The organism is Novosphingobium hassiacum (genome assembly GCF_014196055.1).
GTDB classification, from domain to species: Bacteria; Pseudomonadota; Alphaproteobacteria; order Sphingomonadales; family Sphingomonadaceae; genus Novosphingobium; species Novosphingobium hassiacum.
The window spans coordinates 1-48,304 of sequence record NZ_JACICY010000016.1 but is presented as its reverse complement, the minus strand read 5'-3'; the positions used below and the strand labels follow the sequence as shown (position 1 = coordinate 48,304).

36 protein-coding genes and 2 pseudogenes are annotated in these 48,304 nt (G+C 60.8%); 19 read left to right on the top strand and 19 right to left on the bottom strand.

Translation table 11 applies throughout. The annotated features are described in order from the left end of the window. Positions 1-260: hypothetical protein (locus GGQ88_RS21430; RefSeq protein ID WP_246386353.1), on the top strand; the 260-nt coding region annotated here is incomplete at its 5' end. A 207-nt stretch (positions 261-467) separates the two neighbouring features. On the opposite strand, the gene GGQ88_RS19030 is transcribed toward GGQ88_RS21430, so the two are convergent. The 14 genes from GGQ88_RS19030 to GGQ88_RS18965 all read right to left on the bottom strand — a co-directional run bounded on the left by GGQ88_RS19030 (position 468) and on the right by GGQ88_RS18965 (position 17,969). Next, positions 468-902 (bottom strand): BLUF domain-containing protein, encoded by a 435-nt coding sequence (locus GGQ88_RS19030; protein ID WP_183615050.1) that lies wholly within the window; start codon positions 900-902, stop codon positions 468-470. Between the two features lie 267 nt (positions 903-1,169). Beyond that, positions 1,170-1,877: a response regulator transcription factor gene (locus GGQ88_RS19025; protein ID WP_183615049.1), complete on the bottom strand. Its 708-nt coding sequence runs from the start codon at positions 1,875-1,877 to the stop codon at positions 1,170-1,172. After that, on the bottom strand, positions 1,870-3,726 hold the full coding sequence (locus GGQ88_RS19020; protein WP_183615048.1) for a PAS domain S-box protein: 1,857 nt from the start codon (positions 3,724-3,726) through the stop codon (positions 1,870-1,872). The genes GGQ88_RS19025 and GGQ88_RS19020 overlap by 8 nt, the downstream gene beginning before the upstream one ends. Before the next feature lie 445 nt (positions 3,727-4,171). After that, positions 4,172-6,307: an acyltransferase family protein gene (locus GGQ88_RS19015; protein ID WP_343057290.1), complete on the bottom strand. Its 2,136-nt coding sequence runs from the start codon at positions 6,305-6,307 to the stop codon at positions 4,172-4,174. Next, complete coding sequence (locus GGQ88_RS19010; protein ID WP_343057289.1) at positions 6,304-6,888, bottom strand: sugar transferase; 585 nt, start codon at positions 6,886-6,888, stop codon at positions 6,304-6,306. Before GGQ88_RS19010 ends, GGQ88_RS19015 begins: the two co-directional genes overlap by 4 nt. Positions 6,889-6,908: 20 nt before the next feature. Next, positions 6,909-7,835: an NAD-dependent epimerase/dehydratase family protein gene (locus GGQ88_RS19005; RefSeq protein WP_183615046.1), complete on the bottom strand. Its 927-nt coding sequence runs from the start codon at positions 7,833-7,835 to the stop codon at positions 6,909-6,911. Then, positions 7,836-8,828 (bottom strand): ATP-grasp domain-containing protein, encoded by a 993-nt coding sequence (locus tag GGQ88_RS19000; RefSeq protein ID WP_183615045.1) that lies wholly within the window; start codon positions 8,826-8,828, stop codon positions 7,836-7,838. It abuts the gene before it with no gap. After that, positions 8,825-9,547, bottom strand: a complete 723-nt coding sequence (locus tag GGQ88_RS18995) for a metallophosphoesterase family protein (RefSeq protein WP_183615044.1) — start codon at positions 9,545-9,547, stop codon at positions 8,825-8,827. Before GGQ88_RS18995 ends, GGQ88_RS19000 begins: the two co-directional genes overlap by 4 nt. 75 nt (positions 9,548-9,622) lie before the next feature. Beyond that, on the bottom strand, positions 9,623-11,938 hold the full coding sequence (locus GGQ88_RS21710) for a Wzz/FepE/Etk N-terminal domain-containing protein (RefSeq protein ID WP_183615043.1): 2,316 nt from the start codon (positions 11,936-11,938) through the stop codon (positions 9,623-9,625). An 88-nt stretch (positions 11,939-12,026) separates the two neighbouring features. Next, positions 12,027-13,178, bottom strand: coding sequence for a glycosyltransferase (locus GGQ88_RS18985; protein ID WP_183615042.1), 1,152 nt, complete (start codon positions 13,176-13,178; stop codon positions 12,027-12,029). A gap of 39 nt (positions 13,179-13,217) precedes the next feature. Then, on the bottom strand, positions 13,218-14,084 hold the full coding sequence (locus GGQ88_RS18980; RefSeq protein WP_183615041.1) for a sulfotransferase domain-containing protein: 867 nt from the start codon (positions 14,082-14,084) through the stop codon (positions 13,218-13,220). Beyond that, positions 14,078-15,292, bottom strand: coding sequence for a glycosyltransferase family 4 protein (locus GGQ88_RS18975; RefSeq protein ID WP_343057288.1), 1,215 nt, complete (start codon positions 15,290-15,292; stop codon positions 14,078-14,080). The genes GGQ88_RS18980 and GGQ88_RS18975 overlap by 7 nt, the downstream gene beginning before the upstream one ends. After that, the gene (locus GGQ88_RS18970; RefSeq protein ID WP_183615040.1) at positions 15,289-16,668 is read right to left on the bottom strand and encodes a lipopolysaccharide biosynthesis protein; all 1,380 of its coding nucleotides are present in this window, start codon (positions 16,666-16,668) and stop codon (positions 15,289-15,291) included. Before GGQ88_RS18970 ends, GGQ88_RS18975 begins: the two co-directional genes overlap by 4 nt. Next, a complete protein-coding gene (locus tag GGQ88_RS18965) occupies positions 16,665-17,969 on the bottom strand; it encodes a hypothetical protein (protein ID WP_183615039.1) in 1,305 nt (434 codons plus the stop codon). The genes GGQ88_RS18970 and GGQ88_RS18965 overlap by 4 nt, the downstream gene beginning before the upstream one ends. Before the next feature lie 302 nt (positions 17,970-18,271). Between GGQ88_RS18965 and GGQ88_RS18960 the strand changes: the two genes are divergently transcribed. After that, positions 18,272-19,630, top strand: coding sequence for a pectate lyase family protein (locus GGQ88_RS18960; protein ID WP_246386346.1), 1,359 nt, complete (start codon positions 18,272-18,274; stop codon positions 19,628-19,630). Beyond that, positions 19,627-20,835 (top strand): glycosyltransferase family 4 protein, encoded by a 1,209-nt coding sequence (locus tag GGQ88_RS18955; RefSeq protein ID WP_343057287.1) that lies wholly within the window; start codon positions 19,627-19,629, stop codon positions 20,833-20,835. The genes GGQ88_RS18960 and GGQ88_RS18955 overlap by 4 nt, the downstream gene beginning before the upstream one ends. A gap of 3 nt (positions 20,836-20,838) precedes the next feature. Here the strand turns inward: GGQ88_RS18955 and GGQ88_RS18950 are convergent, their stop codons facing one another. The 5 genes from GGQ88_RS18950 to GGQ88_RS18930 are packed head-to-tail and all read right to left on the bottom strand — an operon-like array spanning position 20,839 to position 26,717. Then, positions 20,839-22,026, bottom strand: coding sequence for an outer membrane beta-barrel protein (locus tag GGQ88_RS18950; RefSeq protein WP_183615038.1), 1,188 nt, complete (start codon positions 22,024-22,026; stop codon positions 20,839-20,841). 44 nt (positions 22,027-22,070) lie between these two features. Then, entirely contained in the window at positions 22,071-22,652 is a 582-nt protein-coding gene (locus GGQ88_RS18945) for a polysaccharide biosynthesis/export family protein (RefSeq protein WP_183615037.1), read from the bottom strand. 46 nt (positions 22,653-22,698) lie between these two features. After that, the gene (locus GGQ88_RS18940) at positions 22,699-23,556 is read right to left on the bottom strand and encodes a sulfotransferase (RefSeq protein ID WP_246386344.1); all 858 of its coding nucleotides are present in this window, start codon (positions 23,554-23,556) and stop codon (positions 22,699-22,701) included. Beyond that, positions 23,553-24,764, bottom strand: coding sequence for a DegT/DnrJ/EryC1/StrS family aminotransferase (locus tag GGQ88_RS18935; protein WP_183615036.1), 1,212 nt, complete (start codon positions 24,762-24,764; stop codon positions 23,553-23,555). The genes GGQ88_RS18940 and GGQ88_RS18935 overlap by 4 nt, the downstream gene beginning before the upstream one ends. A 3-nt stretch (positions 24,765-24,767) precedes the next feature. Continuing rightward, on the bottom strand, positions 24,768-26,717 hold the full coding sequence (locus GGQ88_RS18930; protein ID WP_183615035.1) for a polysaccharide biosynthesis protein: 1,950 nt from the start codon (positions 26,715-26,717) through the stop codon (positions 24,768-24,770). A 517-nt stretch (positions 26,718-27,234) separates the two neighbouring features. Here GGQ88_RS18930 and GGQ88_RS18925 point away from each other — a divergent pair. The 16 genes and pseudogenes from GGQ88_RS18925 to GGQ88_RS18850 form a co-directional block, all read left to right on the top strand. Further along, positions 27,235-28,410 carry a glycosyltransferase family 4 protein gene (locus GGQ88_RS18925; protein WP_246386343.1) on the top strand — a complete coding sequence of 392 codons (1,176 nt, stop codon included), beginning with the start codon at positions 27,235-27,237 and terminating at the stop codon, positions 28,408-28,410. Continuing rightward, entirely contained in the window at positions 28,407-29,363 is a 957-nt protein-coding gene (locus GGQ88_RS18920) for a methionyl-tRNA formyltransferase (RefSeq protein ID WP_183615034.1), read from the top strand. The genes GGQ88_RS18925 and GGQ88_RS18920 overlap by 4 nt, the downstream gene beginning before the upstream one ends. Continuing rightward, on the top strand, positions 29,360-30,043 hold the full coding sequence (locus GGQ88_RS18915; RefSeq protein WP_183615033.1) for a PIG-L deacetylase family protein: 684 nt from the start codon (positions 29,360-29,362) through the stop codon (positions 30,041-30,043). The genes GGQ88_RS18920 and GGQ88_RS18915 overlap by 4 nt, the downstream gene beginning before the upstream one ends. Positions 30,044-30,610: 567 nt before the next feature. After that, positions 30,611-31,318, top strand: a complete 708-nt coding sequence (locus GGQ88_RS18910; protein ID WP_183615032.1) for a LuxR C-terminal-related transcriptional regulator — start codon at positions 30,611-30,613, stop codon at positions 31,316-31,318. A gap of 55 nt (positions 31,319-31,373) precedes the next feature. Beyond that, complete coding sequence (locus tag GGQ88_RS18905; RefSeq protein ID WP_183615031.1) at positions 31,374-32,678, top strand: UDP-glucose dehydrogenase family protein; 1,305 nt, start codon at positions 31,374-31,376, stop codon at positions 32,676-32,678. Positions 32,679-32,858: 180 nt separating this feature from the next. After that, positions 32,859-34,421: a pectate lyase gene (locus tag GGQ88_RS18900; RefSeq protein WP_183615030.1), complete on the top strand. Its 1,563-nt coding sequence runs from the start codon at positions 32,859-32,861 to the stop codon at positions 34,419-34,421. A gap of 250 nt (positions 34,422-34,671) precedes the next feature. After that, a complete protein-coding gene (locus tag GGQ88_RS18895) occupies positions 34,672-36,273 on the top strand; it encodes a pectate lyase (RefSeq protein WP_183615029.1) in 1,602 nt (533 codons plus the stop codon). 345 nt (positions 36,274-36,618) lie between these two features. Beyond that, a complete protein-coding gene (locus GGQ88_RS18890) occupies positions 36,619-37,632 on the top strand; it encodes a GDP-mannose 4,6-dehydratase (RefSeq protein WP_183615028.1) in 1,014 nt (337 codons plus the stop codon). Between the two features lie 493 nt (positions 37,633-38,125). Then, positions 38,126-39,531, top strand: a pseudogene (locus GGQ88_RS18885) (IS3 family transposase). 336 nt (positions 39,532-39,867) lie between these two features. Next, the gene (locus GGQ88_RS18880; protein ID WP_183615027.1) at positions 39,868-41,160 is read left to right on the top strand and encodes a tyrosine-type recombinase/integrase; all 1,293 of its coding nucleotides are present in this window, start codon (positions 39,868-39,870) and stop codon (positions 41,158-41,160) included. Further along, positions 41,157-41,495, top strand: a complete 339-nt coding sequence (locus GGQ88_RS18875; RefSeq protein WP_183615026.1) for a type II toxin-antitoxin system RelE/ParE family toxin — start codon at positions 41,157-41,159, stop codon at positions 41,493-41,495. The genes GGQ88_RS18880 and GGQ88_RS18875 overlap by 4 nt, the downstream gene beginning before the upstream one ends. Before the next feature lie 5 nt (positions 41,496-41,500). Continuing rightward, complete coding sequence (locus GGQ88_RS18870; RefSeq protein WP_183615025.1) at positions 41,501-41,824, top strand: transcriptional regulator; 324 nt, start codon at positions 41,501-41,503, stop codon at positions 41,822-41,824. Positions 41,825-42,177: 353 nt separating this feature from the next. Next, positions 42,178-43,383 carry a DUF932 domain-containing protein gene (locus GGQ88_RS18865; protein ID WP_183615024.1) on the top strand — a complete coding sequence of 402 codons (1,206 nt, stop codon included), beginning with the start codon at positions 42,178-42,180 and terminating at the stop codon, positions 43,381-43,383. Positions 43,384-43,513: 130 nt separating this feature from the next. Next, positions 43,514-45,619 carry a ParB/RepB/Spo0J family partition protein gene (locus GGQ88_RS18860; RefSeq protein ID WP_183615023.1) on the top strand — a complete coding sequence of 702 codons (2,106 nt, stop codon included), beginning with the start codon at positions 43,514-43,516 and terminating at the stop codon, positions 45,617-45,619. A gap of 65 nt (positions 45,620-45,684) precedes the next feature. Further along, positions 45,685-45,900, top strand: coding sequence for a DUF6117 family protein (locus GGQ88_RS18855; RefSeq protein ID WP_183615022.1), 216 nt, complete (start codon positions 45,685-45,687; stop codon positions 45,898-45,900). Between the two features lie 47 nt (positions 45,901-45,947). After that, positions 45,948-48,188, top strand: a pseudogene (locus tag GGQ88_RS18850) (strawberry notch-like NTP hydrolase domain-containing protein); the annotation flags it as partial. Positions 48,189-48,304: the final 116 nt, after the last annotated feature.

Sequence of the window (48,304 nt, the reverse complement as noted above, 5' to 3'; positions counted from 1 at the left end):
GTGGATGCGGGAGAAAATCCGGGCTTTCCGGGTTGTTCGTTGGCTTTCAGGACGGGATCGAAGCAGTCGTGATAGAGATCGCGCACTTCGCAGACTTGGTTATGCCTGCGCGCACGCGCCTGCCAGCGGCGCGCCACGCTCCTGCAGAAACTGCGAGCCGATGGATGCGTCAGGACGACCATATGATCGACGGCGGGTGGGGATACCATTCAAAGCTCCTGCTAGGCCCCGGTGTTGCGGGTGGGGAGCGTGATCCGTGATCACCTGACAATGCGGATGCGATAAGGCCTGACGTAACCGATAGCCCGTAAACTTGCGCGGTGAACTCGGGACTAATACGAAAGCGCAGCGAAGGAGAATGTAGCTAAACGCAGTCCTAGCCTGCCTTCACCAAGCAGGGACGCCGTACCGCAGAGGCACGTTTCCACGACCCGACCACGACGGCATTAGCAAATATGATTTGCTTTTTATTTTAGGGCCTGCCGCCGGAAATTGGCGCGGGCCATCAGCTTGAACAAGCGGTCAATGTCATTTTTCGAAGAGGAACTCTTGCGACGGTGCACAGCTTCCATAATCGGCGATAGTTGGATCTTTGCGAAATTTTCGCCGGAAAATTGCGCCATCTGCCATCCGGGGAACAGTCGTTGCTCTCGCGTTGCACTACCAGCAATGGTGATGTCGCGATGGCGGGCGTCGGAGCAGATGCTGCCCATGACTTCATCGATGCTGCTACTGGGTCCTTCGATAAATTGAGCATAATATTTCGAAGTGCTAATCAACAATCCGGTAATGTCTAAACCTGAATTTCGAGATATAGATACAAGCGCAATTTTCTCAAATACATTTGGCAGACTTGTGTGAAAAGTGGTGGGAACGCTGACGTAGGATGCAGTGTAAAGCACGATCGATTTGCTCCCTGATTTGTGCAGGCAGATATGAGGTGACATTGGTTGAGTGTATGATGAAGACTAAATAGAAGTGCCGGTACAAATTTGCATGCACTGTTTTCTCAGGATGTGCAGGCGCTCTAACGGCAACGGGGGTTCGGGGGCAACCGCGAGCACCTGCTGTCGCAGGATGCAGCGCAGGAAAGCATCTGTGCATTAGCAATTTACCGGAGCAAGCCTGAAAAACAGGATGCACAACCGCTTCAGATCATTCCACGTGCATCAAATAGTGCCATTGTGGTGGCGCCTGGCCGGTTCAACCGGTTTGTGTTGTGCTCCTCCCCCTGGAACCTGGTGCATCTTGCGCCAGGTGACAGCGGAGCCCAAGCCTGCAGCAAAAGCAGTGCGCAAGGCATCGGCAAAGTTGGTCACGCCGAGCTTGGTCATGACATTGGCTCGGTAGACCTCGACCGTCCGGGAACTTATCCCAAGATCATAAGCAATAGTCTTATTTGGAAATCCACAGGCGAGTCCGTCGAGGACGACGCGCTCGCGTTCAGTCAGTTTGCCGATCTGAGCTTGGGCCCATCTGCTTCGTTTATCTGCCATCGAACGGTCGGCAAGTTGCTGAAATGCGATCGCAACAGATTTGAGCAATTGCTCGCGATCAAAGGGCTTCGACAGGAAATCAGCAGCTCCTGCGTGCATTGCTTCCACCGCCGTCGACACATCGCCATGACCGGTCAGGACAATTACGGGGAAGTCGAACCCCAATTCCGGCATCTTGCGCTGTGTCTCGAGCCCATCCAGGCCAGGCATCCGGATGTCGAGGAGCACGCACGCCGGAACTGAATTGTCCGCGCCCTTGAGAAACTGCTCGCCGCCTGTCCAGCGGAGCGCGCGATAGCCCGACGTGCTCAGGAGGAAATCGAGCGAACGACGGACCGTATCATCGTCGTCGACGATATGGACGAGACCTTTGTCACTCATCTATTCTCTCCGCTACCGGCACCGTAAAGTGAAATGCCGCGCCTCCATGGTCCGCATTCCCGCACCATAGTCGCCCGCCGTGGGCCTCGATAATTGTCCGGCATATCGCCAGTCCGAGCCCCATCCCGGTCGTCTTGGTGCTGATGAACGGCTCGAACACTTCCTCTTCGCCCCCTTCAGGCAGGCCTGGTCCATTGTCTTCGACTGTAATCCTGACGATGGGGCCGACCTGCATCGCGCGAATTTGAATCTCGCCCAGCTCATTGGTGGCTTCTGCTGCATTATTGATGAGGTTGAACAGAACCTGCTGGATCTGGACGCGATCAACCATGACGGGGCTCAGGTCTGGTGGCAGGCTCACGACGCACTCCAGTTTCCTGTGCATCGAACCAAAGGACGCCAGCGCGCAAGCTTCAGAAACCAGATCAGCAACCTGTATGATCGAGCGCTCAAGTTCACCTTTGCTTACGAAATCGCGGATACGGTGAATGATCTCACCCGCTCGCAGGGCTTCGTGCGCTGCGTGAGAAAGGGCTTCGCTGATTTGCGTTGGTGGTACGTTGCTGCCCGACTCCACCAATGCAGCGCAGGATTGGACATAGTTGGCGATGGCGGTGAGCGGCTGATTGAGTTCGTGCGCCAGTGCAGTCGCCATCGTTCCCACGGCTGACACCCGAGAAATGTGAATCAGTTCGGACTGGACTTCACGTAGCTTTGCGGCACCGACTTCACGACTGGTGATGTCCCTGATGAAACCGGTGAAGACTCGCCGTCCACCGCCTGACGCTTCGCCGACGTACAACTCGTGTGGAAAAGTCGAACCGTCTTTCCGGCGTCCCAACAACCGGCGCATCTTGCCAATGATCCGGCGTTCGCCAGTTGACCGATAGCGGCTCAGGTATTGGTCGTGCCACCCGGCGATGGGTTCGGGCATCAGCATGCTTATGTTGCGGCCGAGCACTTCAGACACGTCATAACCGAACAGGACCGCTGCTGTTGCGCTGAATGATTCGATGATGCCCTGTTCGTTTATCGTGATCATCGCATCGGGCACGGTTTCCAGAATGGAATGCAGCTGGGCCTCGCGCGCCATAATCAAACTGATCCGCTCGGCATCTGCCGTCGTGTCGCGAACCACATTGCCAAAGCCAACTATCTCGCGGTTGTGGTCGACGACGAGGCTGATCGTGCAGTCCGCAAGGAAACGGCTGCCATCCTTGCGTAGTCGCCAGGATCTGGCGCGGACGATCTGTTCTTTCATTGCCCGCGAAAGCTGTTCGCGGGGAAGCCCGGCTTGCCGGTCTTCGTGGGTGAATAGCAGCTCATGCGATTTGCCGACCGTCTCGTCAGCAGTCCAACCATACAGCCGTTCAGCGCCGATGTTCCAGACCGTGACGTGACCTTCGCGATCAAGCAAGCAGATCGCGTGCCGCCAGGTGCTGTCGACCAATAAGTTTAGTTCGTTGTGGAGCGACCGCAGCCACGGCCCCGACAACAGCGGTTCACGCAGAACGTGCGTGAAGAGCAACGCTCCGCCGATTTCACCGCGGTCGTTGTGCCATGGCGACATCTCCCAGTTGACCCAGTCGGTACTTCCGTCGGCCCGATCGAACTGCTCGAGGTCGCTTGAGAGGACCTCACCGGAGAGCACTCGACGGTGAATGTCACGCAGATGATCATTTAGCTCGGGGAAAACATCGTAGTGCCATTTCCCGGCAAGGTTCTGCGTATCCAATCGGTAGTCGCTAAGCCAGCGGCGGTTCCACGCCAGGTAGCGCATGTCTCGATCGAACAATGCCGCAGCTGCCGGCACGTGTTCCAGCAGAAGTGAGGACAGGTCGCCGTTCACAGTAGTGTGGGTCACTCAGCACCCCCAAGCAATGTGCTCATATTGACCCTACACTCAATATAATCCAACTATTTTATCACCTTATGTCTGATTATACACCCAGTTTGCGGACGAGAAATTCTACACCGCTTGTGTTGGACGAAATCATGGTAATTAGCTAAATCCATTAAATCCATTTTGAATGCTTGCTTCATAATTTTTCGATAATTCAACGATTTGCCTCATCAGCCAGGGTTGAACAAATTTCGAACCACGAGCGAATGAAAGCAAAAATCCGCTACATTTCTGGACCGTAAATTTGATTATCCGAAATGAGTACAACTTAATCGTCGGGTAAAACGAGTTATCCTGAGCTTGCTTTGCAGCTCGTCGACTATGCGGTTAGTGTTACGTGACGATCTCTGCACGATTAAGATGCTCGCTAACACATCCCCGACGATGACTGTCAGTCGACGGGACGACCGTAAACGTCACGATGTATGAGATTTTTTCCGCCGCCACGACTGGTGATCCGCTTATGGCCAAGTGCTTCGACTGCAAAGTCGCGCAGCATCATGCTGCCACTGAGCGAAAGGTGATCGTCATCGGCGTACAGAGAGCGACCTTTGTTGGTCGTGGCGCATTCGCCCGTGCGACAGAGCACCAGGTGGGGGTAGACGACCTCAACCGGAAATCGCGATTGCAGACTATGGAACTCAGCGAATACGACCGATTGCCGCTTGAGATATTGGGCTCGCGACAAGTCCAGCGCTGGTGGATGATGATAAAACAGCGCGCGGGCAAGCGTCTCGGGAACGTTGCTTCGAAACTCGGGGATCGGTCCAACAAGGATCACTTGCTTTTTCATCGCGACCAGTCGGGCGACTGTCGTTTCAAGTCCTGAACGAAACAGTTCGGCTTCGCTGGCCGAAAGCGGGGTATCATGGCCATCGAGGCCGAGCTGGCAAGGTTTGCCGCCCTCGGTACGCGTAGAATTGGCACACAAGCCCCAGCGTGAGACGAGAACAACCGTTCGCACTGACGGCGTCTTCTCGAGTGCGTCGAAAACCGCTTCGTTGAAAGCACTGCAATCATGGTTGGGCGCCTGGTCGAGCCGGTCGATGCCCGTCAGAGTAGGGCATGCAGCATAGGACGCGATGCGGCCTGATCGACCAAGTGCCTTGCCCGCTTCATCGAAGGCGGGCGTCAGCGCGCGTGCGTGGGAATCACCCCACAACAGAAAATCGGGCTGACCGCCATCTTGGGCGCCGATGAGACACAGTGAGCCGGCGAAAACCGGGTTGATGCCGGTACACCGGCCGGGCAGCCGTGCCATGCTCAGCGTCGCGAAATCCAGGGCCAGCACGGAAGGCTTAACCCTTTGCGGCAGGCCGCTAGACAGATAGAGCACCGCTCCGGAAGCGCAAGCCACCGCGATCGTTACCGCTGCAATGCCAAATGTTGCGGTCCCTCGAGCAAGGCGCTTACGGCGGAATGGTTCTTCGATGAAGGCCCAGGACAGCGTGGCCAGCGTGATTGACAGGACCACGATCAGTGCCTGCTCGGCCAGTTGCCATTGCCCGTCGGTGCGGTAGCGCCAGAAGACGATGATGGGCCAGTGCCACAGGTACAGCGAATAGGAGATGCGCCCCGCGAATGCCATCGTGGGCTGCGCGAGGAGGCGGCTCATCAGCGACCCGCTTTGTCCGGCATGGATTAGCAGCATGGCCCCGCAGACAGGGATCGCGGCACTAGCACCGGGAAACGGCGTGTCGCTGGAAAACGCCAGGACAGCCCAACCTATCAAAGCCGCACCCGTTGCAGAAGCGATCTGCGACAGGGCGCGCGACGCAATTGCAGGCAGCCAGCCCGTCGCCAGCAGCGCGCCGCCCAGAAATTCCCATGCGCGCGAAAATGGCAGGTAGAAGGCCTGAGCTGGCTTGGTTTCTACCTGCCACATTGCGAACAGAAACGACACCGCAGCACCGGTCACGATCATCACCCGCTGACGACCGCCCCACCGCGCGGCCATGAGCATCAGCAACGGGAAAGCGATATAGAACTGCTCTTCTACCGCCAGTGACCAAGTGTGCAGCAAGGGCGCTTCGTGCGCATCACTACCGAAATAGCCGCTCTTCCCGGCAAAGTAGAAGTTGCTGAAGAACAGCGCCGTTGCGATCGTGCTGGCACCCAAGGCGCGATAATCGAGCGGGAGCAGTATTGCGCTGCCGACCACAATCGTGATGGCCATCATCGCAAAAAGTGCCGGAAAGATGCGGCGCATACGGCGCTGATAGAAGTGCCACAAGCTGAACCGGCCGGCGTCAATCTCGCGCAGGATAATCGATGTTATCAGGTAGCCCGAGATCACGAAGAAGATGTCGACGCCGACGAAGCCGCCAGGAAACAGTCCGATGCCGACGTGATAGAGCACCACGGCAAACACCGCGACCGCGCGCAGTCCGTCGATGTCGGGGCGATAGGCAACCGACGCGCCTGCGCTGTGGCCGCTCCAGTTCAGGCTTCGCAGCGAGGTGAGGCCAGTCGCCAGGATATTCTGCCAGACCGGATAGCTCCGACCGATTGTATCGTCGCGATTCACGATGGCACCCGTTCCTCGGCTGTTTCAGGGGAGTGGGACTGCGGCACCGCTGCGCCGCCACGCCGGGTTTCTCCGCGCGTCATCACCCACAGCGTGCGGATAAGTATCGCAACGTCGGTGCCGATGCTGCGATGGCCGATGTACCATAAATCCAGCTCCACCTTCTCGTCCAGCGAGAGCAAGGTGTTACCATTGACCTGCGACCATCCGGTCAGCCCGGGGGCTACGCAACCGCGACGCAAGCCGTTCGCACCCAGCGACTCGATTGTCATCGGTAGCAGCGGGCGAGGGCCGATGAAGGCGAGGTCACCGGTGACCACGTTCCACAGGCTGGGTAATTCATCGAGCCTCGTTTTCCGTAAGGCAGTGCCGACGGTTGTGACCCGCTGTTCATCGGGTAGTAGCCTGCCAGCGTCATCGCACGTCTCGCGCATCGTGCGGAACTTGACGAGCCGGAACGGCGCACCATGCAGACCGCTGCGCACCTGACGGAACAGGACGGGTCGACCTTGGACCACCGCCAGGGTCGCCGCCAGAACTGCAATCAGCGGGCTGGCCAGGACAAGCAGTACCGCAGCCACTATGCGAGGACGGTGGGCCATCATCTGCTGCCCACACTGGCAAATGGCGATCGGGTCGCTTTTTGTGCAGCGACGATCTCGCCCAGCGTCCGCGTAAAGTCTGTCGGGCGATAGCCAAGCTTTCGCAACCGCTCGCACTCGACCGCGGGAAAGCCCGTCCCGATGCTCGACAATTCCCCCTCGATGAATATCTGGGAGCGCTGCGCGCCAGTCAGGCCGCGCAGTTCCTCGGCGGCAGCAAGCAAGGTCGTGCAGCGACCAGACGATAGATTGTAAGTGCCACGCAAGTGGTCGCGAACCGCCAGAAGCAATCCCTGCGCCACATCGTTGCCTGACACGAAATCGGCTGAAAACCCTCCGCCAGCTTCGAGCATGATCGCCTCACCGCGCATCAACCGGCGGGCGAAGGTATCGATCACGCTGGCACCCGTGCCGATCACCGAAGAGATACGCATCGCGGCAAAATCGATGCCGTAAGCAGCGCAATCAGCCGCCGCGACCAATTCCTGCGCAACCTTCGAGCCAAGGTACAACGCGCGCCCCGGATTGTGGGCTAACTCAACAGCACTGTCGCTATCCCGCGCGGCAAAGGCATTGGCGGCAGAGGCAAGGAGCATATGACCGACGCCTGTATCGCGCATCGCGCCGACCAGCATGCGCGTCGCCTGAACGTTAATGGTCCATAGTTCAGCCGCCTCAGCGGCATCAGGATCCGGTTCGCACTTGACGGCGGCCAGATGGATCAGGACGTCGCACCCGACAAGCGCTTTCCGCCACGTCGATTGAGGTGCGCGCAGGTCGAGCGAGAGCCATCGGACCCGTGTGTCCGGAATGTCCGGCGCAGTACGCCCAATTGCGACCACGCGATGACCGCCCCCAACTGCGGCTTTTACGACCAGTCGGCCAAGCGCGCCCGATGCGCCGGTTATGGCAAGAGAATATCCCATTCAACTCGCTCCGGCACTGATCAGGTGATCGGCGGCGATAAATTGTTCGTCGAGGAAGCGTAGGATGACCCCAGGCCGTGCCTTACATGGCGGCACAGCCTTGCCGTGCAGCAGATGGCGCAGGCACAAGTCCACCTCGTTGAAGCCGGCGAGCGCCCGCATCGGCGTCGTCCCCGAAAAACGGGCATTGATCTCAAACAGGCGGCACCGGCCGTCTGCGCCCTTGCGGAACTGAAAGTTGGCGGGACCGTAAGGCCGCAACGCTTCGGCCACCGATCGCACGTAGGCGTCGCAATCGGGATATTCGCCGACGAAAGCGCGATAGGTGTTGCCGTCGCGCAGGTCACGGCGAAGCACGATCGAGGCTTTGACTTCGTCCTCGAAAAACAGGACCCCGGCGGTGTACTCCTGATCGTCTGGTCCGGCCAATTGCTGGACCACCAGCCCGCTGCGTCCCGTCAGTGCCAACGCAAGATCAGCCCGGTCGCTAACCAGCGATACGCCGACGGCTCGCGCACCCCGGCGTGGCTTGACTATCAACGGGAATCCCACCCGATCAATCAGGAACTCAAGCCCCTCGGCATCTTCGGGCAGGGCCGACAGCGGGTGATCGAGGCCATGCCTGGCAAGAAAGCGGGCCGTAGCATACTTGTCATCAGCAATCTCGATCGTCTCAGGGTCACTCACCAGAATGCGCGTGGCAAAGCGGCGCTCCCATTCCTCCCGGCGCGATGCAAATATCGCCAGTTCTACGTCAGTGCCGACCAGCACGGCATGTGGCCGCAGCACTTCCAGCAAGTCCTCGATCGCATCTGCGTAGGCAGGGTCGCTTGCCATCGGGATCAGGCACGCCTGGTCCGCCCAGTACAGGCCGACCGACAGCGGATTGGGATCGGCAGCAATGATCTCCCAGCCCGACCCGCCAGAGCGTAACGACTTGATGATCCCTTGGCCAAGGACCGCGCCCGCGCCGGTCACCAGTATCCTGCTCATACGAAGTACCCGCAGAGAATGTCGCGTGTTGCCTGCGAAAGTGCGCTGGTGGCCTGGATCGACGTGCGTTGCGCCGTTGCGTCGAACGCCACCGGATGGCTTTGGATGGTCAGCGTGGCATCGTTGACATGAACCATGGCCCACTGTGGGCACGGATGCTCGCGCGATCGCGGCTGCCCGATCGACCCGACGACATGGATCGCGACACCGTTGCTGCGATAGCTTACCGGGCGGTGCAGATGGCCGAAGATGCCCCAGCGGAATCCCAGCACGGCAAGTCTGGCAGCCGCCCGCTCCAGATCTTGTTCGTCGCGCATATACGTCCAGTCGCCAAAGCCAAACGGATTTGCATGGGCAAAAAAGGCCTCGTCGTAAGTCCAGCTTTCGGACCAGGGGATGTCGACAGGCCAGCGGTTGCCGATCCGGCCCATTGTCCAGTAGACCGACTCCTGCAGCCATTCGGGCATTGCGCTGGCGTATTGCGAACGGCCTAGGCTCAGGTCTTGGTAAAGCAGGTCATGGTTGCCGCCGATGAGCACGGCGCGATCTTTCGAGATCGCTTCCCGCGCCAGATCGAGGCACAGCTGCGGCTCTATCCCGTACGTCAGCAAGTCGCCCAGCAGGATCAATTGATCGAAGCCCGCGGCACGCGCATCGATTAGCGCCTTTCGGAATGGAAGCGCGGCTGCATGGATATCGCTGATGACAGCTATGCGCATGATGCAGATGCCTTCCAGAACTCAAGATAGTTCGCGAGAGCCGCCCGCGCCGTGACCAACCGCTTGCCAGGCAGCTCAGGCATAGGAATGATTGCGTCCAAAGGCCTTGCGGATGCGCGCGATCGATCCCCAGCGCGCGGGTTCGGGCGGCTGGTAGTAGTCAGCCGCGTGTATGTAGAACTCGATTGAGTCACCGTAACGGCGCCGGGCGTGTTCGGCGTAGTCGACCTGGTTGAAGAGCACGCCGGCAATGTTCTCCTGTCCCAACAGTTCGAGCGTCGCCCGCATCTGGTCGATCGTGGTTACGCCCCAGCGTGCAACAATGACCGTTTCATCTGCGAATTCGCACATTGTCCTGGCATCGCGGACGGCCAGTGTGGCCGGGGCATTGATAAGGACCAGATCGTACCGGGCCTTGCAGTCTTCGATCAGCCGATGGATACGGCCCGACGCGAGAAGGGCGGCGGGCTGCGAAATTGGCGAGGTCGTGCTGAGTAGGGTTAGCCGCTGGAAGTCGATCTCGGATTCGCCATAATTGGCGGGCATGTCGGCCGAGCGGCTGGCTGGTCCCGACAAGCTCTTCAAATCGACCTTCCCCCTCAGCACATCGAGCAATTCGGGCGAATTCAGCTCGCGATGAATCTGCTGGAGAATGCTGGCCTTGCGCAGATCGAGGTCGACGATGACGACCCGCTTGCCCATGACCATCGCAGCGGCAGCCAGCGTCAAAGTCACGACCGATTTGCCGTCGCCGGGCAGCGGTGAGGTGATCAGTACCGACTGCGACTTATCCTTTGGCGCAAGCGCCGAGACTTCTGCAAGGCTGGACCGCGCCACTTCTGCGAACAGCGATTGCGGATCGGCAATAACCGGGCTGTCCTCGAACTTGTCGGTTCCCCCATCGCTGAGGATCGGCAGCATGCCGAAGGTGGGAAGTGAAAACAGCCGACGCACCTGCGACACCGTGCGCAGCTTGTCGTCCATGAGCTCGCGTGCGAACACCAGTAGCAACCCCAGCAGCGACGATGCCATGAACGCCAGCACGGTCATCTTGAGTGGCGTGGGCGAAACGCGGTCGTCGTTCGCAATAGCGGGCGATATCAGTGTCGACGTAACGCCTCCGACCAGCATTTCCGAACGGACCTGAGAGATACGCTCGGCGATTTCGGTGTATGCCTTGGCGCTGACATTGGCCGCCCGATCGAGCTCCTCGAGCTGAACGGTGTTTGCCGTGTTGTTGCGTGCCAGGCTGGTCAGTCGGCCGACGATGCCTTCTAGCTGCCCGGCGCGAGCGGCATCGCGATTGGCCTCGCCGCGCGACATCTGTGTCAACCGCGCCGCCTCGGTATTCGCAACTTGCGCTGCGATCGACACTGCTCGCTCGCGCTCGCCCGAGATCCGGCGGCGCACCTCCCCAAGCTGGGCAGTTAGCCGCGCGACCTCGGGATAATTTTCGCCATAAGTTGGCGAAAGCCGCGCGTATTCCGCCGCGAGATCGGCTTCCTGCCGTTCAAGCGCCTGAAGCACTGGTGACGTCGCGTTGGCGGTGGTGTTGATCTGCGCTGCACGCGCAACGGCCGCACTCTGCGCCGCCGAGCCTGCACGCATGGCCTGCGCTGAAGCCGCCTCGGCAGCAATTCGGTTGATCTGCTGCAAGTCTTCAGCGGTGCCCGAGCCTACAAACATACCTTTGCTCAGGCGGTAGTCGGCCAAGGCTTCGGCGGCCTCGGCGGCTTGCTTGGCACGCTTTTTCCTCTCGGAATTGAGCGATGCCAGCAAGTCGCCGCGCCGACCGTTATTTTTCTCGTTTTTGAGTGCTGCGTTGGCCAGCGGATAGCTGTTGGCGATCAGTGCGGCGACTTTAGGGGTCCGGGCCACCGCAGTCACCTCGATCAGGTCGGAACCTTCCTCGGCCTGAATGCTCATCATGTCCTGGATTGCCGAAGTCGCAAGCGCGATGCGCTTGTCGCGTGACCCGTCGGGGTCCGAGCCCGCGCCCTTGAGGACGCGGTTGAGATCCTTGTCGGACAAGTCCTCCGCTACCTTTTCCGCCACGGCCCGCGACCGGTATAGCTTTACCTCGTTGGCGATGCGCTGGACGTTCTTGGCTTGCACATCCGCCTGATTGGTGCCGACATCGTCGATCAACTCGACCTGCACGTTGGCCGTGGCGCTGTACTTGTCCTGAGCGGTAAGTTGCCAGGCCAGAGTCGCCAAGGTGCTGAACCCCACGACGATCAGTAACATGGCCCGGTGGCGGACGATGACGCGCAATAGATCCTTGAGGCCGAACTGCTCGTTCGACGTGTTGAATGCGTCGACTGGGCTGGCTGAGGCGCGCACGAGGCGGCCACGCCCCGCTCTGCCACGTTGAATGACAAGATCGCTCACGACTGGTTCCTGATGACCGTTTGCAAGAATGCCGGTCGGTACAACTCATTCGGAATACTGCAGCCAAACTGCCTATGCCACTCGCCAATCAGGCGTTGGCCGTCGTAGTCACGATACCACTTTCGGTATCACCTAAATTGCTTTGATTTCCTGTGCTTCGTACCAAGTTCTGGTAAAGTGCGAGATGTCGGCTTGCGACGCTTGAAATTGAGTACTCGCGTGCTGAGTCCAAGGCCCCCGCCGACAGCGTGGCGTAAAGCTGATGATCGCTGGCAATGTGCGTGATCGCTTCGGCAAGCCGCACTGCGCTGGGCGCGGCCAGGAGGCCGTTGCTACCTGATGCTACGAGCTCGCAGTTCCCCGCAACGTCGGTCGCCACGATCGGCAGAGCCATAGCCATCGCCTCCAGTAGCGCGATTGGCATGCCTTCGTAGCGCGATGTGTTGAGGTACAGATCGGCGTCGCGCATCAGCGTAGCCACATCGTTGCGCTCGCCGACGAACCGGACATTGTTTTGCAACCTGGCCGCTGCGACCTGCGTTCTGAGGTGTTCGAGTTGTGCGCCGGTTCCGGCAATCGTAAATATCGGAAGGGGGGAGACCATTCCACCGTCCCGCAGCGCCCGCGCAGTTTCGACCAGCAGCGGATAATTCTTCTGTTCCGAAATCGCGCCAACGCTCAACACCTGCAACGGCGATCCCGAGCGGGTGCGCGGGGCGGCAAGCGCAAACCCTTTGCCGGGCGCGTTGGCGATCGACGTCACCGGGCGGCGGCAATTCCGGTCAAGGATTTCCCGGGTCCCGTGACTGATCGCCACGTAGCCATCGACGATCCGGTCGAACAGCCTGAACATCACGGGGGAAAAGCAGAGCACGCTATTATGATGCGTAAGCACTGCGCCAGTGGCTATCCCTTTGGCCATCATCATTAGCAACGCCCGAGCAGTATGCGCGTGTATCACGTCCGGCATGAAATCCCTGAGCACACGGCGCAGCCGGAAGCTTCCAGCAAGCAGTGGACGCCCGGCCGGAAGGTTGAGTGATTCAAACCGCCCGCCCGATGCTTCGATCTGCGCTTTCAGCCGCGCCTCGGCAGCAGGGGTGTTGCCAAGCGCAGCTGCATCGCACAGCGCAACGACAAGGCTTTCGTGGCCCGCGCGGCTGTATTCCTCGCTGAGGTTAGCCACCAGCGTTTCCGCGCCGCCGGACGTCAGGCTGGTGACGATCGAACAGATCCGCACGCTGTCTTGCTCCGTCTCGATGCGCAGCAGACTGCGCGGTCAAACCTGAAAACCGCTCCGCGAGATAAGCGCGGCGGCGCGCTCGGACAGGCCGTTGCGGAGTATGCTCGCGATCTGGTCGAGATCGCTGTCGCTGAGGTATTCGGCATATCCGCCGACCTTGCCCTTGCGAACGCGACCGCTGTCTGCATCGCCCGGATCATAGGCATGCCCCGGAATCTGCACGGTCTTCTCGTCCTGTTTCATGCGATCAAAGGCGGCCCGCTCTACCGCCTGATCAAGCAGCGCCTCGTTCTGCGGGATCTCAAGAAACGCGAGTATCCGGCGTACCGCTCCGCGGATGTCACGGCTCAACTCTTCGTAACTGACGATCAGCGCCGTGCCCGGTATCAACCCGTCTGCCCATCCGTTGTGATATCTGATGATCGCGGGGATTCCGAAGCGCCCGTCCGAGATGAAGTCGCGCATTGAACCGTTGAACCGCAGCTTGTGGCGGGTTTCGTGAAAATAGGCCGAAACGCACACATCGCGGGGGTCGCGCACCAACATCACGACCGGCTTGTCGCCAAAGAAGCGCGGATCATAATCGCGATGGCTGACCGCGATCAGCGGCAACCGACCAGCAGCTCCGCGCCGTTCGAATGCCGGAAGTCCGCGCTTTGCATCAAAGTCGAAATTGGGGAGAATTTTGAACGTCGTCGAAAGATCGACGTCGACCGGCACATCGTACAGTTTGGCGAGATAGTACGACAGCAGGTAGCGCAGCCAGGTGCGTCCGCTTTTCGGGTACGACACCAGAAATGCGTCGATCGCGCCGACACTGGACCCAAGCCGCAGGTCGGTGATCTTGCGTCTGCCCCACCTGATCGTGGCTCTCGCCTTGTCCAGCGGCATGTCCATCAGCATGGGGATTGGCTCCTATCCGCGTTCGTGTGCAGCACCTGATTGATCATCGCTTCCCAGCGCGCGCCGATGCGCTCGGGTGCGAAACGTTCGGCGGCATTGGTAGCGCTTGCTCCCAGCCTGTCCCGCAGCGCAGGATCGCCCATCACCTGCGACAGTGCAGCCGCGAGCGCGGACACGTCACCGTCGGGAACCAGCAGGCCGTCAACACCATGAGTAATCATGTCCGAAGGTCCGAACGGGCAGTCGAAGGACACGCACGGCAAGCCTGCCGCCATCGCCTCGCCCAGGACCAGGCCCCAGCCTTCGAACCGCGAACTGAGCACGAAGGCGTCGGCGGTTTCGATCCAGCTGCCGGGGCTTTTGGACACGCCGGGCAAATCGATCCGGTCCGCCATGCCGAGAGCCCGGGCCTGTTGCTCAAGTGCGGCGCGATCCGCCCCTTCGCCCCAGATGCTCAACCGCCAGTCGGGATGATCGGGCGCGGTTGCGGCAAAGGCTTCGATCAGAAGGTCGAAGCCCTTCTGTCCGGTAAGGCGACCGACCGCCGTCAGCCTTGGCTGCGCGCTCGCTTTCGAAGGCTTGTAGTGCTGCCAGTCGGCCATGTTGGGTATTACCCAGCCACGGCGCCGCATGGCCTTGGGAAAGTACGCCATCGCGCCTCTGGTCATCGTCACTAAACCAAAGGCGCGGGCATATGTGATCCGTCGCAGCGCTCGCCAGACGGGTCCGGGGCGCTGACGCTGCGGGTTGTTTCTTTCGGATACGATCACCGGCAGCCCGAGCCCTTGCGCGGCGGCGACGGCGATCACATTGGTGCGCGTCAAAAAGCTGATGACAAGATCAGGCTCAAGCTGGATCAGCATGCGGCGCAGCGCGCGGACGCGCCCGAGAATGGCAAACAGCTCGCGCAGTTTGCCGCGCTGGCTGACCGGAACGCCAAGGTAGTGAATGCGCACCGCCTCGTCGCACGGGTAATATGGCGTGCTGCCCTGCGCCTCGCACGACACGATGTGCACGCGATATCCTTTGGCAGCCAAGCGATTGGCGTTGAACGTAACGACATGCTCGGAGCCGCCCGCCGTCAACCCGGGCAAGAAGAACAGGAGCGAGGGGCGAGCGTCTGATGCGATCGATCGCTTGGCAACCAAGCTCGCGCCTGCATCGTTGCGGTCCACCCCTGCGATAACTCGGGCGAGGGAAGCGGTCACGACGCCGCTGCCGCTGCCGGCGCCTCGAGCGTCGTCGGAACGTTGCTGCCTCGCCACCAGCAGAGGTCCATTGCGATCGCGGTGAAGGCGGAAAATGCGATGTGGGCGAAGTTCGCGCCGATCGCGCCAAATCTTGGCAGCGCATACAGCGCCACCATAAAGAACAGCGCGGTCGATATCACCGCAGTTCCCAGCACGAACCGGGGGCGGTTCATGGCCAGCAGCGCCGATCGCGAGGGTGCTGCGTGCATGATCAGAATGACTGCCACCAGTTGGGCCAGCAACAGCGGATAGGCATCGGCGAACTCGCTCCCGAATGCCACGTTCACCAGGAATCCGCCGAGGACCCATGTCGTGAAGAGAATGGCTAGGCCAGCCGCTGCGAGGGCGAGCTGTAGCCGTGCCGTGATTCTGCGGAAGGCCCGGTGCTGGGCGTTGGCCCACATCCGCGCCATGTCGGGGTAGACGACAGCCTGGATCATCGCGCCAACCTGCTGCGCGACTTTCGCGATGCGTTTGGCGATGTGATAGAAACCGGCAGCGTTCGATCCCGCAAATGCACTGACCAGCAGGGTGTCTGCCTCCTGCGTAAAGGTACGGAGCGTGCTCGACAGATTGGTCGAGAACGCAAAGCCCAGAAATCCTGGAAATTCGGACGGCAGGTTTCGCCAGCTTGCCCGCAACGGGCTGGGGATGCTCAACCTGTGCAGCGTCCGGAACCCGAGATAATTGAACAACATCGAATCGATGATCTGTGCGGCGGTCCAGATCGTCACGAAAGCGAGCAGATCTAGATCCAGAGAAAGCGCGACAAGCGCCGCCACGACCCGCAGCACGCTGGCGAAAAGCTGAACGTATGCCAGCGTCCTGAATTGCGCGTTGATGCGCAATGCTGCGGTCGGCATCCCGCGCACGTTGACCGCAATCGCCACCGCATAAATCGCGACAAGCGGCAGCGCCGATGCTCCGAGATGGATGACCGTTGCCAAGGTATAGCCCGCGGCGATGGTCAGCACTGCCGCCAGCAGGGCGGTGGAGATGTCCAGCAGCAAACCGTAGAGCATCAGCTGGCTCATCCGTGCGGGATCGCGCTCCACATCGCGTTGCGCTGCAAACCGGATCAGCGGTTGCCACGATTCAAAACGCAGGACACGCTCGCTTACCCTTCCGATCGTCAGGATCAGCGCGAGCGTACCGTACGCCGCAGGCCCCAGAGTGCGCGCCGCGATGACGGTGCTCACGGCCATGATTACGGCATTTGCGCCGTTGCCGGATATCAAGTGCCCAATGCTGATCAAGCGGGGCCGCAGGACCGTACTTGTCGCCCACTTGTGTCTTATGCCTCCAAGCGATCTCGCCGATGTGACCGGATTCATGCGAGTTGCTCCTTGGTGGCGGATCGGGCTCGGCTGCGCGCACGAGCGGACCTAACAACGCGCGCGGTCCCCTCGATCCAGTCTTGCGGACGGGCCTGCCGCGCGGCGGCGGCAAGCGCGAGCAGCACCGGACCGATCCACAACCGGGTGTACATGTGCGGGACCGCCGAGGTGAAAATGCAAAACACGACGAGCACCGCGACGGCAGTTGCGCCGTCGGACCTGCTCACCCGGTTTGCCTGGACCGCTTTCACCCACAGCATCGTCATCAGCATCAGCAATCCGCACAGCGCGAAAGCGCTGCCCTCGGTGAGGATGAGCAGGAAGAACTGGTGAACTGGCGCGCCAAGGGTGCTGACCTCGCGGTAGCGATCGACCCCGAAGCCGAGCAGAATGGTTTCGGACGACAGCTTCCAAGCCTCGACGATGAGCTGCGAGCGCCCAGCGAAAGTACCAGCGTGACTGAGGTCCCCGCTGGTCAACGCACCGGCGACGCGCTGCTCGAATATACCGGGCAGAGGCAAACCACTGACCAGATACGCCACGACCAGTCCGGCAAGTGGCAGGCCTACGGTAAACAGCCTGCGCGGGCTGGTTATCCCAATAGTAATGGCAACGGCCGCCGCGGTGGCACCGAAACCGGTGAAGCTCGCGCAGGCCACGAGACCCCACAGCATGAAGACTATGCAAAGCAGTGCTGGCCACTTGGCGATGTTTCCGCGCTGCATCGCATTGATCAGCATCGGAAACGCGAACGCGATGACCGCGCCATTCCAGTTGCCTTCTCCGGTCAGTGCGCCGAGCCGACCATTACCCATGACGAAGCCCGGCCCGAACAGCGCCGTAAGTGTTCCTTGCGGCAGCGTATAACTGGCCGCGATGCTGAAAGCCTGCGAGGCAGTGACGCCATAGACGAACAGCAGCGTGCATCGCTGCATCCGCTCGCGCGTGAAGCTGAACAGCACCATCGGCAGCAGCAACCAGGCGAACAGGTATTGGGCAGCCACGTTGATCCAGCGCAGAGGATCACCGTTCACAACGGAGCTGACAAGAAGTCCGCCGAGCATCAGCGACAAACCGGCGCACCACGCAAAGCTCAATTTGCCGAAAGGGACGTGATTGAGCTGTTGCCGGGTGACTAGCAGGACAAGACACGCAACCAGCGCAGCGTCCGAAACGGTCACGTTGATCGGGCCTAGCCGCAGGACATGCATCGACATGGTGAATGTTGCAAAGCCGATCAGCAGGGCTAGTGCCCGCTCCGATCGGTCTGCCCCGGCCGCTGACAGGTGCAATGGCATGATCCTGCTACCGCCCCCCCTCAGGCATGTCTGAAATGTCCGGTCTCACCCCGGAAAAGTGCAGGGATCGGTGCAACTGTGCAAACACGCGTGTGGCGAGGAGGCGTGTTAAAAAGCATAGGCTGATGGCGAAATCGGCTAGCGCGCACGGTCCAAAAGATGACCGCTCGCTCTTTGCGTCATCTACTCAATAACACTGCCGAAGCATCTGTTTCGCCTTAAAACATCTGCAGATGCGTCGGCGACATATAGCTCGCGCACAGCGCGGCAAGCGCGCGACAAGCCTGCGGAGAGTATACTTCATGCAACGCCAGTACTCCTCGGTTTGCGCACTGGCGCTGCTGGCGATGATCGCGACAACCGCCTGTTCGTCGTCCACTGAAGGCAAGAACTCGGGCAGCGGGTCGTCGTCCGGACCGAGCGAACGCAAGGTTCTTGCGTTTCCAGGTGCGGTCGGCTTCGGTGCCTATTCACGCGGTGGCACGGGCGGCCGGATCATGCCTGTCGAAACACTGGCAGATGGCGGACCCGGGTCACTGCGGTCTTGCATCGAGGCAAGCGGCCCGCGCGTCTGTGTGTTCCGCGTGTCGGGCACGATCCGCTTCACTAAGCGACCGCCGTGGATCACCAACCCCTACCTCACAATCGCAGGACAGACCGCGCCGGGCAGCGGGATAACCCTGGCACATTCGGGAGGCGAGGTTGGCCGCACCCCGTTGGTGATCAAAGGCACGCATGACGTCGTCATCCGCAATATCCGGGTCCGCAATGACCGCCTCGGCGATGAGCGCGGCTCGGAAGATTCGATCACGATCGAGAACAGTACCTACGTCATCATCGATCATGTCAGCGCAAGCTGGGCGCGTGACGAACTGATCAACGGTTTCGCGGACAACGACTTCATCACCATCAGCAACTCCATCTTTGCCTATGGCCTGCCGCGACACGATAAGTGCGCGCTGCTCGGCAGCGATCCTCCCGATGCGCAGCATTTCAGCTTCATCGGCAACATCTGCGCCCACAGTGGCGATCGCAACCCGGACATCAACTTTCCGCCCCGCTCTTGCATCGAAGTAGTCAACAACGTGTTCTACAATGCCACCTCCGAATTCGCCGAAGTCTGGGAGAGCTATGGAGGAACGCCGGTGTCGATCGTTGGCAATTATTTCAAGGCCGGCCCGAACACCACGCCCGAAAGCGTCGGCATCGTCCGGCAGACCTTCGGCGGCAGGGGCGCGAGTTCGATCTTTGCGCAGGACAATGTATTCGAGGGCGAATTCGTCCACGTCACACCATCTGCCGAAACGGTCCTGCGTTCCGATCCGCCATGTCGGCTGACCGTACGGGCCCTTGGTGCGGCGGCGGCATACGACGTCGCGCTCGCGCGTGCAGGGGCCTGGCCGCGCGACGCGATAGATGCAAGAGTGATTGCCGACGTTGGTTCGGGCACCGGTCATATCGTTCATAAACCTGGCGTGATACCGCCGGTCGTTGCAGCGCAGCCTTATCCCGACAGCGACCGTGACGGCATGGACGATCGCTGGGAAACCGCCAATGGCGCGGATTCTGGTGTGCCCGACCCCTGGGGCGACCGGCGCAAGGACGGCAAGGACAACCTGACGCGATTCCTCGAACATCTCGACACGGAAAACGGGGTGTGACCGCGCAACTTGCCCAGCCAACCCTTGGCGAAAAGCTGGTTGCAGCGCCGCATGAGACCGCGCGCGATACGCGTCCGGTAATCTGCTTTCCGCTTGCCGGCGACAGTCTGGGCGGAAGCCATCACTCCTTGCTGGGGCTGCTTCGGCAACTCGATGCGCGAACCTATCGGATACTCGTCATCGTCGAACGCCCGGGGGGCAAACTCGCGCACAATTTCGCCGATTTCGCACCACTCCCCGATCCAGCAGCGCCGCACAACCCGCTGATTCCGGGAAATCCGGTCGGGCTGGGGAAATTCCTGCGTGGGCTGAAGGGTTTGCTTACGCGTGCACGCTTCCTGCGCGAGCAAGGCGTGCGGATCGTCCATACCAACGATGGGCGCAGTCATGCCGCTTGGGCGCTCGCCGCAAAGCTGGCCGGCGCGCGCCTGCTCTGGCATCATCGCGCCGATCCTGCGGCGCGGGGTCTGCGCTTGCTTGCGCCTTGGGTAGCCGATCAGATCGTCACCGTATCGCGCTTCTCTCTTCCGCGCAGCAAACGCTCGCATGCGCTGCGCAAGGCGCAGGTCGTGTTCAGTCCATTCGATATCGACATTGCCGTTGATCGGGATGCCATGCGCGATCGCCTGCGCGTGGAACTGGACCTGCCAGAGCATGTCGTCATCGTCGGCTACTTTGGCAGCTTCATTGACCGTAAGCGCCCGCTGTTGTTTGTCGAGGCGATCGCGCGGCTGCATCTGCGCTCGACCCGGCCGGTCTGCGGCGTGATGTTCGGCGAGGCGGAGCTGCCCGAAGTCGAAGTCGCGCTACGCAGGCGCATCGCCGACCTGCAACTGGATACGGTCGTGCGGCTGATGGGCTATCGCTCGCCCGGAGCCGACTGGATCGCGGGGTGCGATATCCTCGCGGTGCCGGCAGTAAGCGAGCCGCTCGGGCGGACGCTGGTCGAGGCGATGCTGGTCGGCACGCCGGTCGTAGCGACGCGATCCGGTGGCAATCCCGAGGCGATTGTGGATGGAACCGGCATTCTCGTCTCGCCCGACGATGCTGCTGCGATGGCCTCAGCCTGCAGCTTCGTTATCGATAATCCTTCGCCGGTTGCGACAATGACCGCTGCAGCCCGGGCCAGCGCGCGCGAACGCTTCGCCCGGTCGAGGCATGTCTGGTCTATGGAGCGGATCTATCGCGAACTGCTGGCGGATTGACGCTTACTGCGGAGTCAGCCGCAGCGTGATGCCCGCGCGGAATCTCTCGAACCGGCTGAACGGATCATCGCTGCGGCGTTGGGTATAGGCCGCCGTGCCGATCACCGCGATTGATCGGTTCACGAGATATTCGATTGCAGCCCTGCCGCCCGAAGTGCGGAACTGCCGCGTATCACCTTGGTAGCGGGTCTCGCGCCAGAACGCGCCGAGCGAACCAAACAGGTTGTGCCGGGCGACCTGCTGCACGGTCAGGCCCACGAATGTGTCTGTACGCGCCGTCGCGCCAAGCCGGAACGTCGCGACATCGCCGCGAAAGGCATCTAGCACGATCGCTGTCCGCCGGCGGGGACGGTAAGTCAGCGATGCATCGACCGACACGCCGGTATGATCAGGAATGGTGTCGGATCGCGCATCGAATCGGAATAACCCGACTCCGACACGCCCCTGCAGGAATGGGTTCGATGTCAGATCGATGCCACCGCGAAAACCGTAAGTGACCGAATCGCGGTTGGCGAGCGTTCCGGGTGCGGGGAGGCGGAAATCGCGGAATGAGGCAAATCCCGTTGCCGTAAGGTACGTCGCGCCGGCAATGCGCATGCCCGTCTTGGCGGTTACCCCGTAGACGTTGAAATCGCGAAGGTTGTCGACAGCGGCCGTATTGTCGAACTTTTCGGCCCGACCAGCCAGTTCGACAAGCAGCCTGCCGCGCTCTCGGCGGTAGGTCAGCCCGCCGGACAGCAGGTTGGTGATGCGCGGCCCCAAGGTCTGGTCGAGCCGGCTTTCCACCGCCCCGCGGTCTTCGGCCAGCCTGCTGAAGCCAGCTTCGACCCCCACTTGCGTGCCAGCCTGCATCAGCCACATCGCTGCGCTACGGATCGTTGCGGCGACGTAGTTCTCACGGGTCAGCGAGCCAAAACGGACGACATTGGCGGAGGCGAGCGTATTGAAGCGCAAGTTCTGTCGCGCGTAGGAGGCTTCGATCTGCGGGCTGAACCCGTAGGTAACATCGGAACTTGCACTATTTGGCTCGGCATAGACATTGCTGTCGTAGTCGAGATGGAAATCCGCCGAGGGCACCACCTTGATTGGACCTAGTGTCACGCCGTCGCTGCGGTTGCGCGGATCGTTCGCTTCTTCCACGGCAGGTGCTACCGTCGATTGCGCCAGCGCGGCATTCGCGCAACCGCTCATGCCAATCACGCAGGCGATAGCGAAGCCCCTGCGGCGCGTCGCGCTCAGAACCACCGCTCGACCACCTTGATGCGATCGCCTGGCATTACCGGGGTGTCATCCGACGCAGTGCCGGTAACCGGCGCGCCATTGATGCTTCGCGTGATCGCGACACGGCCCGTATTCGCTCGGTACGTGTAGCCTCCCGCCGCCGACACGGCCGCGAACACAGTCATGCCATGGCGGAACACGTACTCGCCGGGCCGATTGACCTCACCCATGACGAAAAGCGGTCGCAAGTCGAGCGGCTGGATGCTGACTTTGGGGTTTTTAAGTACCTTGTCGGCTTGGAGGATGTGCTCGATTTCAAGCTCGGCTTCGCGCAGCGTACGGTTTCGCAGGTTTACGTTCTTGATCAGCGGCATGGCAACCGACCCAGTTCCATCGACGATGTAGTCCGAGCTGAGGTCCTTCATGTCCTGAACCACGATCCGCAGCTTGTCGCCGGCATCGACCCGGTACTCGGGAATTTCCGCCTGTGCCTGAAGCGGATCGAGTTTGCCCAGCCCACTGGCGCAGCCGTGCAGCGCGAAAGTGGCGCAGGTCGCCACAAGAGCCGTGCAGGCATTGAGGAGTATCCTGTTCATCAGTCCCGTTCCCCTGTTCGCTTGGGTTGGAGGCAAAGCCTCGCGGTCATGCCGCGTTGCTGCTCAGGTTGCGGTGCCGCCACTGACCGAGATCGCGGCCCAGAAGCTCCTCAAGCTTGTCGATATCGTCGGCGTAGTACCGTTCGATCTCTGCCCTGAGCGCGAGCGACATCGGTGGGTAACTCACCTGGCGCGTCATCAGGCCCCGTGTCGCTTCGAACCATCGCTGCCCGCGCAATGGCGCAAAAGCGCCTTTTAACGGGGCAAGCGCCTTACGCACCGAGAGCGGAAGGAACTGCTCGGTGCTGTCGTTCTCGCGGCGGGCCTGCGCCCTGATTTCCTGCGGTTGGACGCCAATGTGGCGGCAGACCAGATCCAATGTTTCCTGCGGTCGCTGGCGTACGTCCTCGAACAGGAACGTCAGCATGTTTGCCGCAGGGAACAGCTTCATCCAGCGAGACAGATGTTCGGCGTAGCGTCCGCCGGCGAGCAGTCTTGGCTGCGAGCTGTTTCGCGCCTTCAGGTAATGCTCTGGCCCTTCGCGCACGGTGCCGCGTCGATAGAGCATCTTGTAGTCGGAGTACGCCCGGTCGACCGGATTGCGAAGCTGCACCAGAAGTTTGACATCCGGATACGCTCGCGCGATCCGCTCGGCTGCGAGCGGATGGGCCAGATAGTCGGCCGATTTTTCGCCAAGCACGACCCCGGCGGGGGCGAGGCGGAACAGCCCTTCGTAATAGGTCGGGCCCCGGTGGTATTCGCTGCTGAAGTAGTGCGGTTCGACGTCAGGCATGAATATGCCGGGGTGTGTCTGCAACTGCTTCTGGATCCAGGTCGTCGCCGCCTTGATGGCACCGATGACGATGAATTGCGGCTGGACGTTAGGCATGTTGTGGAAAGTCATGACAGTACCTCGCGAAACGCTGCGGCGATGTTATCCATATCGCGATCGTCCAGCAGGTGATCGATCGGCAACATGATTGTCGTGCTGCCAAGCTCCCGCGCGCGCTCGAGATCGCCATCGCGCTTGGGCTCGCAATTGGAAAACGCGGCTTCGCGGCTCATGTCGGGACATGCGCCACTGCCGCACTGGATGCCCAACCGCATCAATCCGGCAAGCAGGTCGCCGCGTCTCATCCCGGCTGGCAATTTCGCCGTATCGACCCGCACGTAGAATTTGTACCACGATGGTGCCAGGCAGCCTTTCACGGCGTCCACCACGATCCCCGGCAAGCCGGCAAGCAGACCTTGCAGACGTGTAGCGTTCGCCTGACGCTGCTTTATCCAGTCGGGCAGCTTTCGCAATTGTACCCGACCGATCGCCGCCTGCATCTCGGTCAGCCGGAAATTGCTGCCGAAACTGTCGTGGGTATAGCGGAACTCGCCGGGGGCGACGATCGTCGGCGATCGTAGCTTTGCCGGGTTCTTGCCGTGGTCCTTGTAGGCCATTGCCCGTTCCCACGCAGCCTCTTTGCGGAATAGCACCATGCCGCCTTCGCCACCGGTCGACATGATTTTGTCGGTGCAGAACGAAAACGACGCACAATCGCCGAACGAGCCGACCTTTTTGCCGCGATACGTCGCGCCATGGGCCTGCGCACAGTCCTCGATCAGCGCGATGCCGTTCGTGCTGCAAAGGGTCAGCAGCGCGTCCATTTCGCATGGTCGACCGGCAAGATGCACGCAGAGAACTGCGCGTGTTCGCGATGAGATCATCCGCGCGACCGAGACCGGATCGATGTTCTGGCTGTGCAACTGGACGTCGGCGAAGACGGGTTGCGCACCTGCGGCCACCACGCAACTCGCGGTCGCGAAGAAACTGCGCGCGGGCACGATGACCTCGTCGCCCGGTCCCACGCCCAGTGCGCGAAGACCCATTTCCAGCGACACTGTGCCGTTCGCTACGGCAATCGCAAACGGCATGCCGACGAACTCGGCAAATTCCCGTTCGAATGCGCGGTTTTCTTCGCCGTGGACCAAAGCGTTGACCCGACCACTTTCAAGCACCCTCGTCACCGCGGCGACCTCGTCCTCGCCATATTCGGGCCAGCGCGATGCGACAGGTGCGATGGGGACAATGCCTGCATGGAGTGCAGTTTCTCGATCTGCCATTGCTCAGGCCTCCGCCACAAGTTTGGGACCAGACACGCGCCAGGTGTTGGGCGATTTCTCATAGAGGCTGGTCATGTCGACGCCGCTGCTCGGCAGCTTGACCAAGGTGTGCGTGATCTGGAGCACGTCGGCCTGATTACTGTCGCGCACGGCAGTGGCCAGCTGGTCGATCGCCCGCGTGATCAGCGGCAACGGGATCGGCCGCGACCTCGCTTCATGCAGCCCGACGATGCCTGATTGCACTTCCTCCTCGCAGCTGTCGAACAGTTCCTCGTACAGCTTCTCGCCCGGGCGCAGGCCGACGACCTGGATCGGCACGTCGACATCGGGTTCCAGCCCGAACAGGCGGATCATGCGGCGGGCCAAGTCGATGATCTTGACCGGCGCACCCATGTCGAGAACGAAAATGCTGCCGCGCGTCGCGTTTTCCTCAAGCGCGTGCGAACTGCTCTGCAGGATCAGGTGAACCGCTTCGCCGACGCTCATGAAAAAGCGTTCGATGTCGGGATGCGTGATCGTCAGCGGGCGACCCTCGAGCAGTTGGCGCTTGAACAGCGGAACCACCGATCCGCTCGATCCCAGCACATTGCCAAACCGGACCGTCATAAAGCGCGGAGAATCGGGATCATCGGTCCCGCAGAAGTCGAGTGACTGGCAGTAAAGCTCGCCCACCCGCTTGGTTGCGCCCATCAGGCCGATCGGGTTGACCGCTTTGTCGGTGGACACCTGGACCATAGCGCGCACCCCGAATTCGCAGACCGCGTCTGCGATGTTCTTGGTGCCGAGGATATTGGTGTGTGCACCGCCGCACGGGTTGGCCTCGACCATCGGCACATGCTTGAGCGCGGCGGCATGGTAGACGATGACCGGATTATGCCGCGCAAAGACGTGGCGGACTTCGCTCGCATCGCGGATGTTGCACAGTTCCGGAACGATAACGAGCTCGGGATGCGCCTCGCGCAGCAGCATTTCCACGGAATACAGGTTGAATTCGCAGTGATCGACCAGCACCAGCCGGGAGGGGCGGAAGGCGGCCAATTGCCGGACCAGTTCACCACCGATCGTTCCACCGGCGCCTGTCACCAGCACGCTTTGCCCGCAGACCTGGCGGCTCACCGCATCGCCGGTCAGATTGATCTCGCTGCGTCCGAGCAGGTCGGTGATCGGCAGGCTGTCGAAGTCGACTGCGGACTGTCGCGCGAGCAGTTTCGTCCACGGATCGTCGATCCGCACCAGTTCGAGGCCAAGTTCGCGGACCTGCCGCATTACCTGCAGCAGGTCTTTCTCGCTGAGGTTCACGCCATCATCGCAGACCACGACGCTATCGGGTGACTGGCCCTTGCCGGACAGTAGCTCGAGCGAGCGGGCCAGCTGCGTATGGCTGCCCAGAACCGGCACGCCGCAAAGTCCGGTTATTGTCTCTTCGGGGCGCGTCAGCAGCACGCCCATCACGGTCGTCGGCGTGTTCCGGTGCATGCTCTTGTTGGCATGCGTCAGCTGAATCACCGATACCGCCCATTCGGGCTCGCCGATCAGGATCAGCCGCCGACTGGTGCACTCTTCTGACGAAGCGGGATCGCCGATCCAGCGCAGGCGGAACTCCCGTGCGGAGCGGCGAAGCATGCGCATGCCCAACATGAATGTTGTCGCGATGCAAAAGTGCGTGAAAGCCAGCGGAACGAGAGCCATTCCAAGGCGGCGAAGTTCCGGGATGCCGAGTGTGATGACCCAAGCGACGCAGAGCGCACTCGAAACCGTCAGAAGCAGCGTGCTGCAATCGGCCAGCGATACGAACCGCCAGTTTTGACGGTAAAGCCCTGTCGCGATGAAGCATGCGGTCGTGATCAGCGAAAACAGGAAGACGTAACTCGGCGCTGCCAGAGTTCCGCCGACGCCTACGGCCGCACTGTTGACAAGCAACCCCAGTGGTAGCGCGATCGAAAGGTAGTCCAATGATATCACGCTGGTCGTTCGCAGCGACCTGCGCCATCCTGGCAGTTGAACGTGTTGTTTCAACCCAGCCAGATACCCGATCAGGACCCTGCTGTGGCGTGGCTCTATCGATGTTTCGTCTGAAGCCGGTGACTGTTCCGACAGTACCGGCATAGACTCCAGGTTGGTGTTGGTCATGCTCACGCCCTCGAACAGGAATGGCTCCACCCGCTTGCTAGGCGACGGTGCTTCTCGCAGTGCTGCTGCTTGCTGCAGGGTAGTTACGCCGGGCTGCCGAGCTCTGCATTTGCGCAATGATGCTATAGACTGAATTGCCTTGGCGGCTTGGCATTCCCGCTTTCGGCAAGCCCTTTACTCGCAGGGATTAGACCTGTGGCGCTGTCGTTCCGGCTTGTCCCCGGAAGGGCCCTTCGGCTGCACAAAGGCATAGTAGTCCGATGCGCGGTTGCCCTGATCGCGCTGTCCTGTCTCATTCGAGCCTGAATTTCGCCGGCATCGGCCTGCCAGGGAGCACGTCTTGAAAATACTGGTTCTCTCGAGCCTGGCGTACTCGCTGGTGAACTTCCGTGGAGAATTGTTGGCCGAAATGCGGAAGCAGGGGCACGAGGTCGTCGCAGTCGCGCCAGATCGGGATGCCGAGGTCGCAGACCAGCTTGGCAAAAGCCAGATCCCGCTGAGGCATGTACCCATGAGCAGGACCGGCACAAACCCTGTTCGCGATGCGTGGACAATGCTGTGTTATCTGCGACTGATGCGCGCTGAACGGCCCGACATCGTGCTGGCCTACACCCAGAAGCCGATCATTTACGGAGGCATCGCCGCACGCATATACGCCAGGGCGGGCTTTTTTGCGCTGATGTCGGGGCTGGGCTACCTGTTCAGTGACGAAGCTCGCGGGCAGGCGCTGGTCAAACGGTTGTTCGTCCGCCTGTACCGCGCAGGCCTTCGCCGGTCACGCAAGGTGTTTGTCTTTAACAAGGACGATCGCGCAGACATGATCGCGGCCGGGATCATTGGCGAGGACCATGTCGTGCTTCAGGTCCCCGGATCCGGCGTCGACACTCGGTACTTTACCGCAGAGGCGAGCGCCTCAACAGTAGTCACCTTTCTGATGATCAGTCGGCTGATGCGCGACAAGGGCGTCCATGATTTCGTCAAGGCCGCCGAACTGGTTGCGGCGCGTCATCCGCAAGTGCGCTTTCAGATCCTCGGCCGGATCGAACCGGATAACCGGACCGGCATCGATGCCGACGAGGTAGCTATGCTTGCTGCAAGATATCCGGTCGAGTTTCTGCCCGAAACCCGCGATGTCCGGCCTCATCTGGCAGCCTGCAGTGTATTCGTGTTGCCCTCCTATTACCGCGAGGGGCTGCCGAGGACCATTCTCGAGGCTTTGGCGGCGGGGCGACCGGTCATTACTACCGATATGCCCGGCTGCCGCGATCCGATCGAGCCTGGTGTCAACGGCCTGCTCATACCGCCCCGCTCACCTGTCGCACTCGCTGATGCGATGTGCCGCCTGATCGAGAACAAGGGCGACCTCGCGCAGATGTCTCGCCGTGCACGCGAAACGGCTGTCGATCGTTATGATGTGAGGCTGGTGAACCGCATCCTGCTTGCCAGCATGGGTTTGCTTCGCTCGGGCGCGCAGGCTGACCAACCGGGGCTGCGCCATCTCACGGACGCAGCATGACTGAATGCGCTTCGAAAACATCCGCATCACCGCCTCGCGCCATACTGGTCGGCGCAGTAGAGAGTACGCGTGTCGCGCTTGAAGCGCTGCTCCGTTCGGGGTGGACGGTCGCGCTCGTCGTCACCTTGCCACCCGAAGCGTCTGCGCGCCACTCAGACTATGTCGATGTTTCGCAGATCGCGGCAGCAGCGGGCGTTCCAATCCATCAGACCCGTCAGGTCAACAGCAGCGTGTCGCTTGATGCCATTCGAACTGCCCGTCCAGACATCATCTTCGTGATCGGCTGGTCCCAGATCTGCGGTACGGACTTCTGCGCAATCGCGCCCGGACGCGTTGTCGGGTATCATCCGGCCGCTATTCCCCGCTTACGGGGCAGGGCGGTCATCCCTTGGACGATATTGCTGGACGAAAAGATCACGGCCGGCACATTGTTTTGGATCGATGAAGGGGTCGACAGCGGCGCATTGCTTGCACAGCATTTCTTTCACGTCGCGCCGGATGAAACGGCCTCGACGCTTTATGCAAGGCACATGGCGGTGCTGAGAGCGATGATGGATGAGGCACTAACCGCCATCGCCGCGGGCGCGCATTCGTTTCGGGAGCAGGACGAACGTTGCGCCACCTATGCTGCAAGGCGAACGATGGCCGATGGCGCAATCGACTGGAAGCTGTCGGCAGCCGCGATCGATAGGCTCGTCAGAGCCACCACACGGCCGTACCCAGGTGCGTTCACGTCGCTCGCAGGACGGCGCCTGACGGTGTGGGGCAGTTCGCTCTTGGCCGTGCCGAGATGCTACCATGCCTTGCCCGGGCAGGTCGTCGTCTTTGACGGCGAGGCATGCACCGTACAGACTGGCGAAGGACTTCTGCGCATCGACGAGTACGAGCTTGAGGGCGACGGTGGAATTCCGCTTCACGCGATCCTTGGCACAGGCGCGAGCGCGTCGGCATGAGCGACCTTCGCCATCTCGGCAGGACTCTGGTCATCGCGCCTCATCCCGATGATGAAATTCTCGGCTGCGGCGGCACGATGGCGAGGCTAGTCGATGCCGGAGTAGATGTGATTGCCGCGATCATGACCACCGGACTGGAGCCAGCGTTTGCGAAATCCGTCGTGGAACGGGTTGCGCAAGAAGCCAGGGCCGCGCACTCGATTATCGGGACCACAGAGCTGCGCCACCTCGATCTGCCCGCAGCCGCCCTCGACACATTGCCTGCGTCCGATCTCAACGCGCGATTTGCCGAATTGATCGACGATGTGAAGCCTTCAACCGTGTTCGTGCCGTTCGTGGGTGACATTCATCTTGATCATCAGCTTGTCTTCACGAGCGCAATGGTCGCGGCAAGGCCCCGCCGCCTTGATGCGCCGAGTCGGATCTATGCCTACGAAACGCTGTCTGAAACCAATTGGTATGCACCGGGCATAACGCCGGCTTTCGTACCCAACGTGTTCATCGACATCTCGGCTACGCTTCATCGAAAACTTGATGCCTTCCGGGCATTCGAGAGCCAGATCAAGCCATTCCCGGATGAACGCTCGCTGCTTGCGATCGAGTCCCTTGCCCGAATCAGGGGGGCAGCCGTCTTTCGCGAGGCAGCAGAGGGCTTTATGCTGATCCGCCAGATCGACTGACACAAACGACGTTTCTCAAAGTTGCCGTATTTGTCCCGCCCCGGCACAAGGTTTCGGCAATTGCAGCAACATTTTGACCTCAGTCAAAAGTAGTAGCGCAAAACCAGTGCAAGGTTTGATCACGCAGACTCGACATTTAGGACCAGCGAGCCGCCAGGTCGTATCAACCTCGCTTTTAATAATCAAAAAGACACTTTAAAATCATAAGCTTGATGGGTTTCTGACGATCGACTTCCACTTGCGAGCCCTTCTTCCAGCTCAAGCGAAAGAGCGTGGTGGGCAAGTAGCGGGGATTCCGATTGGCCAAACGCTAGCGATTTCGAAGATTCCATTACACATAAGTATATTTACCAATTTAGTTTGGGACAAAATTCGATATATATATGTAAATGCAGCATAAATCTGTTCTGGATTTTGCTTCAGGGCAAGGCTGCGAATGGACAGGCTAAATTAAATTAAAGGACTCGGCAATCTTGAGCACTGAATAAGCTTACGTTACTCAGTAATGGCGTAAAAAAAATATGAAAATCAGGTCGTTATGCGCCTTCGTTAACTCAGGGGATCGTCATGAGCGTACACGACACGTTTTCCATAGTCCTGGTTGGACAAAATACGCTTGGCCGCGAAGGTCTGCGTCGCATACTTGAAGAAGGCGAGTTCGAAGTTCTCGGGTCGATCGCCCGTCTGGCCGATCTGAACGGTTCAGCTGGCCTGATTTCGCCGCAGCTCGTTGTGTTCGATCACAACGTACCTGAAGATGTCGAGGAAGAGATTGCTGCCATCGCTGCCGTCTTTCCCAACTCCAAGATCGTCGTTCTGGTCGATACATTTATCTACGAACTGATGGTCACGGTCTTCAATGCCGGCGCCCATGGCTACATCGTCAAGCGGCTCGGTTGTGACTCCTTGGTTACTTCGCTGCGGCTGGTGGCGATGGGCGAGAACGTCATGCCCAGCCAGCTTGCCAATCAACTGTCGGAAAGCCTGCTGAGCAACCAGATGTACCTGGCGAAGAGCGCGGACCTTTCTGAACTCCTGTCGGAGCGGGAGCTGGAGACTATGCGTTACCTTCTCGGGGGCAACCCGAACAAGGTAATCGCAAACCACCTCGACGTGAGCGAGGCCACGATCAAGGTCCACGTCAAGTCTATCCTGCGCAAGCTGGGGGTACGGAACCGGACGCAGGCTGCGATCTGGGCGGTCAATAATGGTGTCGATTTCGGTCGGCCCAGCTTCAGCCCAGAAGCGTCCTCCGGCGCGAGATTGAGTGCCTGATGGCGGGCGTCGTTGCCGGCTAGTCGCAAGCGCTCAGTCATTCGGGATTTACAGTATGAAAATTGCTATGATCGGAGCCGGCTACGTCGGGCTGGTTTCTGGCGCATGCTTTGCAGACTTTGGTCATGACGTAGTTTGCGTCGACAAGGATGTCGAAAAAATCGACAAGCTGCGCAGCGCGATCATGCCGATATATGAGCCGGGCCTTGCCGAGTTGGTGCGGACCAATGTTGCGGCGGGGCGCCTGTCGTTTTCGTCCGACTTGGCTGACGCGGTTCAAGGTGCCGAGGCGATCTTCGTAGCGGTGGGCACTCCCTCGCGGCGAGGGGACGGCCACGCCGATCTTTCGTACGTATTTGCTGCAAGCTCGGAAATTGCGTCGTGCCTCACGGATCGGTCGGTCATCGTTACCAAATCGACAGTGCCGGTGGGAACAGGCGATGAAGTCGAGCGCATCATACGCTTGTCCGGCACGGCCGCGCAGTTCGCCGTCGTATCGAACCCCGAGTTCCTGCGCGAAGGCGCAGCGATCGGAGACTTCAAGCGACCGGATCGCATCGTCATCGGAGCGCAGGACGATTGGGCGCGGGACGTGATGAGCGAGGTCTATCGACCGCTGTTTCTCAATCGCGCGCCAATCCTTTTCACCAGCCGCCGCAGCGCTGAACTGATCAAATACGCCGCCAATGCCTTTCTTGCGACCAAGATCACGTTCATCAACGAGATCGCGGATCTTTGCGAAAAGGTCGGCGGCGATGTTCAGGACGTTGCCCGGGGTATGGGGCTCGACAATCGCATTGGCGCAAAGTTTCTCCACGCCGGCCCTGGCTATGGCGGCAGTTGCTTTCCCAAGGATACGCTGGCTCTGCTCAAGACCGCCGAGGATTATGACAGTCCGATGCGGATCGTCGAATCGGTCGCGAGGGTCAACGATACGCGCAAGCGCGCGATGGGCCGCAAAGTGGTTGAGGCCCTTGGCGGCGATGCGCACGACAAACGGGTTGCCCTGCTTGGCCTCACCTTCAAGCCGAACACCGACGACATGCGCGATTCGCCGGCGATCGCGATCAGCCAGGCGCTCCAGGACGCCGGCGCGTCGGTGGTGGCTTTCGATCCCGAAGGAATGGATATGGCGGCTGCGCTGATGCCGGGGGTCGAGATGGTTTCAGGGCCCTACGAGGCCGTTTCCGGTGCGGATGCCATGGTCCTGGTGACTGAGTGGGATGAATTCCGGGCCATCGATCTCGCCCGGATCGGTGGGCTTTTGCGCACGCCGGTGATCGTCGATCTGCGTAACGTCTATCGTCCGGACGAAGTGCGCGCTGCCGGATTCAGCTACGTCAGCGTCGGGCGAGCTTGAGCGTTGCGGCCTCACTGGCTCTGATCATCGATTGCAGCTCCGCCCTTGCCGGGCACGTTTCGACGCTTGCCGCTGTGCAGGCAACATTCGATTGCATATCGAGCGTCCATATTTGCTCCAAGGTCGCTCAAGGTGCTTCACTCCCGTCATTCGGCGAGCGCAGTTCCGCTCGCTTGCGCAATGCGCTTTCCCTTCCCGGCATTGCTGGTCAGCGCGGTTTTGCTCGCGAGCTGTGGTGGCGGAGAGTCTGAAGCGAGTTCCACCACGCTGCCTGCTAGCACCCCATCACCGACGCCGACACCAACGCCAACCCCCACCGCCTCTCCCACGTCGCCGGTACCGGCGAACTACAATCCGGCCAGGTTGCCAGATGGACGCCAGCGTGCGTTTCCGACGGCAGAGGGCTTCGGTGCTGCGGCGACAGGCGGCAGGGGCGGTCGGGCGATTGCGGTGACCACGTTGGCCGACTCGGGCACGGGTTCGCTCCGCGCCTGCATGATGGCAACCGGCGCACGCACGTGCGTGTTCCGCGTCGCTGGCACGATCGAGCTGCTCAGCCAGATCAAGCCGACCGCAGGCAATCTTACCGTGGCCGGGCAGACCGCACCCGGCGGCGGCATTGCCATCCGCAACGCGCCGTCGAACCTCACCGGGTCACCGCTGTTTCTCAAGGTGCCCGACGTGATCATCCGTCATGTCCGCATCCGGCCTGGGCCCACTTCGGGCACCAAGCAGGACACGACCGATGCAATCACCATCGATTCAGGTGCGCAGAACACGATCCTCGATCATGTCAGCCTGTCTTGGGCAACCGACGAGCCGTTCAATTCGACCAAGGCGTCGAGCAAGATTACCGTCCAGTGGTCGATGGTCTACGAAGGCCTGAGCAAATCGACGCATCCTTCGGGCGAGCACTCCAAGGGCATGTTCGTCGAGGGCAGCGACATCACCGTGCATCACACGCTGATCGCGCATGGCACCGATCGCATGCCCAATCTGGGCGTGGGAGCCCGCGCCGATCTGGTCAATGTCGTCACCTACAACATGGGCCAGAAGGCACACCAGTACTTCTCGATGCTGCAGAAGCAGGGGGCAACGACGAGTGGCCTCACGCGGGAGGTGAACGCGGTCGGCAACTGGGTGTCGATGGGGCCAAGCTCTGCGCGCGGAACCCCGATCTATGGGGCCGACTATGACGAAACCAATTCGACCTACCCCGGGCATGCCGCGCTCTACCTGTCAGGCAACATCGATGGACGCAGGCGGACCCTTCTCGTCGACGAACGCCTTTTTCTTGAACCTCAGGACTGGAAGTACGTGACTGCAGGACCGATCCAGACCCTTTCGGTCGAATTGTTCAGCAGCGCCCAGCAGGCTGTTCGGGACGTTCTTTCCTTCGCCGGAGCATTTCCACGTGACAGCTCGGACCAGCGCGTCGTCACCGATTTCGGTGCGTGTCGCGGTGCGATCATCGATGATCCGTCGCAGATCGGCGGCTGGCCGTCGCTGGCGTTCGGCACCCCTTACACCGACGCAGATAGCGACGGTATGGAGGATGCCTGGGAATCCACCAATCAAGCGAACGACCCCAACGCCGACCGCGATGGTGATGGTTTTACGAACCTCGAGGAGTTTTTGAACGAACTCGCCGGTGATCAGGATGCGGCAGGTAACCTAATCGAGAGGGTGGGCGCGGGGGCGGTTTCAGCACCCCCGGTGAACTGCGGATTTGTGGTTGCATGATCACCCCGGTTCCGCGCCAAATTTGCCGCTGCCGGTTTCGCAGTCGCATCAAAAAATGTGGATGACAGTCTCCGTTTTGTTGAGGCAAGCGCCGTTAAATTGCCGGAGTAAGAGCAGAAATAATTCCATGTGATTTTAAAGTAACAACAATTTTCCTGTTCGGGGAGAACTCGAATTAACCATTCCTGATAAAACCAACCTCATATCTCATTAACAAAAATAGCCCCACCATAGGGGGAACGGGTAGCACATGAACATTCAAACGAAGATTTTCGTCGGCACCGGCTTGGGTGTCGTTTTGGTAACGCAGGTCCTTGCACTGGGTGATACGGGTAAAAAAGGTTCAGGATCGGGGACGGTGATCTTGCCGACACCGTCACCAAGTCCCACCCCAACACCGACGCCGACACCAACGCCACCCCCCTCCACATCTCCCACGTCGCCGACACCGGCGAGCTACAACCCGGCCAGGTTGCCCGATGGACGCCAACGCGCGTTCCCGACGGCGGAGGGCTTCGGCGCTGCGGCGACCGGGGGCAGGGGCGGCCGGGCGATTGCGGTGACCACGTTGGCCGACTCGGGCACGGGTTCGCTCCGCGCCTGTATGATGGCGACTGGCGCGCGTACTTGCGTGTTCCGCGTCGCCGGTACGATCGAACTGCTCAGCCAGATCAAGCCGTCCGCCGGCAATCTCACCGTGGCCGGCCAGACCGCGCCCGGCGGTGGTATCGCCATCCGCAACGCGCCGTCGAACCTCACCGGATCGCCGCTGTTCCTCAAGGTGCCGGACGTTATCATCCGCCACGTCCGCATCAGGCCAGGGCCGACTTCGGGCACCAAGCAGGACACGACCGATGCAATCACCATCGATTCAGGTGCGCAGAACACGATCCTCGATCATGTCAGCTTGTCATGGGCAACCGACGAACCGTTCAATTCGACCAAGGCGTCGAGCAAGATCACCGTCCAGTGGTCGATGGTCTACGAAGGCCTGAGCAAATCGACGCATCCTTCGGGCGAGCACTCCAAGGGCATGTTCGTCGAGGGCAGCGACATCACCGTGCATCACACCCTGATCGCGCACGGCACGGACCGCATGCCCAACCTGGGCGTGGGCGCCCGCGCCGATCTGGTCAATGTCGTCACCTACAACATGGGCCAGAAGGCACACCAGTACTTCTCGATGCTGCAGAAGCAGTTGAGTTCGGGAAGCGGCAACTACCGGCAAGCCAATATTGTTGGCAACTGGGTATCGATGGGGCCAAACTCGCTCCGCGGGAGCGCGATTTTCGGTGGCAACTACGACGTCGCCTATTCGACCAACCCGGGCTACGCGAAGTTCTTCATGGCAGGTAACATCGACGGCCGCAGGCGCAGCACATCATTCGACGAGCGCTTGTTTTTCGATCCAGCCGACTGGAGCTATCTGTCGAGCAGCGTCATCGGAGCCCTTTCGGTCCAGCGCTATACGTCAGCCGAACAGGGGGTTCGGGACGTGCTGGCAAGCGGTGGCGCATTGCCGCGCGATTCCTCTGATCAGCGCGTTGTCGCAGATTTTCTCGCCTGTCGCGGCAAGATCATCGACAGCCCCAGCCAAGTCGGCGGCTGGCCGACGCTCGCCAGTGGCACGGCTTATGTCGATGCCGATGGGGATGGCATGGCCGATAACTGGGAATCCATACGCAAGTGGACTGACCCGAATACCGACGGTGATGGCGATGGCTACACCAATCTTGAGGAGTTCCTCAACGAACTGGCGGGCGATCAGGACGCATCGGGCAATCTGATCAACCGGGTGGGGGCAGGCCAGGGCGCCATACCGCCGGTTAACTGCGGTATCGCCGTAGCCTGACAATTCCGATCTGGCGATGGTGCCGGGAAGTGCGGGCAGCGCTTCCCGGCACTTTTCACAGGATCAGCCAATAGCATGATAGCCGGTTTCGCCACAGGCTGTCGTTTGGGATGATCTCTTGCAGATAATCGCAGGGGAATTTGTGCCAAGGGCGTTCAAAAAGGGTTGCAATTTTGGGTCTCTGGCCTGTCGATTGAAAGTCTGCAAGACACTGGTCGCTACCATGGTCACATCTCGTGCCCTCTGCGTAGGTGGGGGAGACGGATCGAATTGAGCATCGCCCGACCCAGATCACCCGGGCTCTGCCGGCGGCGGAGTGAACAATAATCGAAGGTAAATCTGCCCATGCGCGTCCTCGTTACCGGAGCCGCCGGCTTCATCGGCTACTCCCTGATCACCCGCCTGCTCGCGCGGGGCGACGAGGTCATCGGCGTCGACATCGTCAACCCGTATTACGACCCCGCACTCAAGGAAGCTCGCCTCTCGCGCTTGGTCGAACAGGGCAAGGGCCAGTTCACCTTCCTGCGCACCGATTTCGCCGATTACCCTGCTCTCACTGCCGCGCTCGAAGGCAAGCAGTTCGAACGTATCGTGCATCTGGGCGCGCAGGCAGGCGTGCGCTACTCGATCGAAAATCCGCACGCCTACGTCCAGTCGAACCTCGTCGGCCACCTCAACCTGCTCGAAGTCGCGCGCCATCGCGGGGCAGAGCACATGGTCTACGCCTCATCCTCATCGGTCTATGGCGGCAACACCAAGATGCCGTTCTCGGTCGACGATCGCGTCGATCACCCGATGTCGCTCTATGCCGCCACCAAGAAGGCGGACGAGCTGATGAGCGAGACGTATGCCCACCTCTATCGCCTGCCGCTGACCGGCTTGCGCTTCTTCACCGTCTACGGTCCGTGGGGCCGCCCGGACATGATGATGTGGCTGTTCACCAAGGCGATCCTCGCGGGCGAGCCGATCCAGGTGTTCAACCACGGCGACATGTACCGCGATTTCACCTATATCGACGATATCGTCTCAGGCGTCATGGCCTGCCTCGACAACCCGCCGCCCGATGATGGCGCGGTGAAAGCCGGCGGCAGCGAAAAGCCCCACCGCCTCTACAACATCGGCAACCACAAATCCGAACACCTGATGAAGGTCATCGGCATTCTGGAGTCCGAACTCGGCCGCAAGGCAGAGATGAACCTGATGCCGATGCAACCGGGTGACGTCCGCCAGTCCTTCGCCGATATCGACGCGATCTCAAGCGATCTGGGCTACAAACCGACGACGAGCATCGACGTCGGCATCCCCAACTTCGTCAGATGGTACACGAAGCATTACGGTGGCCGCCGATGGCAGAATTAGATGCATCGAACTTGAAGGGCATTCAGCAAAGCGAACACTTACCCGGAACTGTGCGGGCTTAGGTTGAACCAATAAATCACCGTGTTGAAAAGTCCTCCTCAGGGGGTAACCATTGGGGGTTAACTGCACGCATCGAGTCAGTGATAAGCACGTAGATCATCCGCTTAGATGTGTCCTAATGTTCCCTCCTGTGCTACCGATTTCGGTGTAGATATGCTCGCAAGAATTTATTGGGCAGCGGAAGGGGCATGACCTCCACCTGCTTGCAAAAAAGTGCGTAAAATCAAACCATCAAAACGCGGTTTTGGATCCCACCCGCGGTGCCAAACTGACTTTTCCCTTTTAAAGGCGGCTTGGCGAATAGGGCTGCAGATGCCGGAAAGTCCGCAGAGTTTAACTAAGGCGACGTGTCCGCCGTCAGCACCAATGGCACAGATTTGAGGTTGTGATTTAAGGAGGATTTGGGCTTCGTCGCAGTGACGAAGGAACGAAGATGAAGCCCAAATCCTCCTATTCAAAATCGCCGTCGAAGGCCCCTGCGGAGCAGGTGGTGAAGGATATCCGGTGGCAGACCCGGCGGCACTTCTCTGCCGAGGACAAGATCCGCATCGTGCTCGAAGGCCTTCGCGGGGATGACAGCATTGCCGAGCTGTGCCGCAAGGAAGGCATCGCCCAGAGCCTGTACTACACCTGGTCGAAGGAGTTCATGGAATGGAGCCGCAGCCGATGATCCGGGGGATCATTGGACCGGCGACATGGCATGCGCCGCCTGGCGGGCGACACTGCCCGTGCCGCGACCACCGGCGAGGTGCAGGATCTGCGCCGCGAAGCCCGTGCCCTGAAAGAATGCGTGGCCGACCTGACGATCGAAAACCGCTGGCTGAAAAAAAGCATGATCGCGGATGGGGGTGACGACGAATGAGGTATCCCGCCTCCGAAAAGCTCGAGATCATCCGGATCGTCGAGCAGTCGCACCTGCCCGCCAAGCACACGTTGGACAAGCTCGGCATCGCCCGCCGGACGTTCTACCGCTGGTATGATCGCTACCTTGAAGGCGGGCCGGAGGCGCTGGCGGATCGTCCATCGGCGCCGAGCCGAGTGTGGAACCGCATCGGCAACGATATCCAGGACCAGATCGTGGAACTGGCGCTGGAGGAGACCGATCTGAGCCCTCGCGAACTGGCGGTGCGCTTCACCGACGAGAAGCGCTACTTCGTGTCAGAATCCACGGTTTACCGCCTGCTGAAGGCTCATGATCTGATCACCAGCCCGGCCTATGTCGTGATCAAGGCCGCCGATCAGTTCCACACCAAGACCACCCGGCCGAATGAGATGTGGCAGACCGATTTTACTTACTTCAAGATTATCGGATGGGGCTGGATGTACCTGTCGACCGTGCTCGACGACTTCTCACGCTACATCATCGCCTGGAAGCTGTGCACCAACATGCGAGCCGAGGACGTGACTGACACGCTGGACCTCGCCCTCAAGGCCTCGGGCTGCGACAGTGCCACGGTACTGCACAAGCCCAGACTGCTCAGCGATAACAGTCCCAGCTATATCGCCGGCGAACTGGCGGAATACATCGAGGCCCGGAAGATGAGCCATGTCCGCGGTGCCCCGATGCACCCCCAAACCCAAGGCAAGATCGAACGCTGGCACCAGACCCTGAAGAACCGCATCCTGCTGGAGAACTACTTCCTGCCCGGCGACCTCGAAGCTCAGATCGAGGCGTTCGTCGAGCACTACAACCATCACCGTTACCACGAGAGCCTGAACAACGTGACGCCAGCAGACGTCTACTTCGGCAGGGCACCAGCCATCATCAAACAGCGCGAAAGGATCAAGCGACAGACCATCGAGTATCGGCGCTTGCAGCACCGCAAGCTCGCCGCCTAACATCAACCCCCAGACGAGGCCCGCACTCCGCTAATTTACGCCGCGATCTGTGCCGAACGTTCTGACGACGGACACACATGGCTCTCGACACGCTCCCCTTAAGGGAGTAAAATCGTCGCTAAGTGCTTGAGAAGTATGGTGCCGGCTAGAGGATTCGAACCCCTGGCCCCCTGATTACAAACTGCCGTTTGCAGCCTTTCCAATGCTGCGCCAGTGTAGCCAAAACTACGACCAAGGTCTTGAAACGGTTGGAATAAATCCTCCGTGGATTACCTTTCGCTACGCCACGGTTTTCCCGCAAATGATTACGTGGCGATTACGTGGAACCTTGGAAACATGGCAAACCAGTCGATCACAATTCGTACCATTGAGGCAGCAAAACCACGCTCTGACCGCGATGTCTATACCTGGGATAGCAGCCTTAAAGGGTTCGGGCTCAGGGTCACCCCTAAGGGCATCAAATCCTATGTTTTGCAATACCGGACCAACGGCGGCCCCGCGCGGCGTACGACCATCGGCATTCACGGTAGCCCATGGACGACGCAGACGGCGCGCAAGGAAGCCGAGCGCCTGCTCATGCTCGTGCGGCAGGGAGTGGATCCGGTTGAGCAAGCCCGCGCCGCGCGACGCCGGGAGAAAGTGCTCAACTTCTCTGCCTATTGCGACCAATTCGTTGACCTCTACCTGCAATCCAATTGGCCTGACACATGGCCCGAGCAGCAGCGTATTCTTGAAAATGTTCTAAAACCGCGATGGGGTAGGAAGCCGCTGACGGCGCTCAAACGCGCTGACATGGTCAAGCTGATGGACGATTATGCCGATCGTCCCGGCAGCCGCAAGGTTATCCACTCGCTGCTGCGCAAGTTGTTCAATTGGGCTGTCGACCGGGAAGATATCGAGATATCTCCGCTTGCAGGGATGAAGGCCCCCAAAGCCTGTCCGTCGCGCCGACGTGTGCTGGGGCAGGAGGAATTGATCTGTCTTTGGCAAGCCACCGGGCAGGCGTGCTGGCCATGGGGACCATTTGTCCGGCTTCTCCTCCTGACGATGCAGCGGCGAGGGGAGGTGGCTGAAATGGACTGGTCGGAGATCGACCTCGAAGGCAGAACCTGGACGCTGCCCGCCGCGCGCGCGAAAAATGACGAAGCGCATATCGTCCCCCTTACCGATATGGCGGTGGCAGAACTCGAGGCACTTTACCCCAAGGCGCGCGGTTTTGTGTTCAGCACGACCGGCGCCACGGCTGTTTCGGGCTATTCGAGAGCGAAGCGCATTCTCGACGAAAGGATGTTGAAGGTGATGAAGCGCCGCCACAAGGACAAAGGCGGCGATCCCGAAAGCATCAAGATCGACGACTGGCGCCTGCATGACCTTCGCCGAACCGGGGCGACCAACCTGCAGGCGCTTGGCATTCCGATCGAAGTCACCGAGGCCGTTCTCAATCATATCAGCGGAACGCGAGCGGGCATTGCCGGTGTTTACAACCGCTACAAGTATGAACCCCAAAAGCGGGCTGCCTTGGAAGCTTGGGATACGCGGTTGGCGGAACTGCTCGAACGAGGGGTGACATCGACTCCTGGGGGATTGAATGTCGGTAACGAATATGTTACCAATGGCGGTGCGGTATGATTGTCGAGGAGTATGTTCGCGAGGACGGCTCCTGCCCGTTCCGGGGCTGGTTCGATCATCTCGATGTTCAGGCTGCGGCAAAGGTGGCAACTGCCATCGTCCGCATGGAACTCGGTAACCTGTCGAACGTCAAATGGATTGGCGGCGGGCTTGGCGAGTATCGGATCGACTGGGGGCCGGGATATCGGCTCTATGTGACGCAGGACGGGGATCAACTGGTGATCCTCTTCGTAGGTGGGACTAAGAAGAGGCAGCAGTCAGATATCAAGCAGGCGGGGGCTTTGCTCGACGAGTACAAGGGCCGCAAGGTCAAGGCGAAGAAGGCAAGGAGCTAGGCAAGGTGGCGTTGACACGTGATTTCAAGGAAACGGTGAAGGAACGCGCCACGCGTGAGCCTGCCTTTGCCAAGGCCATGCTCGACGAAGCCGCGACGGCTTTCCTAAATGGCGAACCTCACGTCGCCCGCCTGATCCTCCGCGATCTGGTCAATGCCTCGGTCGGGTTCGAGGGTCTCGCCGCTGAAACAAACCGGCCGAGCAAGAGCTTGCACCGCATGCTTTCGGAAAAGGGCAATCCCAGCATGGACAACCTTGCTGCGATTTTCGGCGCAGTGCGCAAACGCCTTGGGGTGGCTTTCGAAGCCCATGCGGTAGAGGCGGCATGATACCCACCCACTCGATTATTTTAATTTCAGATAAGTAGTTGAAATCAATTTGGAAAATTATTTCTGTCCCTGAGGGCGTGGCATTTCACTAAAACGGCCCCGCACGCACTCTGAACCGGCGGCCGTGGATCCACGCGCAGGCGAGACAAGCCGACAAATCCCGCTTTTCCCCAGCAGGAGTAGGTCGGCGACACCGCCTAGTGTCAGCGAGCTGTCTTTTGTTTTGGCAATCTCGCTGGTCGCTCGAGCAACTTGCCGCCTGAGCAGATGAGAGTGAGAGGATGGCGGGTTTCTCCGTGACGGGATGAGGGTCGAGAGAGAGGCTCCCGGCCGCCCGTCATGGAGATCTTCCCATGAATATGCAGGTTCTGGATGCGCGCCGCGACGTCGGCGGCGGATACAAAGTCGATGTTTCCCGCGGGCAGAGGATTGGTCGGGTGTCATCCGAGTGGTTCTCGCGCCCCGACGACGAGCGGTTTCTCTCGCTGGGTGATCTGGCGCGTTCGGTGCGCGGTCGGTCGGAACGCAGCCGGACACGCGTTGTCGAGAGCGCGCTGATCCACGTCGAGGCGAACCGCAACGATCCCGAGCGCTTGGCGCTGATCCTGCCCGGCGCCGATGCGCCGGTTACGCCGACCCACTGGAGCTTCGGCCAGTTGGCGAGCCAGGTTGGTGCGCCTGCGGCCTATCTGCGGCAACTTCCGGCGCCCTTGGCGGCGATCAATCTGCAGTATGGGCTGACTTCGCATCGTGCCGAGCAGATCAAGACGCTCGAGACCGAAGATGGCAATTCCGGGGGCCGCCTGGAACTGCGCGCCGTGACCGGCCCCGACTATGGCCGGATCTACGATCACGAACTCGTCGAGGCGGTACAGAAGATCGCCGGCAATGGAACGGGCGACACACGCTGGAAGGTGCCCGGCGTGCTCGACTGGTCGACCGGCGTCTACAATCCGCGCGTCGATATCACCCGCGACACGACCACGCTCTATGCCTCGGATCGGGACGTGTTCCTCTTCCTGGTCGACGATCTTAACCCGATCGAAGCAGGCCGATTGCCCGACGGGTCGCCAGATCTCTACTTTCGCGGATTCTACTGCTGGAACTCCGAGGTCGGGGCCAAGACGCTGGGCATGGCGAGCTTCTACCTGCGCGCCGTCTGCCAGAACCGGAACCTGTGGGGCGTGGAGGACTTCGAGGAGATCAGCATTCGCCACAGCAAGTATGCGGCGAACCGCTTTGCCCATGAAGCCGCACCGGCTCTGGAGGGTTTCGCGAACTCCTCGCCCCAGCCTTTCATCAACGGCATCAAGGCGGCGCGTGAGCGAATCGTTGCCCGCACCGATGAAGATCGCAGTGAGTTTCTGCGGAGCCGCGGCTTTTCAAAGGCCGAAACCGGCAGGATCATCGAAACGGTGCTTGCCGAAGAAGGCCGTCCCCCTGAATCGATCTTCGACTTCGTGCAAGGCATCACCGCGCTGGCGCGCGACAAGGCGCACCAGGATGCCCGCCTCGATATGGAGGGCAAGGCGAAAAGGCTGCTCGACCGGGTCCACTGAGTCCCGCTCGGTCCCGGACATTTGCTCCAGCGCGGCGCTGCCTTCTCCTAAAGTGAGAGGGCGGCGCTTCGCTTCGTGACGGGTCGAAGCCGAGAGAGAGGCTCCCGGCGGCCCGTCATGGAGAAAACCCATGACCAAGTCCCAAACCAAGTCGCTGCCCAAGCTCGTGCTCAGTTCCTCGCGCGACATCCCCTTTTCCCAGCTTTTGCTGAGCCAGAAGAATGTCCGGCGCGTAAAGGCGGGCCTTTCGATCGAGGATCTGGCTGACGACATCTATCGCCGCACCCTGCTCCAGAGCCTCAACGTCCGCGCGATGGTGGATGTCGACGGCAACGCGACCGGCTTGTTCGAGGTGCCCGCCGGAGGTCGCCGCTTCCGCGCGCTGGAACTGCTGGTGAAGTCGAAGCGGATGGCGAAGGATCAGCCGGTGCCTTGTGTGGTGCGCGAGGCAGGCATCGCCGAGGAGGATTCGCTTGCCGAGAACGTCATGCGCGTCGCCCTTCACCCGCTCGACCAGTTCCGCGCCTTCAGCGCGCTGATCGAGGCGGGTCTGTCGGAGGAAGACATCGCAGCGCGCTTCTTCGTCTCAGGGCAAACCGTCCGGCAGCGGCTGCGGCTTGCCGCGGTCTCACCCACCCTGCTCGAGGTCTATGGCGAGGATGGCATGTCGCTCGAGCAACTCATGGCCTTCTCGGTCACCGACAACCATGCGCGTCAGGAACAAGTCTGGGAGCAGGTGGGCCAGGGCCAACACGTTTCCGCTTACCACATCCGCCGCCTGCTGACCGAGGATGCGATTGCCGCAAACGACCGGCGTGTCCGGTTCATCGGGCTCGACGCTTATACCGAGGCTGGCGGTTACGTGATGCGCGACTTGTTCTCGACTGACGAGGATGGCTGGTTGCAGGATCCGGCACTGGTCGAACTGCTCGTGAGCGAGAAACTGTCCGAAGTGGCACAGGAGATCGGCGCCGAAGGCTGGAAATGGGTCGAGGCTGCCGTCGACCTGCCCTTCGGCTGTGAACGCGGCACACGCCGGATCACTGGCACGACCGTTCCGCTGACCGATGAGGAACAGGCGCGGCGCGACTCCCTAGTCGACGAGTGTGATCGCATCGGCGAGGAATATCGCGATGGCTGTGACCTGCCCGCCGATGTCGATGCTCGGCTGACCGAGATCGATGCCGAACTCACGGAGCTGAACTGCCGCCCGCTGGTCTATGATAGGCACGAACAAGCGCGCGCTGGTGTGTTCGTCTCGCTTGCCCACGATGGACGGTTGCGGATCGACCGCGGCTATGTGCGTCCGGAGGACGAGCCCGTTGGCCAGGGCGACGATGGGCAGGTCGATGCAGGCGTGGCCAGTCCCACATCCGGTCCGTCCGTTACCGTTGGCGGTCAGGTTCAGCATGAGCAACCGGCAGAAGATGAGGACGATGTCATCCGTCCGCTCCCCGACCGGCTCGTCTCCGAGCTGACCGCGGTACGGACCGTCGCGCTGCGCGACGCGCTCGCGGGCGACCCGCAATCAGCCTTCATCGCGCTGCTGCATGCACTGTGCCTGTCGGTGTTCCGCACTCATGGGGATCAGGGCTGCGTCCAGATCGGGGTTACTCAGGCCTGGCTCGGCAATGTCGCCCCCGCCTTGCGCGAAAGCGTCTGGAGCGTGTCGATACAGCAACGGCACGATCAGTGGTCTGAGCGGCTGCCCGACGAGTCGGCTGCGCTGTGGGATGCGCTGGTCGCACTGACGCACGAAGAGCAAATGGCACTGCTGGCTCATTGTGTCAGCCAAGGGGTCAATGCGCTGGTCGAACCAGCAAAGGGCTATGATGGCCGAATTTCCGCCCATGGCATCGCCCAGCGGATTGCCGCCGCTGATGCACTGGCGAATGTAGTCGGGCTCGATATGGCCGAAGCGGGCTGGACGCCGACGGTGGACAATTACCTTGGCCGCGTGACCAAGCCCCGGATCATCGAGGCCGTGCGCGAAGCCAAGGGGGATGCCACCGCCGTGCTGATCGAGCACCTGAAGAAGGGCGACATGGCCCGCGAGGCCGAACGGCTGCTCGAAGGCACCGGTTGGCTGCCCGAACCGCTGCGGCTGCCGGTTGTAGAACCGGTAGAAGAGGACTTGGGCGAGCTTCCCGATTTCCTCGCTGGCGATGGCAGTTCCGAAGATGGCGATGCCGAACAACCTGAGGCTGACTACCTCCACGCGATCGCTGCCGAATGACGCTCTCGCGCGGGACGGCTCAAATCGTCCCGCGCCCCATTCCCGACATGTGAAGGAGCCAGCCCATGGCTATTCCCGACTATGCCCGCGCCAATTTTGAAACGCTGATGAAGGCGGCCAGAGCTGGCGATCTCGCGCTGATGGAATGCACCGAAGTTGCCAGCGGCGAGATCCGTTATGTCCTGTGCGCTGTCGGCCGCGACGCTGATGACTTCGTGATGACGCCGTTTGGCCATCTCGCTTCGGGCAACCCTTACGAAGCCTATATCCCTCCCGCCTGATCGCTGGGCCCGACCACTCAATCCTTCAAAATCAAAGGAACAGTCCCATGACCAACTCGCCTTTGGCGGGTGCTTCCCCGCGCCCGCTTGCCGCCGCTTGTCCGCAGCAGACTGCTGCCTCGATCATTGCCGCAGCCCATGACCTGCTCGGCCATCTTGCCGCCGGGCACCGGATCGATGCGCCTGCCCTTCGCACTGCAATGCAATCCGCCTTTGGCGCAAGTGATGCGAGCGGTGGCTGGGACTGGAAGACCGCCTACGAAGCGGTCGAGGTAGCCCAGCTGCTGTTCATGCGTCGATACGGTCCGGCGATTCATGCCAGGACCGCAGATGCGTTCGAACGGCTGAAGCTTGTCGAACGGATTGCCCGGCTCGCCCCGACCCAGACCCGCCGCAGCGAGGAAATGGCGGCGTACCAGCAATTCTCAACCCCGCTGGGCCTCGCATGGGTGGTCGGGTTTGCGGCAGACTTCCACCCGGGCGAGCTTGTGCTCGAGCCATCGGCAGGCACGGGGCTGCTAGCGGTGCAGGCCGAATTGGCCGGATGCAGGCTGGCCTTGAACGAAGTCGCTGAAGTACGCGCAGCGCTGCTTGGCAGCCTGTTCGAAGAATCGCGCGTGTCGATGCATGATGCCGCGCAGATCCATGACCGGCTCGATGCGGACCTGGTGCCAAGTTGCATCGTCATGAACCCGCCGTTCTCGGCCGCGCTTCATGTCGAGACCCGCGTTACCGACGCAGCCTTCCGGCATCTGTCATCGGCGGTCGCGCGGCTTGGCGTTGGCGGGCGGCTTGTTGCGATCACCGGCGCGAACTGCGCGCCCGATCAAAAGGCGTGGCGCGATGGTTTCATCCGGCTGCAGGAAAGGTCGCGCGTCGTGTTCACCGCGACGATCGCTGGCAGCGTGTTTGCACCACACGGCACTGCGGTCGAGACCCGGTTGACGGTGATCGACAAGGTTCCTGCGGACGATCCCAAGCAGTTTCCTGTATCGGCGGGCACGGCTCCCGATCTCGTGACCTTGCTGCGCTGGCTGATCGCCAACTTGCCGCCGCGTCAATCCATCACGGCACCGGCAATCCAACCGCTGGTTGCCAGCCGCAAATCCACTGCTGTCAGAACGGTAGTTGCAAAGCCGCGATTGGTTCCAGCTCCAGCGCATGAGCCGTCAGGGGTGCCGCTTGATTACGAGGTGATCGACTGGCAGTCGCCCAGCGACGGCCAGCTCTCCGACACGCTCTATGAGCCCTATACGCTGCAATCGATCCGCGTTGCCGGTGCCCAGCCGCATCCGACCCGCCTCGTGCAGTCGGCGGCAATGTCCTCGGTTGCGCCGCCCAAGCCGAGCTACCGCCCGCATTTGCCTGATGGCCTCGTCGAACAGGGATTGCTGTCCGATGCCCAGCTGGAATCGGTGATCTATGCGGGGGAGGCCCATGCCGACCATCTCGCTGGCAGCTGGTCTGTCGATGCGTCGTGGGATAAGGTCGAAGCTGCGCCCGACGATTGCAATACTGCCGTCCGGTTCCGCAAGGGCTGGTTCCTTGGCGACGGCACAGGCGCGGGCAAGGGTCGGCAGGTTGCGGGCATTTTGCTCGACAACTGGCTGAAGGGCCGCAGGCGGGCGGTCTGGATATCCAAGTCCGATAAGCTGCTGGAAGATGCCCAGCGCGACTGGAAGGCCTTGGGCCAGGAGCCTCTACTCGTTACTCCGCTCGCCCGCTTCCGCCAGGGCACACCGATCCGGCTCGAGCAGGGCATCCTTTTTACGACCTATGCCACCCTACGCTCCGACGCGCGCGAGAACCGGGTTTCAAGGGTGCAACAGATCGTCGATTGGCTGGGGACCGATTTTGACGGGGTCATTGTCTTCGACGAGAGCCATGCCATGCAGAATGCCGGTGGCGGCAAATCAGACCGGGGCGATTGCGCTCCCTCTCAGCAGGGGCGTGCCGGGCTTCGCCTGCAACATGCGCTGCCCGATGCCCGGATCCTCTACGTCTCCGCGACCGGGGCAACCACCGTCGAGAACCTTGCCTATGCCCAGCGGCTCGGGTTGTGGGGCGGCGCGGACTTCCCGTTCGACAAACGCACCGATTTTGTCGCGGCCATCGAAGCGGGCGGGGTCGCAGCGATGGAGGTGCTGGCGCGCGACCTCAAGGCCCTGGGCCTCTATGCCGCCCGTTCGCTCTCCTACGAAGGCGTCGAATATGAATTGCTCGAACACCAACTGACCTCTGAACAGATACGCATCTACGATGCCTATGCCGGGGCCTTTGCCATCTTATGCGCAGCTGCGCATAAGATTGCTTATCGCGAGGTGGCGATAATGCGAAGGAACGCGGCGTAGGCGCGCAATTTCCGTAAGGCGTGGCGATGTTGCTGCGCATTATTTTGGCTGCG

Coding starts and splice junctions, on each gene's coding strand:
- GGQ88_RS19025 (WP_183615049.1), bottom strand. CDS start 1,877: ATGAGTGACAAAGGTCTCGTCCATATCGTCGACGACGATGATACGGTC.
- GGQ88_RS19005 (WP_183615046.1), bottom strand. CDS start 7,835: ATGGGATATTCTCTTGCCATAACCGGCGCATCGGGCGCGCTTGGCCGA.
- GGQ88_RS19000 (WP_183615045.1), bottom strand. CDS start 8,828: ATGAGCAGGATACTGGTGACCGGCGCGGGCGCGGTCCTTGGCCAAGGG.
- GGQ88_RS18995 (WP_183615044.1), bottom strand. CDS start 9,547: ATGCGCATAGCTGTCATCAGCGATATCCATGCAGCCGCGCTTCCATTC.
- GGQ88_RS18980 (WP_183615041.1), bottom strand. CDS start 14,084: ATGCTGATGGACATGCCGCTGGACAAGGCGAGAGCCACGATCAGGTGG.
- GGQ88_RS18970 (WP_183615040.1), bottom strand. CDS start 16,668: ATGAATCCGGTCACATCGGCGAGATCGCTTGGAGGCATAAGACACAAG.
- GGQ88_RS18965 (WP_183615039.1), bottom strand. CDS start 17,969: ATGCCATTGCACCTGTCAGCGGCCGGGGCAGACCGATCGGAGCGGGCA.
- GGQ88_RS18960 (WP_246386346.1), top strand. CDS start 18,272: ATGCAACGCCAGTACTCCTCGGTTTGCGCACTGGCGCTGCTGGCGATG.
- GGQ88_RS18950 (WP_183615038.1), bottom strand. CDS start 22,026: ATGAGCGGTTGCGCGAATGCCGCGCTGGCGCAATCGACGGTAGCACCT.
- GGQ88_RS18945 (WP_183615037.1), bottom strand. CDS start 22,652: ATGAACAGGATACTCCTCAATGCCTGCACGGCTCTTGTGGCGACCTGC.
- GGQ88_RS18940 (WP_246386344.1), bottom strand. CDS start 23,556: ATGACTTTCCACAACATGCCTAACGTCCAGCCGCAATTCATCGTCATC.
- GGQ88_RS18935 (WP_183615036.1), bottom strand. CDS start 24,764: ATGGCAGATCGAGAAACTGCACTCCATGCAGGCATTGTCCCCATCGCA.
- GGQ88_RS18920 (WP_183615034.1), top strand. CDS start 28,407: ATGACTGAATGCGCTTCGAAAACATCCGCATCACCGCCTCGCGCCATA.
- GGQ88_RS18915 (WP_183615033.1), top strand. CDS start 29,360: ATGAGCGACCTTCGCCATCTCGGCAGGACTCTGGTCATCGCGCCTCAT.
- GGQ88_RS18910 (WP_183615032.1), top strand. CDS start 30,611: ATGAGCGTACACGACACGTTTTCCATAGTCCTGGTTGGACAAAATACG.
- GGQ88_RS18905 (WP_183615031.1), top strand. CDS start 31,374: ATGAAAATTGCTATGATCGGAGCCGGCTACGTCGGGCTGGTTTCTGGC.
- GGQ88_RS18900 (WP_183615030.1), top strand. CDS start 32,859: ATGCGCTTTCCCTTCCCGGCATTGCTGGTCAGCGCGGTTTTGCTCGCG.
- GGQ88_RS18895 (WP_183615029.1), top strand. CDS start 34,672: ATGAACATTCAAACGAAGATTTTCGTCGGCACCGGCTTGGGTGTCGTT.
- GGQ88_RS18890 (WP_183615028.1), top strand. CDS start 36,619: ATGCGCGTCCTCGTTACCGGAGCCGCCGGCTTCATCGGCTACTCCCTG.
- GGQ88_RS18880 (WP_183615027.1), top strand. CDS start 39,868: ATGGCAAACCAGTCGATCACAATTCGTACCATTGAGGCAGCAAAACCA.
- GGQ88_RS18875 (WP_183615026.1), top strand. CDS start 41,157: ATGATTGTCGAGGAGTATGTTCGCGAGGACGGCTCCTGCCCGTTCCGG.
- GGQ88_RS18865 (WP_183615024.1), top strand. CDS start 42,178: ATGAATATGCAGGTTCTGGATGCGCGCCGCGACGTCGGCGGCGGATAC.
- GGQ88_RS18860 (WP_183615023.1), top strand. CDS start 43,514: ATGACCAAGTCCCAAACCAAGTCGCTGCCCAAGCTCGTGCTCAGTTCC.
- GGQ88_RS18855 (WP_183615022.1), top strand. CDS start 45,685: ATGGCTATTCCCGACTATGCCCGCGCCAATTTTGAAACGCTGATGAAG.